At 45.3% G+C, this 57,029-nt stretch carries 59 protein-coding genes and 2 pseudogenes (1 of these 61 running past the window's edge); 28 read left to right on the forward strand and 33 right to left on the reverse strand.

All coding sequences use genetic code 11. The features are described from left to right. Positions 1-132 precede the first annotated feature (132 nt). Both AB6E30_RS03325 and AB6E30_RS03330 read right to left on the reverse strand, forming a co-directional pair. The gene (locus tag AB6E30_RS03325) at positions 133-1,011 is read right to left on the reverse strand and encodes a 6-pyruvoyl tetrahydropterin synthase family protein (protein ID WP_372102594.1); all 879 of its coding nucleotides are present in this window, start codon (positions 1,009-1,011) and stop codon (positions 133-135) included. 231 nt (positions 1,012-1,242) lie between these two features. Next, positions 1,243-1,697: pseudogene (locus tag AB6E30_RS03330) on the reverse strand (helix-turn-helix domain-containing protein). 110 nt (positions 1,698-1,807) lie between these two features. Between AB6E30_RS03330 and AB6E30_RS03335 the strand changes: the two are divergent. Further along, positions 1,808-2,284, forward strand: a complete 477-nt coding sequence (locus tag AB6E30_RS03335) for a YHS domain-containing (seleno)protein (RefSeq protein WP_372102596.1) — start codon at positions 1,808-1,810, stop codon at positions 2,282-2,284. On the opposite strand, the gene AB6E30_RS03340 is transcribed toward AB6E30_RS03335, so the two are convergent. Further along, positions 2,281-2,403 (reverse strand): hypothetical protein, encoded by a 123-nt coding sequence (locus tag AB6E30_RS03340; RefSeq protein WP_017061529.1) that lies wholly within the window; start codon positions 2,401-2,403, stop codon positions 2,281-2,283. The two genes, AB6E30_RS03335 and AB6E30_RS03340, sit on opposite strands and share 4 nt — an antisense overlap. Positions 2,404-2,452: 49 nt before the next feature. Between AB6E30_RS03340 and AB6E30_RS03345 the strand changes: the two genes are divergently transcribed. Beyond that, positions 2,453-3,088, forward strand: coding sequence for an START domain-containing protein (locus AB6E30_RS03345; RefSeq protein WP_017061528.1), 636 nt, complete (start codon positions 2,453-2,455; stop codon positions 3,086-3,088). A 42-nt stretch (positions 3,089-3,130) separates the two neighbouring features. On the opposite strand, the gene AB6E30_RS03350 is transcribed toward AB6E30_RS03345, so the two are convergent. The 3 genes and pseudogenes from AB6E30_RS03350 to AB6E30_RS03360 form a co-directional block, all read right to left on the reverse strand. Continuing rightward, positions 3,131-3,661, reverse strand: a complete 531-nt coding sequence (locus AB6E30_RS03350; RefSeq protein WP_372057720.1) for a DNA mismatch repair protein — start codon at positions 3,659-3,661, stop codon at positions 3,131-3,133. 8 nt (positions 3,662-3,669) lie between these two features. Next, positions 3,670-4,056 carry an MAPEG family protein gene (locus tag AB6E30_RS03355; protein ID WP_004732742.1) on the reverse strand — a complete coding sequence of 129 codons (387 nt, stop codon included), beginning with the start codon at positions 4,054-4,056 and terminating at the stop codon, positions 3,670-3,672. A gap of 778 nt (positions 4,057-4,834) precedes the next feature. After that, positions 4,835-5,061 (reverse strand): annotated as a pseudogene (locus tag AB6E30_RS03360) (YjiH family protein); the annotation flags it as partial. Between the two features lie 109 nt (positions 5,062-5,170). Between AB6E30_RS03360 and nhaD the strand changes: the two are divergent. Beyond that, positions 5,171-6,610 carry a sodium:proton antiporter NhaD gene (gene nhaD / locus AB6E30_RS03365; RefSeq protein ID WP_372102599.1) on the forward strand — a complete coding sequence of 480 codons (1,440 nt, stop codon included), beginning with the start codon at positions 5,171-5,173 and terminating at the stop codon, positions 6,608-6,610. A gap of 14 nt (positions 6,611-6,624) precedes the next feature. Here the strand turns inward: nhaD and AB6E30_RS03370 are convergent, their stop codons facing one another. From AB6E30_RS03370 to AB6E30_RS03380, 3 genes are all read right to left on the reverse strand, one after another. After that, positions 6,625-7,011: a hypothetical protein gene (locus AB6E30_RS03370; RefSeq protein ID WP_017061522.1), complete on the reverse strand. Its 387-nt coding sequence runs from the start codon at positions 7,009-7,011 to the stop codon at positions 6,625-6,627. 171 nt (positions 7,012-7,182) lie between these two features. Further along, complete coding sequence (locus tag AB6E30_RS03375; protein ID WP_017061521.1) at positions 7,183-7,665, reverse strand: methylated-DNA--[protein]-cysteine S-methyltransferase; 483 nt, start codon at positions 7,663-7,665, stop codon at positions 7,183-7,185. Positions 7,666-7,690: 25 nt separating this feature from the next. Further along, positions 7,691-9,067: an AlkA N-terminal domain-containing protein gene (locus tag AB6E30_RS03380; RefSeq protein WP_017061520.1), complete on the reverse strand. Its 1,377-nt coding sequence runs from the start codon at positions 9,065-9,067 to the stop codon at positions 7,691-7,693. Positions 9,068-9,303: 236 nt separating this feature from the next. Here AB6E30_RS03380 and AB6E30_RS03385 point away from each other — a divergent pair, with 236 nt between their 5' ends. Further along, complete coding sequence (locus AB6E30_RS03385) at positions 9,304-9,507, forward strand: hypothetical protein (protein WP_017061519.1); 204 nt, start codon at positions 9,304-9,306, stop codon at positions 9,505-9,507. Between the two features lie 183 nt (positions 9,508-9,690). Here AB6E30_RS03385 and AB6E30_RS03390 read toward each other — a convergent pair whose 3' ends face one another. Beyond that, positions 9,691-10,581: a LysR family transcriptional regulator gene (locus tag AB6E30_RS03390; RefSeq protein WP_017061518.1), complete on the reverse strand. Its 891-nt coding sequence runs from the start codon at positions 10,579-10,581 to the stop codon at positions 9,691-9,693. A 154-nt stretch (positions 10,582-10,735) separates the two neighbouring features. On the opposite strand from AB6E30_RS03390, the gene AB6E30_RS03395 reads away from it, so the two are divergent. Together AB6E30_RS03395 and nagB are read left to right on the forward strand one after the other, a co-directional pair. Continuing rightward, positions 10,736-11,089 (forward strand): DUF413 domain-containing protein, encoded by a 354-nt coding sequence (locus AB6E30_RS03395; protein WP_017061517.1) that lies wholly within the window; start codon positions 10,736-10,738, stop codon positions 11,087-11,089. 606 nt (positions 11,090-11,695) lie between these two features. Further along, positions 11,696-12,496, forward strand: coding sequence for a glucosamine-6-phosphate deaminase (nagB, locus tag AB6E30_RS03400; RefSeq protein WP_017061516.1), 801 nt, complete (start codon positions 11,696-11,698; stop codon positions 12,494-12,496). Between the two features lie 261 nt (positions 12,497-12,757). Here nagB and AB6E30_RS03405 read toward each other — a convergent pair whose 3' ends face one another. From AB6E30_RS03405 to AB6E30_RS03415, 3 genes are all read right to left on the reverse strand, one after another. Then, positions 12,758-13,294 carry an MltR family transcriptional regulator gene (locus tag AB6E30_RS03405; protein ID WP_372073657.1) on the reverse strand — a complete coding sequence of 179 codons (537 nt, stop codon included), beginning with the start codon at positions 13,292-13,294 and terminating at the stop codon, positions 12,758-12,760. 50 nt (positions 13,295-13,344) lie between these two features. After that, on the reverse strand, positions 13,345-14,493 hold the full coding sequence (locus AB6E30_RS03410; protein ID WP_017077054.1) for a mannitol-1-phosphate 5-dehydrogenase: 1,149 nt from the start codon (positions 14,491-14,493) through the stop codon (positions 13,345-13,347). Between the two features lie 182 nt (positions 14,494-14,675). Then, complete coding sequence (locus AB6E30_RS03415; protein WP_372102602.1) at positions 14,676-16,568, reverse strand: PTS mannitol transporter subunit IICBA; 1,893 nt, start codon at positions 16,566-16,568, stop codon at positions 14,676-14,678. Positions 16,569-17,139: 571 nt separating this feature from the next. Between AB6E30_RS03415 and AB6E30_RS03420 the strand changes: the two genes are divergently transcribed. Both AB6E30_RS03420 and AB6E30_RS03425 read left to right on the forward strand, forming a co-directional pair. Further along, a complete protein-coding gene (locus AB6E30_RS03420; RefSeq protein WP_017070219.1) occupies positions 17,140-18,006 on the forward strand; it encodes a hypothetical protein in 867 nt (288 codons plus the stop codon). Positions 18,007-18,297: 291 nt separating this feature from the next. After that, a complete protein-coding gene (locus AB6E30_RS03425; RefSeq protein WP_102428129.1) occupies positions 18,298-18,954 on the forward strand; it encodes an NAD(P)H-dependent oxidoreductase in 657 nt (218 codons plus the stop codon). A 147-nt stretch (positions 18,955-19,101) separates the two neighbouring features. Here AB6E30_RS03425 and gltS read toward each other — a convergent pair whose 3' ends face one another. Together gltS and AB6E30_RS03435 are read right to left on the reverse strand one after the other, a co-directional pair. Continuing rightward, complete coding sequence (gene gltS / locus AB6E30_RS03430; RefSeq protein ID WP_017060972.1) at positions 19,102-20,328, reverse strand: sodium/glutamate symporter; 1,227 nt, start codon at positions 20,326-20,328, stop codon at positions 19,102-19,104. A gap of 316 nt (positions 20,329-20,644) precedes the next feature. Further along, on the reverse strand, positions 20,645-21,001 hold the full coding sequence (locus AB6E30_RS03435; protein WP_017060971.1) for a YibL family ribosome-associated protein: 357 nt from the start codon (positions 20,999-21,001) through the stop codon (positions 20,645-20,647). Positions 21,002-21,327: 326 nt separating this feature from the next. Here AB6E30_RS03435 and AB6E30_RS03440 point away from each other — a divergent pair, with 326 nt between their 5' ends. Then, entirely contained in the window at positions 21,328-22,125 is a 798-nt protein-coding gene (locus tag AB6E30_RS03440; RefSeq protein ID WP_017060970.1) for a DUF4344 domain-containing metallopeptidase, read from the forward strand. Positions 22,126-22,252: 127 nt separating this feature from the next. On the opposite strand, the gene AB6E30_RS03445 is transcribed toward AB6E30_RS03440, so the two are convergent. Continuing rightward, positions 22,253-22,639 (reverse strand): tautomerase family protein, encoded by a 387-nt coding sequence (locus tag AB6E30_RS03445; protein WP_017060969.1) that lies wholly within the window; start codon positions 22,637-22,639, stop codon positions 22,253-22,255. Positions 22,640-22,891: 252 nt separating this feature from the next. On the opposite strand from AB6E30_RS03445, the gene AB6E30_RS03450 reads away from it, so the two are divergent. The 16 genes from AB6E30_RS03450 to AB6E30_RS03525 all read left to right on the forward strand — a co-directional run bounded on the left by AB6E30_RS03450 (position 22,892) and on the right by AB6E30_RS03525 (position 35,545). Further along, a complete protein-coding gene (locus AB6E30_RS03450; RefSeq protein WP_372102603.1) occupies positions 22,892-23,512 on the forward strand; it encodes an LON peptidase substrate-binding domain-containing protein in 621 nt (206 codons plus the stop codon). A gap of 110 nt (positions 23,513-23,622) precedes the next feature. Continuing rightward, positions 23,623-24,270 carry a sigma-70 family RNA polymerase sigma factor gene (locus AB6E30_RS03455; RefSeq protein ID WP_017060967.1) on the forward strand — a complete coding sequence of 216 codons (648 nt, stop codon included), beginning with the start codon at positions 23,623-23,625 and terminating at the stop codon, positions 24,268-24,270. Further along, complete coding sequence (locus tag AB6E30_RS03460) at positions 24,263-24,943, forward strand: ChrR family anti-sigma-E factor (RefSeq protein ID WP_017060966.1); 681 nt, start codon at positions 24,263-24,265, stop codon at positions 24,941-24,943. Before AB6E30_RS03455 ends, AB6E30_RS03460 begins: the two co-directional genes overlap by 8 nt. A 174-nt stretch (positions 24,944-25,117) precedes the next feature. Further along, complete coding sequence (locus tag AB6E30_RS03465; protein ID WP_017070215.1) at positions 25,118-26,065, forward strand: DUF523 and DUF1722 domain-containing protein; 948 nt, start codon at positions 25,118-25,120, stop codon at positions 26,063-26,065. Further along, positions 26,062-27,477, forward strand: a complete 1,416-nt coding sequence (gene phrB, locus AB6E30_RS03470) for a deoxyribodipyrimidine photo-lyase (protein ID WP_372083735.1) — start codon at positions 26,062-26,064, stop codon at positions 27,475-27,477. The genes AB6E30_RS03465 and phrB overlap by 4 nt, the downstream gene beginning before the upstream one ends. A gap of 14 nt (positions 27,478-27,491) precedes the next feature. Further along, on the forward strand, positions 27,492-27,923 hold the full coding sequence (locus AB6E30_RS03475) for a nuclear transport factor 2 family protein (RefSeq protein WP_017061283.1): 432 nt from the start codon (positions 27,492-27,494) through the stop codon (positions 27,921-27,923). Continuing rightward, positions 27,923-28,654, forward strand: a complete 732-nt coding sequence (locus tag AB6E30_RS03480) for an SDR family NAD(P)-dependent oxidoreductase (protein WP_017061282.1) — start codon at positions 27,923-27,925, stop codon at positions 28,652-28,654. Before AB6E30_RS03475 ends, AB6E30_RS03480 begins: the two co-directional genes overlap by 1 nt. Before the next feature lie 2 nt (positions 28,655-28,656). After that, complete coding sequence (locus AB6E30_RS03485; RefSeq protein WP_102428126.1) at positions 28,657-29,928, forward strand: NAD(P)/FAD-dependent oxidoreductase; 1,272 nt, start codon at positions 28,657-28,659, stop codon at positions 29,926-29,928. Beyond that, entirely contained in the window at positions 29,925-30,731 is an 807-nt protein-coding gene (locus AB6E30_RS03490) for a DUF1365 domain-containing protein (RefSeq protein ID WP_017061280.1), read from the forward strand. The genes AB6E30_RS03485 and AB6E30_RS03490 overlap by 4 nt, the downstream gene beginning before the upstream one ends. 105 nt (positions 30,732-30,836) lie before the next feature. Continuing rightward, positions 30,837-32,117 carry a cyclopropane-fatty-acyl-phospholipid synthase family protein gene (locus AB6E30_RS03495; protein ID WP_102428125.1) on the forward strand — a complete coding sequence of 427 codons (1,281 nt, stop codon included), beginning with the start codon at positions 30,837-30,839 and terminating at the stop codon, positions 32,115-32,117. Next, a complete protein-coding gene (locus tag AB6E30_RS03500; RefSeq protein ID WP_017061278.1) occupies positions 32,095-32,616 on the forward strand; it encodes a DUF2878 domain-containing protein in 522 nt (173 codons plus the stop codon). The genes AB6E30_RS03495 and AB6E30_RS03500 overlap by 23 nt, the downstream gene beginning before the upstream one ends. A gap of 3 nt (positions 32,617-32,619) precedes the next feature. Beyond that, positions 32,620-33,195, forward strand: a complete 576-nt coding sequence (locus AB6E30_RS03505) for a chalcone isomerase family protein (RefSeq protein ID WP_372102605.1) — start codon at positions 32,620-32,622, stop codon at positions 33,193-33,195. Further along, positions 33,192-33,734 (forward strand): DUF3833 domain-containing protein, encoded by a 543-nt coding sequence (locus AB6E30_RS03510; protein ID WP_372102607.1) that lies wholly within the window; start codon positions 33,192-33,194, stop codon positions 33,732-33,734. The genes AB6E30_RS03505 and AB6E30_RS03510 overlap by 4 nt, the downstream gene beginning before the upstream one ends. 246 nt (positions 33,735-33,980) lie before the next feature. Continuing rightward, the gene (locus AB6E30_RS03515) at positions 33,981-34,247 is read left to right on the forward strand and encodes a hypothetical protein (RefSeq protein WP_048610083.1); all 267 of its coding nucleotides are present in this window, start codon (positions 33,981-33,983) and stop codon (positions 34,245-34,247) included. Between the two features lie 252 nt (positions 34,248-34,499). Then, entirely contained in the window at positions 34,500-35,174 is a 675-nt protein-coding gene (locus AB6E30_RS03520) for an SDR family NAD(P)-dependent oxidoreductase (protein ID WP_372102609.1), read from the forward strand. 131 nt (positions 35,175-35,305) lie between these two features. Then, positions 35,306-35,545, forward strand: coding sequence for an RNA-binding protein (locus tag AB6E30_RS03525; RefSeq protein ID WP_017061273.1), 240 nt, complete (start codon positions 35,306-35,308; stop codon positions 35,543-35,545). Positions 35,546-35,689: 144 nt separating this feature from the next. Here AB6E30_RS03525 and AB6E30_RS03530 read toward each other — a convergent pair whose 3' ends face one another. The 4 genes from AB6E30_RS03530 to AB6E30_RS03545 all read right to left on the reverse strand — a co-directional run bounded on the left by AB6E30_RS03530 (position 35,690) and on the right by AB6E30_RS03545 (position 38,135). Then, positions 35,690-36,034: a ribosome recycling factor family protein gene (locus AB6E30_RS03530; protein ID WP_017061272.1), complete on the reverse strand. Its 345-nt coding sequence runs from the start codon at positions 36,032-36,034 to the stop codon at positions 35,690-35,692. A gap of 169 nt (positions 36,035-36,203) precedes the next feature. Next, on the reverse strand, positions 36,204-36,671 hold the full coding sequence (locus AB6E30_RS03535; protein ID WP_017065091.1) for an OsmC family protein: 468 nt from the start codon (positions 36,669-36,671) through the stop codon (positions 36,204-36,206). 28 nt (positions 36,672-36,699) lie between these two features. Beyond that, complete coding sequence (locus AB6E30_RS03540) at positions 36,700-37,092, reverse strand: GFA family protein (RefSeq protein WP_102320400.1); 393 nt, start codon at positions 37,090-37,092, stop codon at positions 36,700-36,702. A 113-nt stretch (positions 37,093-37,205) separates the two neighbouring features. Further along, the gene (locus tag AB6E30_RS03545; protein ID WP_102320399.1) at positions 37,206-38,135 is read right to left on the reverse strand and encodes a LysR family transcriptional regulator; all 930 of its coding nucleotides are present in this window, start codon (positions 38,133-38,135) and stop codon (positions 37,206-37,208) included. A gap of 173 nt (positions 38,136-38,308) precedes the next feature. Here AB6E30_RS03545 and AB6E30_RS03550 point away from each other — a divergent pair, with 173 nt between their 5' ends. From AB6E30_RS03550 to AB6E30_RS03560, 3 genes are all read left to right on the forward strand, one after another. Then, positions 38,309-38,992, forward strand: a complete 684-nt coding sequence (locus tag AB6E30_RS03550; protein ID WP_372054503.1) for an SDR family oxidoreductase — start codon at positions 38,309-38,311, stop codon at positions 38,990-38,992. Positions 38,993-39,090: 98 nt separating this feature from the next. Continuing rightward, positions 39,091-40,299 carry an MFS transporter gene (locus AB6E30_RS03555; protein WP_372102611.1) on the forward strand — a complete coding sequence of 403 codons (1,209 nt, stop codon included), beginning with the start codon at positions 39,091-39,093 and terminating at the stop codon, positions 40,297-40,299. 52 nt (positions 40,300-40,351) lie between these two features. Next, a complete protein-coding gene (locus AB6E30_RS03560; protein WP_372102613.1) occupies positions 40,352-41,440 on the forward strand; it encodes an alkene reductase in 1,089 nt (362 codons plus the stop codon). A gap of 298 nt (positions 41,441-41,738) precedes the next feature. Here the strand turns inward: AB6E30_RS03560 and rlmJ are convergent, their stop codons facing one another. The 13 genes from rlmJ to AB6E30_RS03625 all read right to left on the reverse strand — a co-directional run. Next, a complete protein-coding gene (gene rlmJ, locus AB6E30_RS03565) occupies positions 41,739-42,605 on the reverse strand; it encodes a 23S rRNA (adenine(2030)-N(6))-methyltransferase RlmJ (protein ID WP_372102615.1) in 867 nt (288 codons plus the stop codon). A gap of 201 nt (positions 42,606-42,806) precedes the next feature. Next, a complete protein-coding gene (secF, locus tag AB6E30_RS03570) occupies positions 42,807-43,745 on the reverse strand; it encodes a protein translocase subunit SecF (protein WP_372102617.1) in 939 nt (312 codons plus the stop codon). Positions 43,746-43,747: 2 nt separating this feature from the next. Next, positions 43,748-45,547 carry a protein translocase subunit SecD gene (secD, locus tag AB6E30_RS03575; RefSeq protein ID WP_065583953.1) on the reverse strand — a complete coding sequence of 600 codons (1,800 nt, stop codon included), beginning with the start codon at positions 45,545-45,547 and terminating at the stop codon, positions 43,748-43,750. A 276-nt stretch (positions 45,548-45,823) separates the two neighbouring features. Continuing rightward, entirely contained in the window at positions 45,824-46,306 is a 483-nt protein-coding gene (locus tag AB6E30_RS03580; RefSeq protein WP_372102673.1) for a hypothetical protein, read from the reverse strand. 299 nt (positions 46,307-46,605) lie between these two features. After that, positions 46,606-49,380: a M16 family metallopeptidase gene (locus AB6E30_RS03585; RefSeq protein ID WP_372102619.1), complete on the reverse strand. Its 2,775-nt coding sequence runs from the start codon at positions 49,378-49,380 to the stop codon at positions 46,606-46,608. 239 nt (positions 49,381-49,619) lie between these two features. Next, the gene (locus AB6E30_RS03590) at positions 49,620-50,450 is read right to left on the reverse strand and encodes a LytR/AlgR family response regulator transcription factor (protein WP_372102621.1); all 831 of its coding nucleotides are present in this window, start codon (positions 50,448-50,450) and stop codon (positions 49,620-49,622) included. 72 nt (positions 50,451-50,522) lie between these two features. Next, complete coding sequence (locus tag AB6E30_RS03595) at positions 50,523-51,557, reverse strand: sensor histidine kinase (RefSeq protein WP_102428116.1); 1,035 nt, start codon at positions 51,555-51,557, stop codon at positions 50,523-50,525. Then, complete coding sequence (locus tag AB6E30_RS03600; RefSeq protein ID WP_372102623.1) at positions 51,557-52,849, reverse strand: hypothetical protein; 1,293 nt, start codon at positions 52,847-52,849, stop codon at positions 51,557-51,559. Before AB6E30_RS03600 ends, AB6E30_RS03595 begins: the two co-directional genes overlap by 1 nt. A gap of 9 nt (positions 52,850-52,858) precedes the next feature. Next, entirely contained in the window at positions 52,859-53,635 is a 777-nt protein-coding gene (locus AB6E30_RS03605) for an outer membrane lipoprotein-sorting protein (RefSeq protein WP_372102624.1), read from the reverse strand. After that, positions 53,628-54,926: an ABC transporter permease gene (locus AB6E30_RS03610; RefSeq protein WP_017061256.1), complete on the reverse strand. Its 1,299-nt coding sequence runs from the start codon at positions 54,924-54,926 to the stop codon at positions 53,628-53,630. Before AB6E30_RS03610 ends, AB6E30_RS03605 begins: the two co-directional genes overlap by 8 nt. Then, the gene (locus AB6E30_RS03615; RefSeq protein WP_372102626.1) at positions 54,914-55,612 is read right to left on the reverse strand and encodes an ABC transporter ATP-binding protein; all 699 of its coding nucleotides are present in this window, start codon (positions 55,610-55,612) and stop codon (positions 54,914-54,916) included. The genes AB6E30_RS03610 and AB6E30_RS03615 overlap by 13 nt, the downstream gene beginning before the upstream one ends. A 46-nt stretch (positions 55,613-55,658) precedes the next feature. After that, positions 55,659-56,339, reverse strand: coding sequence for a hypothetical protein (locus tag AB6E30_RS03620; RefSeq protein WP_372102628.1), 681 nt, complete (start codon positions 56,337-56,339; stop codon positions 55,659-55,661). A gap of 460 nt (positions 56,340-56,799) precedes the next feature. Next, positions 56,800-57,029, reverse strand: partial view of an NAD(P)-dependent oxidoreductase gene (locus AB6E30_RS03625; protein ID WP_372102629.1) — the 3' portion only. It continues 646 nt past the right edge of the window; only the last 230 of its 876 coding nucleotides appear in the window; its start codon lies off the right edge, out of view — the gene reads right to left on this strand; its stop codon occupies positions 56,800-56,802.

The raw sequence follows: 57,029 nt of genomic DNA on the forward strand, positions 1-57,029 counted from the left end.
ACTGAGCCCGTAGAGGACTTTCACCTCCTAGATCAACGCCATGCTCGGCGCACAAAAATAAAGGCAAGATAACGGATTATCTTGCCTTTATTTCATCATGTCAGTAATGAGACTGTGTCACTCGCTGGAGTGTTATCGGAACGCCATTGCGCCCTTGCCAACACCTTCATAAGCGACGATTTGTAGTGATTGGTTCTCTGCTAGGCTCGGTTCAACTTGATCCGCGATATAGCCAGCAAGTAATTCCACCGTGGTATCTGTCGGTAAAATTTCCGTCTCACTCTTAGCAATCGCTAGCTCAAATTCGCCTTGTGGCGCGGTGTAGCGGAAGCCATAGTGACTTTCATCATTAACACTGTTCGCGTTTTCACTCAGGTTAAGTGATGAAACTGAAACTTGGTCTTCTTTAGAACCTAAATAAATGTCTTCCCAACGCTGAGCAAATGCTTGTTCGCGTTGCTCGTCACGCTGACCATCAACCAAGATTTCGACTGGAGAACGGTGGCCATGTGCGATGCGTTGGCAGTTGCCATCATGCTTTTTTAAACCATGGGTGTAGTGGTAAAACGCGCCATTAATGTTCTCATGACGTAGGGTGATCTCTAACCCTGTGACGTTACTTGGAAGGTTATCACGCAGAATATGATAAACATGAGCGGTCACACTCTCGATGGTGATCGCTTCTGCATCAATCAGGCAATATGCTTCATCAGGGCAATGTAGATGAAGACTCTTGTCACCACGCAACACATCAACCTTAGAGTAGCCCGCTTTGCTCGCTTGAAGAACAACTGCAGCGCTTTGCATTGGCAGCAGCAAACGGTGATCAACGTGCTCATCGACAAGCTGTTTGATCTGCTTTTTGACCTTACTAAAATCCAGCACCATGCTCATTTCATTAAGTTCACCAGACATGGTGACATCTAAAATCCAACTATCTCCTACGACCCCTCTGTGTTCACAGATGTATGAAGAATCGATAACGGTAAGGTCTCTTACAAATAGGTTCAAGTTGAACTCCTTAATACTTTAATGAGATACGGGAGGCTGAATAATGTCCAGCAGGCACTTCGTCTCATTGGTGTCTAGATAAAATAGGACGAGCAGGATGTTACGACAAGCTTAAAAAGTCCACCTTTTTAGACCCTCTTTTGAGAAAAGAACAAACTCTGCACAATTTCCGCTAAAACATAGACCAGCCCGATGCGAATAGCCATATCTTGGGTAAGGTTGCCGAGCGTTTCACGATACATTTTGCTTTAGCCAAAGGCGCGGTGACACCCCAGCAACATGCTGAAAAGCGCGTGAAAATCCCGAATAGCTGCTGTAACCCACTTCATCAGCGACCCAGTTGATGGGCTTATTTTGCAATAACAGGGATTGAGCCACTGAGACTCGCCACTTTTGCACATAGTCTCCGGGCGTCTCACCGACTTCTCGTTTGAACGCTTCAATAAACTGAGTTCGAGACATCGCGGCCAGTGATGCCATTTCGGCAAATAAACAATGCAAGGCTGCGACAAATGCCTGTGTTCCGTGTGAGCGCTAGACAAGCTCAACTCCCCCCCGCTCAATACATGAAGGTGGCCCTCTTTACCTTGTTGCGCGTTAAATGACGATACTCCACACAGGTTTCCAGAATAGAAAACGCCAGTGCGTATCGAGAAGTGTTCCATTAGTTGTGAAAGCAGATCCATGCATCCTCCGAACGATTCGCTTAGTTTTTAGTTCTTTTGTCCCTCTATAGACCGGACGAGTGGGCTAAATTATTTCAAACAAGATAACCAACACTGACAAGGAACTTGATATGTCACACATGAAATCGACCAGTCAAAAAATCACTCTAATGGCCGCGTTACTAGGCACCAGCTTTTCGTTAATGGCAGCAGACCTTGATATGAGTGTCGACAGCAATAACCTCGCAATTAAAGGCTATGATCCTGTCGCTTACTTTGCCAATGAAGGTCCAGTAAAAGGCACATCTGAGTTCACAGCGACCTATAACAATGCGATCTATAACTTTGCGAGCAGTGAAAACAGAGATGAATTTCGAGCCAATCCAGAAGCCTATGCCCCTCAATATGGCGGTTACTGCGCGTTTGGAGTAGCCATGGGTAAGAAGTTTGAAACCGACCCTCTCGCTTGGAAGGTGGAAGATGGAAAGTTGTATCTGAACTTAGACAAATCGGTTCAGAAACGCTGGCTGGAGAATACACAAGAGTTCATCCAAGACGCCAACAGCAACTGGACAACCATCAAAACCGTAGAAGCCTATAAGCTCTAGCCTACAGCGCTTATCCATTGCCCAAGAATAAAACGGAAGCGACCGAACGCTTCCGTTTTCATTGGGATTTTCCCCAAAGAGGCCAACCCAAAGCGATTGGCAACACCTACTAAGTCCATTTCTATTCTATACTCCTAGCAGATAAGCTTTTCTTTTTATGGAAGAATAATGACATTACCTAAGATTTTGGTACTCGGCCTGTGCGCCCTATCGACACTGACTTATGCCAACCCATGGCAGTTCGTCAAAAGTGAAGATGGCATCATGATTGATAAAAGGCCACACAGCGAAGGCTTGGTCGAAATACGAGCACAGATGCAAACGCCCACCACTTACTCCGGTTTTTTACTGTTATTGGAAGACAGTGAGAACGTGCCAAACTGGATAGATAATGTATCGCAAAGCCGTGTGTTGATGCAGATATCTGAAGATGAAAACATCGTCTATACCCAATTCAAAGCACCGTGGCCTGCCAGAGATCGAGACATGGTGACCTACTCAAAATACAGCATCGAGGGTGGGCAGTTTGTTTTGTCGATAAAGGATGCGTCGAACTATTTGGCGAAAGAGTCGGGGTACATTCGAATCTACGATGTGGACGCACTTTGGACACTGCAACCGCTGACTAATGGCAATACCTACATCACCTACACCGCGTATGCGAACGCAGGGGGCATCTTGCCAAATTGGTTGATGAACAAGTTATCGATAGGCAGTGCACTGAGCACGTTTAAGGGGCTAAAAGAACAGTTACCAAAGTACCAAGGCCAACAGCACCCTAACCTGCCAAATGAGTCTCGCTAACGATACAAGTCGATAAGTAAATGGAGGCATTAAGGTTAAAGATTAAGGTCTTCTAGCGAGGTCGCGAGCTAAGATAAGCGCCAAGCCAAATACTTGAAGAAACAGGGCGATGTTCTTATAGAAAGCCATTTTCTCATCAAGCTTTTGGATCAACTCAACCAAAGTTAGATTATCCAAATAGTAGTCATCAATTCGTGATCGTTGCGATTCTTGGGCATTGTTTATCAGCATCATAAGCTTAGGTAAATTAGCCAACGAGATGGCCGGCACCTCGTCACTCACCCAACTCCGAAGTTGTCCGCGAAGCGCTTCATCAAGAACTGTGGCAGGTTGAGCGATTTCTGGGGATAGCTTATCAAGGTGAATCAGAATCGCTTCACGCTTACGCTCTAAGGTTTCGATCGTATTCCAGGACAGTTGTATAGAGTACACATTACCGTATTTACGATCGTTGTATTCCGATTTCTCCGCTTCAATTTTGTCCAACACCAAGCTCGACATGACAATCGCCATGATGTTGAGTATTAGCCCTGCAAGGACAATCGCCCAAGCAGGAGGAAGGCGCAATGCCATAATGCTCCCTAGAACATTTTATCAAAAGGTAGGTAAGCTAAGTTTAGGACAATCAAAGAGATCATGCAGATAAGCGTTAACACCATACCCACTTTTCTGCCTTTGAAATTCTTCGCTAAGATCCCTTTAGCGTGAATCACTCGCCCCAGAATAAACGCCACACCAATGACATGAATAAGCCACACACCAGCCCCATTCATCTCTAGCAACCCCATCAAAATCACCGTGATTGGGATGTAATCCATCGCGTTACTTTGTGCCGAACGTGCTATCTGTAACGACTCAACACCGCCATCGGCATGAGCAACAAGATTGATTCGTCTTTGCTTAATAACTTCAATCGCCAACCAAATCATTACTACCGTCAGCAGAGCTGCGTAAAGTGCTGTAACCATCATATTTCCCTATTGTTTTGTCTTAACTCAGTGTTCTTTTCTATCTTTTCGACATTAACCGCCAAGATAAAATGATAATCACGCCCGAGCACTTGTAAGAGATCTCTCACACCGAACGTAAGAGATCACAATCAAGCTTCGCAGAAAATTCCTAAAATACAAACCCAACCCCTTGTTTTGTATGAATCCACGCATATTTCTTTCGGTTAGTGAGTACATTTATTTCTTGAGGTGGATTGTGAGTAAAGCCTCTGCAGTGTTTAATACACATGTCGACAGGGAGTTGGCAGGAACAGGAAAAAGCCTAACGGATTAGGTATCTTCAGGATGAAGATTTGATGACTTAGGATGAGTTATCAGCAAGGAAGTTTTGCTCTAGGATAGAGTCGCTTGTCAGGATGATGAGTTAGCAAGGACACCGCTAGGAAGGCGATGAATTGGATAGGTTAAAGGATTTAGCCAAGTCAAGGAACGATGCAGGGAGCACCAGTTACCTATTGAAAGATAAGTAACGCGCAGTAGCAGGATGGCTACGAAAAGAATAGACCCCGTTTGGTGAAAGCCAAACGGGGTTTCCTTTTTTGTAACGTCTAAAAGCTGTTAGTAGCTAACCGTTAATAGTAGCTAACCGTCAATAGCAGCTAACCGTTAAAAGTCACGTTACAAAATAATGTTCATCAAGAACATTGCACCAAAGGCATTCAATACCGAAATCGCGATCATCACCGGGATATAACGACCTTCAGTACCAATTGGTCCCATAATACGACCCATGTATTGCACCAACAAACTTGAAGATAAACATCACAGCAACCGCTAGGCCAATTGACGAAGTTACCGCCAAAGAACCATCCATAACTGGAAGGGTGAACAGTACTGTACCTGAAGAGAAGAAGTTAACGATCGCCCCGCGCCAGCATCAGTACTTTGAAGCGACGCAATCAATGCTAAGCCTGAGTTGCCAGGAGTATCCATCAAAGCTAATACTTTCGCCACCGTCTTTCTTTTTCACTATAATCTATTGAATTATTAAGATATCTATCACACTGCACATGGTTATTTAGGTCTACGCTTTTACCCGTGTTAATAACTTATTAACTTCGGAGCGTAATCCATGTTAGGTATCCAGCTTTCTGCTGTTCTCTCTTTATTATTTTTTTCTACGGTAGCAGGCGCTGCCACTTCTCAGTTGGGAGAACCACTCAAGCTCACCAACTCATTCGCTGGCTACCTATCCCTGACCATTTTCGTTGTCGCCTACATTGTGGTGATGATGGAAGAATACCTAAAGCTCAGAAAGTCAAAGCCCGTGTTACTGGCAGCTGGCTTAATCTGGATTATCATTGGTTTCACTTACCAAGAACACAACCTTGTCGAAGTGGCCAAACAAGCCCTTGAACATAACTTACTAGAATACGCTGAACTACTGCTGTTCCTACTCGTGGCCATGACGTACATCAGTGCCATGGAAGAGAGGAGGTTATTTGATGCATTGCAAGCGTGGATGGTAGGCAAAGGGTTCAATTTCCGGTCTCTATTTTGGTTAACAGGTATTCTTGCATTCTTCATTTCCCCCATTGCCGATAACCTCACCACGGCTCTATTGATGTGTGCTGTGGTTCTTAAGGTCGCAGGCTCTAATCCAAAATTCGTTAACCTCGCGTGTGTGAATATCGTGATAGCTGCCAATGCCGGCGGCGCATTCAGTCCGTTTGGGGATATCACGACACTAATGGTTTGGCAGGCTGGACATGTCAGTTTTACCGAATTCATTCCGTTATTTATTCCTTCAGTGATGAACTACTTGGTTCCAGCACTGATCATGTCTTACTTTGTTCCAATCACTCAGCCCGATACTGTGCACCAACACATCGAGTTAAAACGTGGCGCAAGGCGAATCGTCTTCTTGTTCATCATGACAATCGGTACCGCGGTCGCTTTCCACGCCGTGCTTCACTTCCCTCCTGTAATGGGCATGATGATGGGGCTCGCCTACCTCCAGTTCTTTGGGTATTACCTACGCCAGACCTTGCCCAATTCGCTAGCTAAGAAAAAAGCGGTGGCGATTGCTAACAAAGACGAAGGCGCGCTTAAGAGATTAGGTTCAGTCGTGCCCTTTGATGTATTTCGAAGAGTGTCCCATGCCGAATGGGACACTCTGCTGTTCTTCTACGGCGTGGTAATGTGTGTAGGTGGCTTGAGTCTACTGGGATACTTGGAGCTTGCCTCTGGCGTGATGTATAGCCAATGGGATCCAATTTGGGCCAACATCATGGTGGGGATCTTATCTGCGATTGTCGATAACATTCCGGTGATGTTTGCCGTGTTATCGATGGAACCTCAAATGTCGATGGGTAACTGGCTACTGATCACCTTAACCGCAGGCGTTGGCGGCAGCTTGTTATCTATTGGTAGTGCGGCAGGTGTGGCGTTAATGGGCGCGGCGCATGGCAAATACACCTTCTTTGGCCACTTGAAATGGATGCCAGTGATCATGATTGGCTATGCCGTCAGTATCGCTGCACACCTATGGCTTAATGGCGATCTTTTCTAATTCGGAGATCTTTTCTAGTTCGAACTGTCTTTCACAGGCTTATCTACAAGTGTCCAGACGTTACTCAATTGTATCGCTGGACATTGGTTGCAAGTTAGCATCTCGCCCTTCTGTTGAATGCGCATCACTAGTCTAGAGTCAGTTCGGCTGCTTCCAGAATTGAATTCAATGGTGATCAAGTCATCATCAACACGATAGGTTCGAGTCACGGAATTATCCGTTGTTTGATAAGTCACTTGCCCGGATTCAAAAAGTAGATAACTGTCATTATCTGCGTTCTCATACATACCTTTGAACAGAGCAAGCTGTGGAACCTCGAAAGGTCGGCTGGTATCAGTTAAACAACCTGTCAGCAATAATGCAGAGCTGCAGCCAGATATTAGTAAGGGGAATCTATTCATTTGGGCATCCTTGCCTAGAGAACATAGTCAAAGAATATGCAACCAAATCGATATTTCCCAGAAAGCGTTGATTTTAATGCAAAGTCATATTTTAAGAACCACTCGCCTTCACCATTAAGTAGTACGAGATATTCAGCCAGCATCTCGACAGGCTCATGGCTAAATCGCTTGCTAGTCTTGCTCTCTTCCCTCTATCACCAATAAGTGCTGTTTACGTTCTACGCCACCTGCATAACCCGTCAGTTTGCCGTTTTTACCAATCACACGGTGACACGGCACAATCACTGAAACCGGATTTTTGCCATTCGCCAAACCCACAGCACGAACGGCTTTCGGATTGCCTATCGCATCGGCCAGTTGTGCATAGCTCCAAGTCTCTCCATAAGGAATGGTCGTCAGCGCCTGCCAAACCGACTGCTGAAATGGCGTGCCCTTGGCTGCAATCGGCACAGAAAACTGAATAGCTTCGCCCGAGAAATAGCGATTAAGCTGCTCGATAGCCAATGCAAAGATCGGAAAGCTATCATCTTGAACCCCCAACGGTTCCGGCTTGGTGGTATGTGTCTCGAACCAAAGGCCGAGCAAGCCTTCATCGTTCGCCTGTAACGTCACGGTTCCCAATGGGCTCTCATAGTAAGTAAAACGGTTGTCCATGATATCTCCTAGCTTAGTATTCCGATTAAGACTGATTCCAACAGTGGAACGTGGCGTAACTACCCCAAGGCGAAACACTCTCCGTGTTGATGGCGGGGCGATGCTCAATAAACTTCTTCACCACCAAGTCACCAACCAACAGATGATTAGGTTCGCTTAACCCGCGAAGCAGTGCATATTGAATAGTCCAAGGCCCAATCCCTTTTAGCTCAATCCATTTGGAAGGATGCTCAGCTTCATTGTCGACCATGTATTCGGCAAAACGCTTTAGGGTCTCTTTGCGGCTTCCCGGCATTCTCAAGAAGCTAACATCAGCGTCCGCTATCTGTTTTGGTGTTGGGAAGCTGGCTTTCTCATGTTCATCAGAAAGCTCTTTGACCAATAAGTTAAGCTGACCAATCGCCGCGGTTACCGAAACTTGCTGTCCTAGAATCGCTCTCACGCCTGCCTCCCAAGCACTCCACACGCCAGGAATACGGATACCACTCTTAGCCACCAAGTTAGGATCGATAGTCGTAAAGAACGTCTCAACCTTGGCAATATCGACATCAAGATCAAACATACGGCGGATATTCGCAATCAAGCTTCTTAATTGGCTTATATCATCCAACTCGAATTCAATATCCAAGCGGTTATCTTTGGCTAAAGTCGCCTTGAACCAACCCTTTGACCCGTTCACATTTACCGTGCGCTTATAATAATCTTCGCCAACGCCTTCTAAGCCCTCAATCATTCTTCGTCGATAAAACCTCAACAAGTGGTTCCAATCTAAGGGTCCATGAAAACCAAGCTGAATATGATTACTCTGAGTGTCACTTGGCTTCGCTCGCCTAATTTGGCTTGGCGAAAGCTGCAGCTCTTTTTGAAAGGCATCATTAAAACGGCGCGTACTATTGAAGCCACTAGCAAAGCCGACATCAGTAATGCTCATGCTACTGGTGTGCAGCAACTGCTTGGCAAACATCAATTGACTGTACAGACTATATTGCTTGGGTGACACGCCGATGTAATTGTCGAATAAGGTTCGTAAATAACGATCTGAAATACCTAACCGCGTTGCAAGGTCGACGATAGATCCTGAATTCAGAGCGCCATTATCAATCAACTGCATCGCACGTAAGAAAGTGGTTTCGACGCCCTTCCAAGCCGGCGAAAAAGGTGCGCTGTCTGGTCGACAACGTAAACAAGGACGATATCCCGCTTTCAATGCTTGAGCTTGATGGGAAAAATATTCGACGTTTTCTTCTTTGGGTGGTGTGGCTGGGCAAATCGGGCGACAAAAAATTCCTGTCGTTTTCACCGCTGTAAAAAACATCCCATCAAAGCGAGCATCTCGTGCATATCGAGCCAAATGGCACTGCTCACTGGTTAAGCTGCTGTTGTGATTGATCTTTTTCGACATGCCGTACTCTTCCCACTTACCATAGCGTTTGATCCGATACCTAAAAGTTTACCGTGAACCACCATTGTCGCTAGCCACTTTCGGAAGCGAAGGTCAGATAAATCACAAAAAAGGGTTTTAATTTTATTCAATTCGACTAAATTTAACCTAGAGAGGACATTCTTCTCACAACGTCAACGATCGGTACTTAGCACGCCAAGATGCAGAGACCTATCGAATATAAAAAGGAAAAGGCTATGGTTCTACACACATGTCGTATTGTTTTATCAAATCAACAGGTTCTCACCAGTCAATCAGTCGAGCAGTCTCTAAGCTTTCTTGAAGACAAAGCGGACAACGGGATTTCTATGATCGAGATTGACGCAACGGATGGCAATCAAATCCATTCGTACATGTCACACTCTCTTGAAGAGTCTATTGAGAATCTAATGAACCTATAGGGCTTTTAATAAAGGCTACACATACCAGGCTTAAACGATATTTATGGAATTAGAAACGATCTCTAGTTCCGAAAAGAAGTACATTTCTGGTTTAAAACAAAAATGGCTCCCAACTATACAATTAGTTGGGAGCCATTTTTTATTGAATCTAATCAGCAAAGCCACTGCTTACCGCGAATGCCGTTACTCAGGTGCTTGTTCAGCGGCTTGCTGCAATGTGTAAGCCGTCGATGGGTCAATCTCATTAACCAACTTCTCAACCTGCATGATCGCATCAACCGAGGTACTGCTTTTACGGTAGCTCAGATAAATTGGGAGATACCAGTCTTCAACCCCTTTCACCTTGTGCAGCTGACCCGAATCGATAAAAGGTTCGACTAGAGACACCGGAAGATACGCACTGCCGCCTTTCTCTAAAATGAAGTCGAGGGCGATACGGGCTGTAGAGGTACGTAGGTACGGTGCTGGCACTTTAGGGTGACGTTCTGCGTGTTCAGAACCAAAGCGCGTTCCCCAATCCACATAAACATACTTATGTTGAAATACAGATTCCAGATCATCTTGCTGCGTTGATACCAACACCAAAACCAAGTCAGCGACTTTTTTACAGTTCAGCTCTTCTGCTTTGATCTGATCGAACGCGAAAGCCATATCTAAGGTTCGTTCTAACAAATTACGGTTCAGTTGCTCGCGCCCCATCACCTCTGCCATAAAGCCGTAACCACCAAAAGAGTCGGTTACCACACTTAAACAGTTTTGCAGATACGCATCCCAAATATTCGGCGTGCCGCCCAGCGTTAACTGCAAGGCTTTACCACTCTCTAACGACAGCTCAAATTTGGCTTGTTGTAGGGTGGACACCATCACTTCGGCATAACCAATCAAACGTTCACCGGAAGATGTGAGTTTGATGTTATTGCGGTCACGAATGAAGAGCTGAGTATCAAAATAGCCTTCAAGCTGTTTGATCCGCGCACTCACCGCCGCTTGTGTTAAATACAAGTTTTCAGCTGCACGCCCAAAATGGCGCACCCTTGCAACCTCAAGAAAGGTTCTAAATACTTTCACATCCATCAAATACATCTCTGTAATAAATCTGCTAACTAGCCGATCTAGGATTGTTTATCGTAAAGGCAAAAACATTTTGTTTCCTATTTTAGCCTTTTAACAATATTTTCGCGTGAGCAATAAACACTAATTTCTATCTAACCACATTACTGAGGCTGATATGTCTGAGACCGAATTCCGACACGGAAAAAAACGTTTTTATGACACCATTAAATTCCCGAGAGGGTTCGCTAAGTCGGGTGATTTTACTCTTTCAGAAGAGGAAATCCTAACCTTGTTTGGTGACACTATGCTTGCACTTGAAACTGGTGAACTAGCACCAATCAATGCAGAAGAAAAACACTTCATTAAAGTGTTGTCTCACCCTCATAAGGCAAAGTCCAAGTTAGAGCGTGTTTGGTTGAAGTACATTCAACTGGCTCGTGGACGCCGTCGCTTTCACACCCTAAACGGCTGCAAACGCGGCGACGTATCTAGGGAAGAATACGAAAGTGAGTTAGTGTTAGAAGATTAGTAAAATCGCTCAAAGTGATACCTCATCACTTTGGGCTTTTTTTTGCCTTCAAACACACATCTTCTTTGTAATTGGTAAGTTTAGCCAACCTATCCATTTTTACCAATATTTATATACAATTCATAGCGATAGCGTGACTAAAACACCGCTCTCGTTCAATCTTATGGGTATTCATCCCACTGAGATTCATCGTTCTTCATCCTGCCCCTGTCTTTTATCACGATAGCGCTCCATTGCCATCATTATTTTTCTAGTTTCAACTATACGCTCAACGCTTGTTTATACTCGAAACACGTTAATGCACCAAAATTCGTCAATGGTTCGAGCGATGCCATTATTGCAATAATCGTATCAAGGCATAGAAACACACCAACCCTTTCAGGTGCTGAATTAGATCAACATTGCTGTATATGACAAACGTATTAATCTTGTTTAACGCCACCAAATATCCATACAATAATTGTGCAATTTTGAGAGTTCCAGTCACAGTTACGACGAAAAAAGCAAAAACTTGACCTAAAACAATAGCGGAACTGGATAACTTATTTTATAATGCGAATTAATGTTTCAGAACACTATAAAATTTTATTTCTAGGGGCAAAATCAATGAGACTTATTCCATTAAGCAACAAAGCTAAAGTAGGTAAATGGGCTGCTCGTCATATCGCAGATTCAATCAACAAGTTCGCTCCAACGGCTGAGCGTCCATTTGTACTAGGTCTTCCTACTGGTAGCACACCTCTAACTACTTACGCTGAGCTAATTGAACTTTACAAAGCTGGCGAAGTTAGCTTCAAGCACGTTGTAACATTCAACATGGATGAGTACGTTGGCATCGACCCTAACCACCCAGAGTCTTACCGCACATTCATGCACGAGAACTTCTTCAACCACGTTGATATCCAAGCAGAAAACATCAACCTGCTAGACGGCAAAGCTGAAGATATCAATGCTCACTGTGCAGCATACGAAGAGAAAATCCGTTCATACGGCAAAATCAACCTGTTCATGGGCGGCGTAGGCATCGACGGTCACATCGCATTCAACGAACCAGGTTCTTCTCTATCTTCACGCACTCGTATCAAAACGTTGACTGAAGACACTCGTATCGCGAACTCTCGTTTCTTCGATGGCGACATCAACCAAGTTCCTAAATACGCACTAACTATCGGTGTTGCGACTCTTCTAGATGCAGAAGAAGTGATGATCCTTTCTCTAGGCCACAACAAAGCTCAAGCGCTTCAAATGGCTATCGAAGGTTCTGTAAACCACATGTGGACTGTTACAGCTCTACAGATGCACCGTAAAGCTATCATCGTTGCTGATGAGCCAGCTCAACAAGAGCTAAAAGTTAAGACTCTACGCTACTTCCAAGAGCTAGAAGCTGAGAACATCCAAGACCTATAATTCCTATAGTCTTGAATAGCAGGGCGTTTTTATAAAGAGAGCGTCTTGAATAGAAAAAGCCACTGAATGTGGCTTTTTTTGTGCCTGCTGCTTTTGTATTTAATGGGAAGATATTTCGGATATTTTTTAGAAGCACAAAAACAACAAAGCGATTTCTCCAACGAGAGAAACCGCCATCATTTTAATCTTTGTATTGAAACGAACGAACAGCTACAAGTTATGTAGGATGTGAAACAAGATAAGCAGAGCTGCAAACTAGAGCTAAGAGCTCAGCGCGTTATCTCGGCATAGGGTAGTGATAATGTCAGTGATAGCTAATACGATCGTCGACTTCACCTTTTGATTATGTCGCCCCAAGAACATTTCAAGCATTGGGCCAGACATCGTTTCCACCATCTCCGCGTCATATTCGATAGGCATAATACGCTGAATCGCGTGCACCTTGTTGAGCTCAAATATCACATCAACTTCTGTAAAGCTGGTGTCTTCACCTTGTATTTTCGCCCACTCTTTCAAGGTAACGAAAATCTCTAAATCATCGTAGAGCTCTTTACTGATCACACCAAGCCCTAATAGCAGCTTAGCGCGGATCATAATCTCGCCCAACGGACCGCCACTGTTGAGAAGTGGTTCAACAACAAATTTAATTGCCGTGTCGTCTTTCTTGAAAATGTTTTTTAATACGGCATCTACCGTGTCGTCCAATGCATCGTAAGCCGCCATTAGACAGGCGCTAGCGCTCTCAGCTTCAGATAGGGCTTCGAGTAATTCAGTTTCGTGGCTAGTTTGTATTGGCATAACGGCTCGACAATAAGAAAGTGCCACTGGTGTGGCACTTTGATGGTTTATCATTTCAATGCTAGATAAGCTTCTTCCGCTAGTTTAACAACTTCTGAGTCACTATTCAGCTCAGAATAATGCGCTAATGTCTCAGCAAACCCTTTTTCTGCGAACATTGCTTGAAGTTCAACCGCTTGTGGGTCGTCTTCATTCTTGTAATGGAACGCAGCTGCGATTGCTTTTACTAAGTGAACATTCGGTAGGCCGTACTCTAATGTGCCATTCAGAGGCTTAACTAGGCGGTCTTGTGGGCTCAGTTTACGAATTGGCTGACGGCCAACACGGTCTACTTCATCACGTAGGAACGGGTTAGCAAAACGACCAAGAATCTTTTGGATGTAGGCAGCGTGAGCTTCTGGATCAAAACCGTAACGCTTAATTAGAACCGCACCACTCTCTTCCATCGTTGCTGTTACTTCAGCTCGGATTACGTCATCTTCGATAGAGTCTTTGATTGTCTCATGACCCGCAAGTACACCAAGGTATGCCGTTACCAAGTGACCTGTATTGAGCGTGAACAGTTTACGCTCAACGAAAGCCATTAGGTTGTCAGTGCATTCCATACCTGGGATGTTTGGAATCTCACCCTTAAATTGTGTTTGATCTACGATCCACTCGCTGAACGTTTCAACGGTTACGGCTAGAGGGTCTGTTTCGCCCGCTTCTGCCGGTGGCACAATACGGTCGACCGCTGAATCAACAAAGCCAATGTGCTCTTCAGTGAAGGCTTTCATTTCATCAGAAAGGTGCTCTAACACTGCTGCTTTTAATTGGCTAGTACCGCGAACCATGTTCTCTGCCGCGATAATGTTCATTGGTGCCGTGTTGTTTGCTGCTGCACGCTTTTCAATGCCTTGAGCGATAGATTTAGAGATGATTTTAAGAACAGTAGGGCCAACGGCTGTCGTCACAAGATCAGACTCAGCGATGCAATCTACTACAGCGCTTGTCGCTGAGTTTACTGCTGTCACGTTCTTAACCACTTCTACAACACACTCTTCGCCAACAATCTTAACTGGGTATTCTTGGCGTTCAATTAACGCATTTACAACCGTTTCATTTACGTCAGCAAACGTAACCTTCATACCTGCATCAGAAAGAAGCTTACCAATGAAACCACGACCGATATTACCTGCACCAAAATGTAACGCTTTCATAATTTTGACCTTATAAATATTTGAATCTAGATAGCTAACGGCTCAACAACATGCCTTGACGACGTGCCCTAGGCATTAAGCAGTAAGCTATTCAGACTGAATCTTGTAAGAAAGATTAAGACCGAAATGAGGCCAGTAGGGGGATACTGGCCTCCTTCACTCAGGAGCTTGACTAGAGCTTTTTAGTTTCCGTTGAGAATACGTAGAACATCAGCAGGGTTTGTTGTGTTCTGTAAGCATTCCACAGCTTCTTCATCATCGAGTGAATTGGTAATAGCCATCAGCACCATGTTGTGCTCATCGCCTTGTGCGGCAATACCGATAACCATCTTCGCGATATCATCTTCATCTTCGCCCCACTGAATACCTTCAGGGTACTGACAGAAAACAATGCCGGTTTTTTGTACATATTGTTTCGCTTCGATTGTGCCGTGTGGCACAGCGATAGACTCACCTAGGTAAGTAGACACAAGCTCTTCACGAGCAAACATGCCGTCTACGTATTCCGGTGATACGTTGCCAAGTTTTACTAATTGTTCGCCAGCAAACTTGATTGCGTCTTCTTTCTGAGTCGCTTTTAGGCCAAGGAAGATGCTGTCGTCTGTCAGTGCAAGCTTGTTGCCTTCTTGTGCTGCAGCTGCAGCAGGCGCCGGAGCTTCTACTTTCGCTTCACCACTTTGAGCATCGACAAGCTCAGCAACTAGTTGGTCGTATACGCCGCCGTCTAGGAAGTTGCTTAGAGACATATGCATCGCACCTGGCACAGTGCTACGAGCACGGTCTGTTAGGTCTTTATGCGTAATAACGATTTGCGAATCAGCCGGTAGGTTGTTGATTGCGTAGTTGGTCACTTCAATGTCTAGGCCAGCTGTTGCTACTTTCTTACGTAGTAGACCCGCACCCATTGCACTTGAACCCATACCCGCATCACACGCTACATAAACTGCTTTTACATCCGCTAGGTTTACGTTTGCTTCTGATGCTGCACCTTTAGAAGACGCTTTCATGTCTTTCATTTGTGCAGAAGCTTTCTCTAGTGAATCTTCCTCATCATCTTGCGCTGATGTTTTAAGAAGGATTGACGCTACAACAAACGATACTGCCGTTGCTGCGATAACCGATAGAATCACGCCGATGTAAGAGCCTTTTGGCGTCATCAGTAAGACTGCGAAGATAGAACCTGGAGATGCTGGAGAGATAAGGCCAGAATCGAACACTACGTTAGTGAATACACCCGCCATACCACCTGCGATTACCGCAAGAATTAGACGTGGGTTCATTAGAACGTAAGGGAAGTAAATTTCGTGGATACCACCTAGGAAGTGGATGATAGATGCACCAGCAGCAGATTGCTTCGCGCTACCTTTACCAAACACCATGTAAGCAAGTAGAAGACCAAAACCAGGACCTGGGTTTGCTTCGATTAAGAAGAAGATTGAACGACCAATCTCTTCAGATTGCTGGATACCTAGTGGAGAGAAGATACCGTGGTTGATTGCGTTATTTAGGAATAGAATTTTCGCAGGTTCAACAAAAATAGATGCTAGAGGTAATGCACCTGCTTCTACCATTGCGTTTACGCCAGCAGCAAGTCCGCCAGATAGAATCTTAACCGCAGGACCAATCACGATGAACGCGACGATCGCACAGATCATGCCGATGATACCCGCAGAGAAGTTATTCACTAGCATTTCGAAACCACTCTTCACTTTACCGTGAACAGCTTCATCGAATTTTTTAATTGCGATACCACCTAGTGGACCCACAATCATTGCACCCATGAACATTGGGATATCAGTACCAACGATAACACCCATTGTCGTGATGGCACCCACTACCGCACCGCGGTCACCACCAACCATTTTACCACCGGTGTAACCAATCAATAGTGGCAATAGGTATGTAATCATAGGGCCAACCATTGATGCTAACGTTTCGTTAGGCCACCAACCGGTTGGGATGAATAGTGCAGTAATGAAACCCCACGCAATAAATGCGCCGATGTTTGGCATTACCATATTGGATAAGAAACGACCAAAGTTTTGAACCTTAATCTTTGCTTCTGGTGATAACATAGGTAGAACCCCGTAATGTATTGGTTGGTCAAATGACCGAAAGTGTGTACTCAAAAGTCGATTAAAATGTATCACAACATTTCCAAAATGCACCTTAGCCCAACTTTCGTGACAACCATCACACACGAAAAACACTTTAGGGTTAACAAGAGCACTTTAGATCACAAAAACACCATGAATTTAAATTACAAAGCCAAATTAATGAGAATAAATATCATTAACACAAGATCTAGATCACACTTTATTTTGTAATACTTAAAAATAAATAGTGATCAGAATCACATTTAATAAAATATAGCATCTAAGATCTATATAAACCGTATAAAAGAACATCGTGTCACGTATATAAAATATGCACCCAGATGAGCAAAATCGAGATACCTGTAATTTAATTACAGGTTGAGCTACATTTTGCTAAACATACAAAACGAGACCTAACGCTCTACTAAAAACATAGACCACTGAACTGCAGTTAGCATTGATAGATGTGATATGGTATTTACCAACGCTATCGCATCATATATATATCCAACACCCATCAGCTGATCACTCCGCTATTTGAGAAAAGACTATGTCAGACAAAATTTCCACATCCGCACTCGCTAAACAAAAAGGCATAGAAGCTAAAGCTTTATTTAGCGATCTAAAAACAGCGGGCTATATAGTGCGTTCACAAGAGCGTTGGATTCTCACAGAACGGGGAGAAAGCTTTGGTGGGGAATATGTCGAACACAAGAAGTTTGGTGTCTTTATTGTCTGGCCAGAGAAACTGCTTATCGATTTGGACTCATTCTCAGGAAAAACACTCACCGCCACCCAGCTTGGCAGTGCCTTTCAACTCAGCGCAAAGAAAATCAACTTACTGCTCAACGAGCTTGGTTGGATAACAAAAGAAGAAGACGGTTGGCATGTCACCTCTACAGGCTTAAAAGCCGGAGGTGAACAAAGAGAAGACAAAGCGACTCAAAACTTATTCGTGGTATGGCACGACTCATTGGTTCGCAATAAACGTTTAAAGCAGTCTGTTGTTGAATTCCTAGGGCATGATGCTGAAAGCCACTCGACCGATGTGTCATTCTCCAGTTTTCGTCAGAAATTTGAGGCGAAGCACCGAAGCTTAGACGGGCATTATGTTCGATCAAAGGGAGAGCTGATCATTGATAACTGGCTTTATATGGCAGGAGTGGTCCATGCGTACGAGCGTCCGCTTCCGATATCAAAAGAAGTGATCAGCGATTTTTATCTACCAAGTGGCAAAGTATACATCCAGTTCTGGGGAACTGATTCTGCGCCAATCGCCGAAAATAAACGTGAAGCTACGAGAAAAATCTATGAAGAGCATGGTTTTGGTTTAATCGAAATCACGCCAGAAGATATCCCCAACCTAGACAGCGTACTTCCGCCATTATTGCGCCAATATGGTATCAAAGCGTACTAAGCTACTGAATCTAGAGATTCCACCTCCATTAAGATCACACTTATTGAATCATTATGGACATTATTAACCATAGTGATTTGATATGTTCGCTATTTTTCCCGAGTCATTCTTCTATTATCTTACACCCATCGACTTGAGCTACCGCAGATACTCGATTTATTGGGGCATGTTCGATAACTATTTAGACGTTCAATCTATTGAGATTCGTTTAAATTGGTTATCCGTTTATTGTTGACGTAACTGAACATAAAACCCTACAACATTTATTATTGATAGATATTAGGATTCAACATGACTCATCCAATCATTACTGATCTAAACACTCGTTACACAGCTAAAAAATACGATGCAGAAAAGCGCATCTCTGCGGAAGACATGGAAGTAATCAAAGAAGCACTTCGCTTGTCAGCTTCTTCTATCAACTCTCAGCCTTGGAAATTCATCATCATTGAGAGTGACGCAGCAAAACAACGCTTCCACAATACTTTCGAAAACATGTTCCAGTTTAACCAACCACATGCGAAAGAAGCGTCACACACGATCCTGTTTGCTCACGATCCTAAGTACACTAAAGAGAAATTCGCGAAGCGTGCTGATACAGAAGTAAGCTCTGGTCACTTACCAGCTGAAATGTACGAGCAATTCTTAGGTGCTTACGCATTCGCAGAAATGAACACAGACGAAACAGGTTTCAACGGTAACTGGACTAAGTCTCAAGTTTACATCGCACTAGGTAACACACTGCACACACTAGCTCGTCTAGGTATCGCTTCAACACCTATGGAAGGTGTAGATGCAGCTATGATCAGCGAAGAGTTTGCTGACGAACTAGAAGGTCACGTTGTTGATGTAGCTCTAGCTATCGGCTACCACAAAGACGGCGAAGACTACAACTACGGCAAACCAAAAGCGCGCCTAACTCTTGATGAAGTCGTTACAACACTTTAGGGCGTGCTGATGTGACAGAGCCCTAACCGCAGGGGTATCAGGCAAGAAAACCTCGATAAACAAGAACAAAAAAAGCCAGTCAACAGACTGGCTTTCTTGTATTCATCTTAGTGCGATAAGCACATTGCGTTTAAGTAAAGGCGAACATTAACCGATAAACGAGATGTAACCCTGAAGGATAATCAGGTTAACGATATCGATAAAGAAGGCACCAACAATTGGCACCACCATGAACGCCTGTGGTGAAGGACCAAAACGGTTCACCAAAGAGCCCATGTTCATTACCGCTGTTGGTGTTGCACCTAGGCCGAAACCACAGTGACCACCTGCCATAACCGCTGCGTCGTAGTTAGAACCCATTACTTTGAACGTCACAAAGTAAGAGAAGATACCTAACACAACCGCCTGAACCGCCAGGATAACCAAGAACGGAATCGCAAGGTCAAATATGTTCCAAAGCTTAAGGCTCATTAGCGCCATTGCTAGGAACAGTGACAATGACACCGTACCAAGAATATCGACCGTTTCGCTGTCAGTCTTATGCAGCTTAGTCACTTCAAACACGTTAGTGATGAACACACCGATAAACAACGCGTAAACGAAGTCAGGAATCATCAACCAAGAAATTTCAAAAGTCGCCACCCACTGCTCTAGGTACTTCGCACCCGTGATACAGATAAGAAGGATGAACAACACTTCAATCACCTTCTTCGCCGTCACTTTGTCTTCTTCATACTCGTTGTAAGTAACAAGTTCAGGGAAGCGTTCATGTGTTTGCGTGCCAGTGCCGTACTCAGATTCAAGCTGGTTTTTATCAATCAGCTTTTGCGCCACTGGGCTACCGATAATACCACCGATGATCAAACCAAAGGTCGCTGAAGCCATCGCGATTTCTAGCGTATTTGCAATGCCAAACGTGTCTGCAAAAGTTTGAGACCAAGCCGCGCCTGTGCCGTGACCGCCCGAAAGGGTGATAGAGCCAGCAATCAAACCCATCAAGGGTTCAAGGCCTAGTGCCGTAGCTAAGGTTACGCCTACACCGTTTTGGATAATGATGTAAACCGACGCTACCCCTAAGAATAGGAATACCTTAGCACCACCTTTTATCAGCTGCGTGTAGTTCGCCGCAAGACCGACCGTTGCAAAGAACATCAACATAAACGTGTTCTGCAGGGGCAAGGAAAACTCAAGATCAAGGCCGTTAAAGTGCAGGGCTGTAATAGCAAAAGCGACAATCAAGCCGCCGACAATGGGCTCTGGAATGTTGTACTTTTTGAGAATCGGAAGCTTTGCATTGACGAAATGACCTAGAAACAAAACACTAATCGCGATTAGGAAGGATTCTAGTGGTCCAATTGAAATTAATTGATTCATATAACCTCTATTTTTTTACGTTCTCATCTTCCCTAATGAGTCTAGTTTTATCTGTAATTATTTGTGCTGCTCTACCTATATTTATACAAACTGGAGAGAAAGTGTGGATTCGAAAAGCGAACACATTACTGCGATCGCTTAGTACCATGTTAGTAGCACGTTAACTTTTATAGGAGATAAAAGGATTTGTGACAACAATCACCTCCTAAAAGTTGAAAACGGCGTGAGTATCTATGCCGCTGACTCTGCTTTCTTAATACCTAAAAAAGCAAAAAGGAGCTATTTCTAGCTCCTCTTTCATCACCATCGCTGGTAATTAGAATTTTTTCGGTGCGTAACCAGTCATAACCTCAATGCGAAGTTCTTTACCGATCTTCGTCATTGGGTGAACAATTACGAGTCCTTTAACAGACTTTTTAAGTTTACCCATATCCGCTTGCTCAGCCTTAGTGATCTCACGGCTAAATGGCATATCAACCAGAGACTTACGCTCTTGGTTCACATCATAGCTTTCTTTGTGTTTAAGCTGGGCAATTTTCTTAGTTAGCTTCTTAATCTCTTCCTCGAACTGACGAACAACAGGACGATCATTACGAGTTTTAGCAGCATCTAACTTGTGGCGACACTTGTCTAGACGGTTGTTAATTTGTTGAAGTTCGTTTTTAACACTCATAATAATTTCCTAAGATTAAACAAGCCAATTCGGATTGGGGCGCGGAGTATAGCACAAGGGTTGTGTTGAACCGAAATTTATCTGTTAATTACCAATAGAAACGAATCACATCGACACCGCTCATTCAGCTTACTTATTCTTTGTGGCGAACCTCTAAGCGGATTATTCATTGATAGGATAGCGCCTACTTCAAAAATTGCAGTCCTCGATGCATCAAAATTCCGTCTAAACTTATACTCTAACGCAATAACTAAATCAGGGTACACAGCTTGGAGTTGTTACCCCCAGCACGACTCTGAATCGCAACGTAATCACAAGGATAGCCGATGACATTATTGAAACGAACATTGACCTGCAGCCTAGCCCTGAGTGCAATGTTTGCCACAACTTATGCATCTAGTGAACAAGCCACCCAAAGTAACCTAATCGTCGAGTACTCTACACCGCAAAATACCGAAGAAGAGCAGCTCAAACGAGAGATTCAAAGCAGTGGCGTTAATGACACCGTGGTCGACCTATCAAACCAACTCTTCATGTTTGAGAAGCCATTAACCATTCAATATGGCGGGGAAGAAGGACCACTCTACGATCCACAAACCCATCAAGTACTGATCCCTTACAGTTTTTACGCTGAGTCACTCAATTACTTTGAGAAGAACCAATACGAAAAAGAGTATGGGAAATCTGCGCAAACCGGCGCTATTGATACCTTGCTGCACACCCTGCTACACGAGACTGGGCATGCGTATATCGAAGATCAGAACATTGCCATATTGGGTAAAGAAGAAGATGCGGTTGATAACCTAGCAACCGTGCTACTGCTTAACTACGTAGAGCATGGGGCCGACGCTGCTATCAGCGCTGCAGACATGTTCGCTTTCGAGTCAGAAGACCGCCCAGAGTATTACGACTTGGGGGAATACATCGATGAGCACAGTTTCGACCTGCAGCGTTACTTCTCCACGTTATGCTTGGTGTATGGCAGCGATCCCGATGCCTATAAGAACTTGCTCGATGAAGTGGAAAACGACTATTTGAAAGACAGAAAAGAGTTCTGCGTTGAGCACTTTGACGTGATCAATGAAAATTGGCATCAGTATTTAAAAAAGAGTGACGATGCTTAGATGCTTAAAGGTTAGTGTCGAGAACTAGGAAAACGGCTTTGGCATCAAATTCCAAAGCCGTCACTCGATAGATTGGCTTAAGTCTTACGTGTTAAGAGTTAAGAGTTAAGAGTTAAGAGCTTAAACCCTAGACGTTCACTTTGTACTTCAGATCTTGTGCTTCATCGCCCGTCATCCCTCGAAAACCCCAACAATGTGAAGGCTGCTCTTTAATGGTGATTTCAATATCAATCGGAGAGATAGAGAGCTGCTTTTCAATCTCAGAAAAGATCTTCTTGATTAGACGCTTTTTGGTGTTTACCGCTCGACCTTCCATCATGTTGATCTCAATGACGGTATAGGCTTCTGTTCTTCCTTCCGGGTAAAAGAAGTCATCTCGTTCCAATGGCACAAATCGATGTGCTCGCTTGTCATCGGGTAAACCCATTTCACTGTTTAAGCACTGCTGCAACACATTAGAGAGCTGCAACTTAATTGGATTTAAGCACTCTTTGATACCATAAATAACAATCATGACCATTCCTTTGATGCGATGTTAGGTATAGAAGAACGTCAGATAGAAGCATCGTCTGGCGACTACCCATTCGCTTACTATTTGTACATATATTACCTAATGACGCGTATGAGAAAAGGTAAAAACAATGAATTTATGAACAGGTGCAACAAAATACCTATCCCTTTGCGAACATAAGCCGAAGCGAATTGATCGAACACCACCCTCCCCGCGTATATCTTCTCAAATCACATTTGAACTAAGGAGTACTATGTGCCGAATTCACCTAGGAAGACCACGCGGACAGACGCCGAACCAGAAACACCCGTAGAGTCTTCTCTGGAGCTCGCTGTGTTTCCTCTCCCCATCTTCCTTCTACCGGGAGGCAGACAAAGACTGCGCATTTTTGAGCCAAAGTATCTCGCGATGGTTGCTCACGCAGCGCAGGGCGATGGTTTCATTATCGCCACTCAAGATAACTCTAACTCTGATCATCTCAGTTCTTGGGGAACAAAGGTGACCATCGTCGACTTCAATATGTCCGATGACCAAATCTTAGAAATTGATGTCGAAGGCGAAAAGCTGGTGCAATTGCATGGGTCGTTTCGAGACGATGATGACCTGATTAAAAGTAAGTTCAGCTCGTTGCCACACTGGCCAGCCCATGAATATAAAGTGCCTAACGTGTTTACCGCTTTTTTGGTTCAGCTGTTTCGCGACCACGATTCAATAAGAACCCTTTACCCCACCCCTGATTTCGAAAGCCCGCAATGGATCTGTGCGCGATTGCTCGAAATGATGCCTATCCCACTGGAAAAGAAAACAGAATTTACTGAGCCAGCCAGTTTTCCGTCTCTAGTTCCTTTTTTGAATCAAATCATTACGGGGCAATAAGCACTTTTCTTCACTATAATTTTGTATAGTAGAAATTAATTTAAATTAAAGTGATCCCGACTTTCTCCTTTCACGTAGTGCACATCAAATTCGCATGATGGTTAGTTACTATGCAAGTGGAAAGCAGAAGTTCAGGGAACGGCAAGGAGCATGTCATTATTCCCGATAACAAAGTACCTACAGACAACAAAGTACCGACAGAGCTCTCGAGCTGGCTGGTGTTGGTTGGTACAGACCGAGACAAGCAGGCGTTCACCTGTTTGTTCAAGTTCTTCGCTCCTAAGATCAAGCGTTTTGGTATCAGTAAGTTGGGTGGCGAAGCTGCTGCAAACGAGCTAGTTCAAGACACGATGACTAATGTTTGGAAGAAAGCACATCTCTACAATGTAGATAAAGGCGCTGCGACCACTTGGGTCTACACGGTAATGCGTAATGCAGCATTCGACATGTTGCGCAAAGTGAAAGCGAAAGCCGAACAAACGATAGCCGACGATATCTGGCCAATCGATGCGATGGTAGCCGAGTCTCAAAGCGAAGATTTGCCATTCGGTGACCATTTGATGAGCCGACACGTAATGACTCAAATAGAAAAGTTGCCTCTCGCTCAGAAAACCATCGTCAAAGGCGTTTACTTTCAAGAGCTCTCTCAAGAGCAACTCGCTCAGCAACTTGGCGTCCCACTTGGAACAGTGAAATCACGTCTGAGACTCGCTTTAGCCAAATTAAAAGTTCACATGGGGGAACAAGACCATGATTAAACATCACCCAAACGCGGCAATCTTGAAAGACTTCGTCGATGGCACGTTGGCTGATTCAGTTTCTTTGATTGTTTCTAGCCATGTCGAGCTGTGTGAACACTGCCAACAACAAGTAAAGCAGCTTACAGCTGTAGCAGCGAATAATGCTTTTGACGCAGAGCCAGTATTCTCAAATGAAGATCTAGACAGCTTCTCAATGGACGACATGGACTTTGATTTTGACGCGATAGAGCAAATCACAGCTGATACTTCTCAGTCTGTTGAAGTGACTCCAGAGGTTCAGAAAGTAACTGTTGCTGACACGACATTCACAATCCCTCGCGCTCTAAACTCAGTAGCGAGAAAGGACTGGATGAACCTAGGCAAAATTTCACGAGCAAGACTCGATTTTGCTGACGAAGCACACCACACCAGCTTGTTGCACATCGACAAAGATGGACAAGTGCCTTGCCACACCCACAAAGGCTTCGAGATCACGCTTCTTCTAGAGGGCAGTTTCGAAGACGAAATGGGCGTTTACAACAAAGGCGACTTCATCTGGTTGGATGGCAATCACACTCATCAACCGGCAACAAAAGAAGGTTGTGTCTGTTTAACCGTTTCAAGTGATGCGCTTTACTTCACAAAAGGTGTGAGCCAGCTATTCAATCCACTTGGAAAATATATCTATTAACCCAGTTGCAAGCTATAAATATACAGGATGGCATGAAGCTATCTTGTATATCGTCAATACATCTGAATAAAAACAACTACGGTGTCAAAGTAAAAATACACCCAGCTCTGTAAGTACGATTAGCAATGTTGAACTATAAGAAAAAGCTCAGAGCAAGAGCAAAGGAGTTGGCCAATGGAAAAGAAAATCAAAATCGGTATCAGTGCATGTGTTGCTGGACACAAAGTACGTTTCGACACAGGTCATAAACGCTCTCGTTTTTGTACAGACGACCTAGCAGACTACGTGGAATTGGAACCTGTTTGCCCAGAGATGGCTGTTGGTCTTCCAACCCCTCGTCCAACTATTCGTCAAACAAGAATGCTAGATGACATCATCCATGTTTCTCGCCCTGATGGCTCAGGTGATGTGACCAACGAACTGATCGAGTTCGGTCAAAACTACTCAAAGAAAAACCAACACATTGCTGGCTTTATTGTGTGTCAAAAAAGCCCAACCTGCGGTATGGAGCGCGTGAAGGTGTACCACCACCATGGTCGCGGCTCTGAATCGACTGGCGTAGGCATGTTCACCCAACAAATTATGGACGGTAACCCGTTACTCCCCGTTGAAGAAAACGGTCGCCTTAACGATCCCATTTTGCGTGAAAACTTCATGACTCGAGTATTCACATACCAAAAATGGCTCGATCTTGTGGATGAAGGTGTGACCAAACACAAACTGATTCAGTTCCACAGCGCCCACAAGTACCTCGTCATGTGTCACCACGTTGAGGGTTACAAAAGCTTAGGCAAACTGCTAGCGGGTAATGACTTAGAAATCGACGAATTGGCGGCTCAATACATAGAGGGCTTGATGACAGCATTGTCACATCACGCGAATCGAGGCAGTCACGCCAATACGCTGCATCATTTGCAGGGTTACTTTAAGAAACAACTGAGTAGCGCCCACAAACAAGAGTTGACCAACCAAATTGCAGCTTTTCGAGAAGGTGTTATCCCACTGTTAGTGCCGCTGACACTGATCAATCACTACCTGATGGAATACCCGAACGAATACCTAGAATCACAGGTTTACCTAAACCCGCACCCTCAAGAACTTAAACTGAGATACGGATATTGAGCGACATACTATGGATACGACGAGACCTGCGGATTCTCGATAACCCAGCGCTCGTCTCGGCAGTTGAAAACGGCGTAACAATCGCCGTTTTCATTTCAACTCCTCAAACGTGGCAGCAGCACCACCTTGCGCCAATCAAAGCTGATTTTATCTATCGTCATCTAAAACAACTCGATTCCCAGCTCGCTGAATTCGGGATAACGTTGCTTCACCTAAAAGCGACCGATTTTGACGACCAATCCAATCAACTCATCGATCTATGTCAGCAGCTTGATGCCAAGTGCGTCTACGCTAACTCTGAACCAGAGGTCGATGAACAAGCTCGCGATAAAAAGCTGATTTCAAGCGGCCTAAACCTCAAGATCAGCGATTGTGACGTTATGCTGCCACTCGGTAGCGTTCTCAACAAACAAGGCGAAATGTTCAAAGTCTTTACGCCCTTTAAGAACGCTTGGTTAAAAGAAGTTCAGGTGAAAGGCATCATCTGCAGTCCAGCTCCTGTCGAGTCAGCTGAACGTTCACAAACACAGCTTCCTGACGACTTACAAGCCTTAACCCTCTCCGCTGACTATGATTTCGATTTTCCGCGTGTTGATTCGAGTCGCTGGCCATTAAGCCAAGATGTATTGGGCAATGTGATCCCCAATTTCTTAGGCAATAAAGTCAACGACTATGCGCGCCTGAGAGATATTCCCTCAGTTAAAGGAACATCGGGGCTATCACCTTATTTAGCAATTGGCGCAGTGAGCCCACGTTGGTTAGCGATTCAATTGATTCAGCAACAACCCGATCTGTTATTTGATACGCAATTACCGGCCTTTTGTTGGCTCAACGAATTGATTTGGCGAGATTTTTATAAGCATTTGATGTTTCACCATCCTAAACTGGTTAAAGGCGCTAACTTTCAGCAAAAATACAATGGTTTAGATTGGTATCACGATCATCCTAGCTTCAAAGCTTGGTGCGAAGGAAAAACAGGATATCCATTGGTTGATGCAGCAATGCGTCAACTGGTTGAAACGGGCTGGATGCACAACAGGCTAAGAATGGTGGTGGCAAGCTTCCTAACCAAGCACCTGCTTATTGACTGGCGTTGGGGCGAACGTTTCTTTATGTCACACCTTATCGACGGTGACTTTAGTGCCAACAATGGTGGCTGGCAGTGGGCTTCAAGTACAGGCTGTGATGCTCAACCTTACTTCCGAATTTTCAATCCAATCACTCAGAGTGAAAAGTTTGATCCAAAAGGAATTTTTATTCGTAAGTACATACCAGAGCTGCAAAATATCCCAGATAAGCATGTACATTTCCCACATGACTTTATCGCTAAAAACGGAATAGACAGCGAATACTGGCAACCCATCGTTGAGCATAAAGAAGCACGATTGAGAGCCTTAGCCTTCTTCAAATAATTAGAGTGAATATTATGGATAACTCTCTATGGCTTGATAACTTTCTCAACATGTATCGAGAACTCGGAACCGACAATTTCGACGTGCTTAAGACGGTTTATCACCCTGATATTGAATTCCAAGATCCGCTGCATCATGTCAGCGGTATTTCGGCGCTTACGCACTACTTCGAGAACCTCTACACCCAAGTAACCAGCTGTTACTTTCATATCGAACACACTTTCGAAGCGAACGACGAAGCTTCCGTTTACTGGACGATGCAGTTTGCTCACAAGCAATTAAATGGGCAAAAGCCAATCGAAGTACAAGGGCACAGCCACCTTAAGATGCTCGACGGTCAAGTGGTCTACCACAGAGACTACCTCGACGTCGGCTCTATGTTGTACGAACACATTCCAGTACTGGGCTGCGCGATCAAATCCATCAAAAAGAGGGCGAGCCGATAATGCGTATTATGATTACAGGCGCGACCTCTGGTATCGGCCAATCCCTAGCTAAAGATTACGCTCAGCAAGGGCATCAGGTGATTGCTTGTGGCCGCAACTCAGACAAGCTGCAAGCCTTAGTTGACTCGCACGAGACAGACGTCGCGCATTCATCAATTTCACCGCTCTGTTTCGACTTGACTGATTACCACAACTTCCCAGAACTCGACCAAGACAAGCCGCTCGATCTGCTGATTTTAAATGCGGGTGATTGTGAGTACATCGACGACCCAGTGAATTTTGATGCCGAGCTATTCGAGCGCGTCATCAACATAAACCTAATTTCAATTGGCTACGCCCTTAAAGCTTGGTTAAAAAACATCAAGCCCGGCGGCCGTTTGGTTTTAGTCAGCTCCAGCGCCAGCTTTTTACCTTTGCCAAGAGCCGAGGCTTATGGCGCTTCAAAGGCAGCCCTCACCTACTTAGGCAGAACACTTTCGGTTGATCTGGCAACGCACAACATTCATGTCTCAATTGTGCACCCTGGCTTTGTTGAAACGCCATTAACCGAGCGAAATACGTTCTCTATGCCTATGATTATTAGTAGTGAGGCCGCAACTCAGCGAATCGTAAATGGTATCGCTCAAGGAAAGAGTGAAATCGATTTCCCAAGACGATTCATCATGTTGATGAAGCTACTAAGAATGCTCCCAACTCCAGTTTGGCAAAAACTCGCTTCAAGGATGGTATAACAATGAAGAAAATCGCCATTATTGGTTCAGGTATCTCTGGACTCACTTGCGCGCATATATTAGATAAGCACCACGACGTAACAGTATTCGAAAAGAATGATTACGTTGGGGGGCACACCGCGACCGTTGATATTGAACATCAAGGCTCGGCGTTTTCGATAGATACAGGTTTCATCGTATTCAACGATCGAACCTACCCGAATTTCAATCAGCTTCTAGAACAACTCGATGTCGAAAGGCAACCGACTGAGATGAGCTTCAGCGTCCACAACACGACGACCAAGTTTGAATACAACGGCCACAGCATTAATTCGTTATTCGCGCAGAGGAGCAACATCTTCAAACCTCAGTTCTGGTCTTTAGTGTCTGACATTCTCAAGTTCAACAAGCTGTGTAAGGCTCAGTTTGAAAGCAATGAATTCACACCAGACGTTACCCTTGGCAGTTTCCTACGAGATAATCAATTTTCCGACTTTTTCAGCCAGCACTACATCTTACCGATGGGCGCGGCGATTTGGTCGACAAGCTTGGAAGAAATGGAAGAGTTTGAGCTCAAGTTCTTCATTCAGTTTTTCTACAACCATGGATTGCTCGATATCGCGAACCGTCCTCAGTGGTATGTGATACCAAAGGGATCGCGTTCTTATGTTGAAATCATCCTTTCACGCCTAAGTAAGACTGTTGCACTGAATACATCGATTAAACAAGTGACTCGCCAAGAAACAGGCGTCACGATTGAATTTGAAGATGGCAGCGCACAAGGTTTCGACGAAGTAATCTTTGCTTGCCACTCAGACCAAGCCTTACGCTTGCTTGGTGATGCAACAGAACAAGAGCAACAGGTACTGGGCGAGATCCCATACAGCCGCAATGAAGTGGTTCTGCACACCGATACTCGCTTGTTACCAGACAGAAAACTGGCTTGGGCAAGCTGGAACTACATGTTGGATGGCGACAGTAAACGACCTGCTTGTGTCACGTACAACATGAACATTCTGCAAGGCATCGAAAGCCAAGACACCTTCTGTGTCACCTTGAATCAAAGCGAAGCCATCGACCCAGAAAAAATTATTCGCAGCTTTGTTTATCATCACCCGGTACTTAATTCGAACACGGTCGAAGCTCAGCACAAGCGTGAGCAAATCTGTGGCAAAAACCAGACGCACTTTGCTGGCGCTTATTGGTATAACGGCTTCCATGAAGACGGTGTCCACAGTGCACTCGATGTGACCAAACGCTTCGGTTTAGATTTGAGTACGAGTTCCGCGCTATGAACAGTCAAACCCTGACACCCGAGATGGGGATCGCATCCGAAAAGAGTGAAGAGCTCAGCGGTATCTATTGGGGTAACGTCAGACATCGCCGCTTTGGCGACATCACTCATGAGTTCAGCTATCAGCTGTATATGATGGGGTTAGATCTTGATGAGCTACCCCAAACCACAGCGCGCAGTGCGCTGTTCGGAACTCGTTGGTACAACCCGATTCGCTTTGTCGAATCGGATTATCTCGCTGAAAAAAAAGAAAATGTCACCACGGATGAACCAAAATCACTTAAGCAACGTATAGCTTCCAAAGTGCAACAACTTGGTGGGGTTTGGTCTGATTCAAACCGTGTGACGATGCTGGCTCAGTGCCGCTGTTTAGGCATCTACTTCAGCCCAATCAACTGTTTCTTCTGTTATGACGAGACTGGAGATTGTAAGTACATGTTGGCTGAGGTGAGTAACACGCCTTGGCGAGAAAGACACTACTATCTCATCGACATGCACCAAGAATTGAAGGTAAAAAAAGAGTTTCACGTTTCGCCGTTCATGGATTTGAACATGACTTATTTTTGGAAGATTAAGCCACCAGCGAAACGCACGTTAGTTCACATCGAAAGCCGCCGAGACGACAAGCTTTTCGATGCGACACTAGCCCTGACGAAGCAGTCAGTAACCAAGACAAACATTAGACGAACGGTATTCAAGATTCCGGCGATGACGATCAAAGTCGTGATGGGAATTTATTATCAGGCTCTCAAATTATTCCTGAAAAAAGTACCGTTTGTGGCGCATCCAGACTCAACATCTTAAGCGCTTAAAACAGAAATCATTTCTAGCTTGGGTTCGCTCCAATCAAGGAGCTGAACTCAGCTTAGTTGGCACAAAATATTAGAATGAGTTATCAGCGAGGTTTACATGGAACAGCTTGCCAAACAAAACAACAATATTGAACAACAAGCTAAAGCCGTTGCTGTTTCAAGCAACTGTAAATATCGAGCTTTAATCTTCAAGGTGTTAGAAAGCCTGCAATTCGCGACGCTCGAGATCATTGAGCGCGACCAGCATTCGGTGTTCGGTGATCGAGAAGCAGACTTGAAAGGTCGAATCGTGATTCATGATGCGACCTTTTTTAGAGATGTGGTCATCAATGGCAGCATTGGGGCATCTGAAGCCTATATCGATGGTAAATGGACCAGCCCAAACCTCACGCGTGTGATTCAAATCATGGCTCGTAACCAAGCCCAATTGGATGAACTTGATGACAAGACACAGTGGATTTCTCGCATCAAAAACCTCTTGCTGCGTCGCAAGAATGCCAACACCGAACAAGGCTCCAAGCGCAACATTCTCGCCCACTACGATATTGGCAACGAGCTGTATGAGCGCTTCTTAGATAGCTCGATGCAGTACTCTTCCGCTATCTACAGCGAAGACGCAGAAACCTTGTCGAAGGCTCAACAAAACAAAATGAAAACCATCTGTGAGCGACTAGAGCTGTCTGAGAAAGATAGCGTGGTCGAGATAGGCACAGGCTGGGGCGGCTTAGCCATCTTTATGGCACAGCACTACGGTTGTCATGTCACCACAACCACTATTTCAGATGCCCAACATGCGCTTGCTGAACAGAGAGTAAAAGCGCTTGGTTTAACCGACAAAATCACCCTGCTCAAAGAGGATTATCGCAATCTCACTGGTGAGTATGACAAGTTGGTTTCGATCGAGATGATAGAGGCGGTCGGACATGAGTATCTACAAACCTTCTTTGAAAAATGTTCCTCGCTACTTAAGCCCTCAGGCAAGATGCTGATTCAAGCAATTACTATTGCTGACAGCCGTTACGACAAATACCGTAAAGGTGTCGACTTTATTCAGAAGTACATCTTCCCCGGCGGTTGCCTACCTTCTGTTTCAGTGATGACCCAACACCTTGCGACCAGCACCGACCTTGTGGTTCAAGAAATTGATGACATTGGCCTGCACTACGCTCGAACGCTGAATGATTGGAACATCGCCTTTGAAAATAGTTGGGAAGAGCTAGAGTCTCTCGGCTATTCAGAAGAGTTTAAACGCTTATGGACCTTCTACTTCTGCTACTGTGAAGGCGCATTCAAAGAGCGCGTGATCAGCACTCACCATGTAGTCGCAAGAAAACCTCGTTACTTTGGAGCAAAAGATGAAGCGGTTTTGGATTATTAATCTCGTACTGTTTCAAGCGACCTGGGTTTGCAGTGCTTTCTTTACCGCGCAAGCCCCGTTCGTCACACCACTGATTGTAGTGGTTCACTTCCTTCTATCACCGACTCGCAGTAGCGATTTGAAGATACTCATTTTATTACCATTGGGGCTATTGCTTGATAGCCTCTTACTCCACTTCGGCGTGTTTGCCGTCGACTCTGAAATTGCTAATCAATCGTGGTTCCCGGTGTGGCTTGTCTGCCTGTGGATCATGTTCTTAATCAGTTTTAACCACAGCCTAAATTGGCTTTTAAAATGCTCGAAAGTGATCTTGTTTGTCATAGGGTTCGTAGCAGGTACTAGTAGTTATTGGGGAGGCATCAAAGCAGGTGCTCTTCTTACTACTTGGCCAGATGCATCGGTAGTTGCTGCCCTTGCAATAAGTTGGGGGATTTTGTTGCCCTTACTGGTGGCCGCCTACTCCAACTTAATACAACCTAAAATGGCAATAACGAGGTGACTTATGGCTTATCCACGCAACCCGACACAAACGTTCAAACCTGAGTGCGGTATTGTTCGCCCTCATCAGCAAGCAAAAAACACACTTCTAAGCTTTATTACTCTCTCGTTAATTTTTGCTGCGCTGTTATTTTCCGGAAGCGTTAAAGCCTCTGCTGTCGACGATTTAAACAAACGTGGTCAGGGTGAAATGAGTTACCTGTTTTGGACTCTCTACTCCGCAGAATTCTACGCGACTCCAACCAACTCCGAACGAGCTTTGAAGCTTGAGTATTACCGTTCTATCGATAGCAAAGACCTCGTAGACGCGACCGAAGATCAGTGGAACAAGCTTGGCTACTCTAACAGCAACATTCAGCGTTGGTTAAAACCCTTGTACGCGATGTGGCCGAACGTGGAAGAAGGAAGCACACTCACGATTCGTGTCGCTGAAGATAACGTGAGTCGCTTTTATTTCGATGAACAACCGATCGGCACCATCCAAGACAAGCAATTCGGTGAAGCGTTTCTAGCGATTTGGTTGTCTGAAAACACCTCTGAACCCGGTCTTCGTAAACAACTTTTAGGTTTGAACAAATGAATCCAAAAACAACAATAACAAAATTTGCTCTGGCATTTTTTTCACTCACTTGGCTAGTGGGCTGTGGCTCTGCAAGTTTAGAAGACCATGTCGACACTACGCCAGAGCTCAAGCTTGAAACCTTTTTTAATGGCGAGCTAATGGCCTACGGCATGGTGCTCGACCGCTCTGGTAGCTTACTGCGCCGCTTTGATGCCAAACTGATCGCGACTTGGGACGGTGACAACGGAGAAATAAAAGAGTGGTTTTCTTTTGCTGATGGCGAGCGCTCAACTCGCGTTTGGAATCTGATCAAAACGGGCGAAAACACCTATTCTGGGACTGCCAACGATGTCGTTGGAACCGCTTATGGTGAAACCCAAGGTTCTGCGCTGTATTGGAAATATGATCTTGAAATTGAAGTAGACGGCAGCACCTATGAAGTGGTGCTCGATGATTGGATGTTCTTGATGGACGATAAACGCTTGTTCAACAAAACTGAGATGTCCAAGTTTGGCCTTAAAGTCGGAGAGGTCATCTTATACATAGAGAAGATTTAATTTAGCTGCGGTTTCTGATTTTTAGTTTTAAATCGATGACTACATCTACAGTACGTAACGAAACAGCCCATAACGAAAATTGTGGGCTGTTTTGTTTAATCCCTCGAATAGCATACCTGCATGCTCAAGCCACTGTGCTAAGATGCGCCACCAGCATACAAATGGACTAGACTGACACTAAGCAGTTCCCATTTGTTTCGCTAAGCGTAGATTCCCTACCATGAATAATTGAAAAGGCTTTAAAGCATGAGCAAGTTGACCTCAGCGGAGCGTAAAGCTCGCGACAATGAACGTTTCTCACAACGCGTAAACGACCGCAGAGAAAAAGGTGAAGACGTAGTTGCTTACGCACTGACCAACAAAAAAGCTGTAAAATTCCTGACTAAGTCAGAGAAAAAACGTTTCAACGAAACGAGAGCGACTCTGCAAGAAGAGAAGCGAGTGAAAGAACAAGAAGAGCTTAACCGAATCGAAGACGCGTTCACGATCAAACAGTTCGACGACGAAAAATAATCACTTATGATTACTCAAAAGCGCTGGCTCTTATGCCGGCGCTTTTACTTGTTAGTTCTGCTACTTTTTAGCGGTATTATTTCTTACCAAACCAGTCGATTCTTAACGACTTTCCCCACACTCTTACTTCAGCCCTACCGCTAGACCTATCAACCTATCAACCAGGCTATCGATCAACTTTAGCCATAGATCTCAGAAAATCTTAGCCTAGCCCCTTACTATCTCGAATCAACTCTACAAATTTAAGACAGTATGATTTTAATTACCGGATCAAGCAGCGGTTTAGGCGCAGCTCTCGCGAAACAATATGCTAACGCCGCAACCGACGCTCAGCGCGTAGCCATTACAGGTCGCAACGCACAACGTTTAGCAGAAGTAGCGCAAGGCCTACCTGCGAATACCATTAGCCAAGCGTGTGATCTCTGTGATCCGCACTCAGTGAGTGAGTTATTGGATGCGTTACCTGAAATGCCTAAACTGGTGATCCACAGTGCTGGCAGTGGCTACTTCGGTAAGATAGAACAGCAAGATCCAACCACCATCAGCGACATGCTGAAGAACAATATCGAGTCTTCGATCTTTTTGATTCGCGAGCTTGTGCAGCGCTACAAAGATCAATCGGTCACCATTGCAGTGGTGATGTCGACGGCGGCCCAAGGTGCTAAAGCGGAAGAGTCCACCTACTGCGCGGCAAAATGGGCCGTGAAAGGCTTTATCGAATCGGTAAGGTTGGAGCTAAAAGGTCACCCGATGAAAATCGTGGCGGTTTACCCTGGAGGAATGGCGACCGAGTTTTGGAATACAAGCGGTAAAGACATGGATACTTCGAGCTTTATGACCGCGCAAGAAGCCGCTCAGATGCTACAACAGGCGTTGACCAGCACAGAGCATGGATTCGTGTCAGATATCACGATAAACCGCGGCTAGCAGGTAAACAGCTCGCTTAATCGGTAAATAGAGCGACACATTACCAAAGAAATGATTAGAGTAATTATTTGTGAGGGTGAGCATGAAAGTGTGCGACAATGCTCGGCGTAAATTCATATTCAAGGTTTATTATGAAACTTCTAGTTCGTAACCTATCGCGCTCTACCTCTGAGCAAGACATCCGTGTGCTATTTTCTGAGTTTGGCTCAGTAAAAGAGTGCAGCCTAGTTTTAGACCAAGAAACTGGCGACTCAAAAGGCTTCGCTTTTGTTGAAATGCCAGAGCAAGAAGAAGCTAAAGCGGCACTAAACAAGCTGAACTTGTCAAAGCTTGGCAAAAACACGATTCGTGTAAAAGTAGCGAACTCTTAATCGATTCAATGCTTCATAAGCCGCATGGCTTAGCTTAACAGCAGCACAGATGATAAAGCCCGTAACGATATGACGTTTTCCAGCGCAATATCGTTACGGGCTTTTTGCTGCTCGCAATTCTCTTTTCACACGATTTGAATACGCCTACAGACCTTCATGTTCATCAATAGCACGTCTTGCTTCGGCCATTGAACATCCAGATTCCATCACCAGCTGAGCCACAGTCATTGAAGGTGTAGCGGCCAACAGAGATGCCAAACACACCACGGGTTTAGGCAGCACTTTGTCGATTGCAATTGCTATCCAACCGTCTTTTTCATGGGTTAACATCGTTTTAAATTCAACGAGTTGATACTCTTGAGCGACCAACAGCCAATTACGCGAACGACGAACTCGTTTCAACTGACATCCACATTCCGCAGCATTCACCATCACTTGGCTTTTATCACTCACACGATGTACAAAACTATTCAATGGGACGCTAAACATAACTCTCTGCTAATCAATCTATTCCTACCATTCAAGAGCTCTCTACCTATCTCTCAAAACTTTCTAACTGTCACTCAATTAAAACCGTACGTAGGATTACACAGACACAAAAAAACCGCCAGTGATGCACTAAGCAACCTCGCGGTTTTTGGATGTTAACGTGTGTGGTTTACGCTTTAGTTTCTACCACAATGTCCGTTTTTACCGAGTTCGCGATAAAGCAGTTTTTGTGCGCCAAGTGGTGCAGTTTGTCGAGCTGCTTGGCGGTGGGCTTTTTGGTACCTAAAAACACAATTTTAGGGCGCAGAGTCACCTTAGTGACCGATGAGCGGCCAGATTCATCTTCTTCCAACACACCAATCGCATCATCGACATAGGAGTCGATCACGTACTTCTGCTTTGCGGCAATGCCCAAAAACGTCAGCATATGGCAGCTAGAAAGTGCCGCGATAAACGCTTCTTCTGGATCAACATTCGCTTCCACCGAAAACGGCAGTGGCACAACATGTGGAGAGGACGAAGCAGGCACAGTGACACCACCATCGAACTCCCACGTATGACCTCGACTGTATTGATTGTCGCTAAAGACTTCATCTTCTGCTTTTTTCCAGCGAATGATCGCTCCGTATTCAGACATAATTCCTTCCTTTTTTATGCTCAATAAATTAACGATCAGCTGGATGATTGACACCATCGTTGGTCACCACATCACCAATATCAAAAGGGTTTACCCCTTCCAAACAGCCGATGTTAAAACCGTATTCATTTGGGCTAGAACGGCGTTGATGATGGGTATAGATGCCGCAGTTTGAGCAGAAATAATGCTTTGCGGTGTTGGTATTGAATTGATATAACTTGAGATGCTCGGCACCTTTGAGGATCTTGATACCATCCAACGCAACAGAACCAACAATCGCGCCTTTTCGACGACAGATAGAGCAATCGCAGCGACGTGGTTTTTCTATCCCGTTAGGTAAGCTGAACTCTAGTTCAACCGCACCGCAATGGCAGGTTGCCTTGTGAAAAGGTTGGATAACCGTATCTCCGACGACTTTCATTTTTCTCTCCAATCACATCCTTATGTTGGTCGTATCATAACCAGTTCAATGTTCTCTGTCCGTACCCGGGTGTTGAGTTCGAGAGATCTGTCATGCGCTGCTTCTCGGCTAATCTAACTAGACTTTTCAACCAAATCGCCAAACCGCTCAAACAAGAAATCAAGAAACAACCGGATACGCTTGGGCTGATATTTCTTGCTGATGTACACCACATTCAAATCGGCACTCGACACCGACATCGCGGTGTTGAAGTTCTTCATGTAGCCATTAAGCAGCGTCACAAGGCGCTGGTTATTGATGTCGCCTTGCACATCCAGTACCGATTTAAGAGCAATGCCCTCGCCTTTTAATGCCCAGTAGCGAATCACTTCGCCATCGTCTGAAAATCGCTTTGGAACAACAGTAATCGACTTCTTCATATCATGATCTTGGAAGTGCCATGTCTTGAGCTCTTCATTGCTGCGCAGCATGGCTAAACAATCGTGATCAACCAAATCTTGTGGTGTTAACGGTGTTCCATGCTTGGCAAGATATTCAGGAGAAGCACACAGCACACGTCGGCTTGGTGACAAGCGTCTGGATATCAAACTGCTGTCGACCAATTCACCATAACGGACCACGATATCCATGCCAGATTCAGCAATGTTCGAGAGGTTATCGTTCAAGTAGAGGTAAGGGATCACGTCGGGATATTGCTGACAGAACTCAGAGAGAATCGGAAGAATGTACTGCTTTCCGATGTCTTTCGGCGCGGCGATTTTGAGTGGACCTTTGACCTCTTTGACGCCATTTTGGATCAGGTTTTCGGCCTCACTGACATTATCCAATATCTCCAGACACGCCTTGTGATACAGCTCGCCAGAGTCGGTTAAAGACACATGGCGCGTACTTCGATTCAACAACTTCACACCATATCGCTCTTCCAGCGCTTGAAGCCTTGCTGTCATGGTCGCAGGTGATAAACCCAGTTCGCGCCCAGCCGCCGCTAACCCGTGATGCTTAACAATACTGACGAACATCGCCATATCTGAAAACTTATCCATACGATTCTCGCTTCCGTCTCTTCGTCTTACTTCTCGATCTTAATGCTCGATCTGAATACTCAGCGACACTATTCAGATTAACCGAATAATGAATTTATATTTTAACCAATTATCAAATTTAGTCGAATAAATATAATGACAAACATCAACAGAACAACGCAGGAATTCAGAGCATGACTAACGAATCGACTAATCAAGAGCAACGCACTTTCGTCATCATTGGTGGCACATCAGGCATCGGTAAAGCACTCGCGATGAAATTGAGAAACGAAAACAACACAGTGCACGTCGCTAGCCGACATACAGGCCTTAATATCAGCAATGAAAAGTCAATTTGTGAATACTTCGAATCGATTGGCGTGTTTGACCACTTAGTCGTAACGGCTGGCTCATCCGCTCCCGCAGGAAAAGTAACAGACGTAGCAACCGCAGACGCTAAGACAGCTTTTGACACTAAGTTTTGGGGCAGCTTAAACGTAGCAAAACATGCCTCACGCTACATGACGCCAAACGGCTCTATCACGCTCACGACAGGCATGTTGTCTCGCAAAGTAGTGGCTGGCACTTACGTAAAAACCGCCATCAATGCCGCACTAGAAAGCGTGACTAAAATACTGGCGAAAGAGCTGTCACCCATTCGAGTCAATGCCGTTAGCCCGGGTTTAACCATGACGGAAGCCTACAAAAACATGGACGATTCCGCTCGTACAAGCATGTACGACAACGCCAAAAATAACCTACCCGCAGGCAAGGTTGGCGAGCCTTCAGAGGTGGCTATGGGTTACCTATTCGCGATTAACAACCCATACGTAACAGGGTCAATCATCGACATCGACGGCGGCGCTCTACTCGGCTAACACTCCGCAAAGAAGCAAAGAAGCAAAGACATAAAGAACAATCGTTAGGGCGTGTATCTCACGTCCTAACAAACAAGAATTAACACAGGTACTTCACTATGAAATCAGAAGCGATCCATAAAGAAAAGATCCCATTCCAAGTTTGGATACTGACACTCGCAGCTTTTGCCATCGGCACCGCTGAGTTTGTTATTGCAGGCATCCTTCCACAAATTGCCACATCCCTTTCGATCACCGAAGGTCAAGCCGGATACCTAATCAGTGCTTACGCATTGGCTATCGTTATTGGTGGCCCGATCTTAACCATCTACCTCGCACGTTTTAACAAGAAGATGGTACTGATTGGCTTAATGGCACTGTTCATCATCGGTAATGTCTTATCAGCCCTTGCTCCTAGCTACCCACTTCTACTTGCCAGCCGTGTGATCGCAGGCTTAGTGCAAGGCCCTTTCTATGGCATCGGTGCGGTTGTCGCAACCAACTTAGTGTCTGAAAAAATGGCAGGTCGTGCCGTTGGTCAGATGTTCGCAGGCCTAACACTCGCTAACGTTCTTGGCGTTCCAGCGGGTACTTGGGTTAGCTTGCAATTCGGCTGGCACACCACTTTCTTTACCGTGGCTGCACTTGGCACGATTGCGATGATTTCTATCCTGACGTCAATCAAATCAACGGGTCACAGCGAAGCGAAAGACATCAAAACTCAGCTTTTAGCGTTCAAAAACCCAATGCTGCTGATCAGCTTGGCGATCACCGCTTTTGCTTGGTCTGGTTTCATGACGCTTTACGGCTACCTTGCGCCTATCGCCATGCACATCACGGGTTACGGTCAAGAATCAGTCACTTGGATCTTAGTGATTGTTGGTGTCGGCTTAATCATCGGTAACACCTTGGGCGGCCGCACTTCTGACAAAGATTTAGGCAAAGCATCGATGTTTTGGGCTATCGCGATGATCGCTTCATTAGTAGTGGTTGGCCTTGTTGTAGACAACAAAATCCTATTCGTTGCAGCGGCATTTGTCTTTGGTATTGCATCATTTGCGAACGTTCCAGCAATGCAACTTCGAGTGATGAACAACGGTGGCGAAGGCCAAGAGCTAGCAGCAACCGCGAATATCTCAGCGTTTAATTTAGCCAATGCCTTTGGTGGCTTCCTAGGCGGCATGGTACTCGACAGCCAGCTAGGCGCAGGAATGATTCCATTCGCAGCCGTTGTTGTCCCAGTGATTGGTTTGTTGCTTATTGCGAAAGCCAACCGAGCTGAAAAGCCACAAAACGACTCTATCTTCAGCCCTGCGGAATCGAAATAGTGACCACCGCACGCTAAATCAATCAATACATTACCGACACAAGGTAAATACCATGAGCAAATTATTCGAAACAGCAGAACTCAAAGATCTAGAACTACAAAACCGTGTGGTTATGGCGCCCATGACTCGCGCTCGCACAAGCCAACCTGGAAACGTGCCAAATGAAATGATGGCGACTTACTACCAACAACGTGCCAGTGCAGGGCTCATCATCACTGAAGCGACACAAATCTCAGATGACTCTCAAGGGTACTCATTCACACCCGGCGTTTACACAAGCGAACAAGTGAAAGGCTGGCAAGGTGTCACCTCTGCCGCTAAAGAACAAGGCGCAGCGATATTCTGCCAGCTATGGCATGTAGGCCGAGTATCACACCCTACCTTTCAAAAAGGCGAGTTACCGATTGCACCTTCTGCATTAGCTCCAATAGAAACGCAGGTTTGGATCTCTGATGAGAATGGTAACGGCAACATGGTGGATTGCATCCAACCAAGAGAGATGACCCAAGCAGACATCGATCGTGTTGTTCAAGATTTTGCTAACTCAGCGAAAAAAGCAGTCGAGGCAGGGTTCAACGGAGTGGAAATACACGGTGGCAATGGCTACCTGATTGATCAGTTCCTAAGAACCAACTCAAACAAACGCACCGACAACTACGGCGGTAGCCGCGAGAACCGACTTCGCTTCCTAATCGAAGTTATGGATGCAGTGATTGATGCAATTGGCGCAGACAAAGTAGGCGTACGCTTGGCTCCGTTCATCACCTTCAAAGACATGAACTGCCCAGATATCGTACCAACGATTTTAGAAGCTTCAAAAGCGCTACAAGCTCGTAATATCGCTTATCTGCACCTTTCAGAAGCCGATTGGGATGATGCTCCAGTTATCCCTGAAAGCTTCCGTGTCGAACTAAGAGCCTTGTTCTCTAACACCATCATCGTTGCCGGCAGCTACACACCACAACGCGCCGAAGAAGTACTAAGCAAAGGCTACGCCGATCTCGTCGCATTTGGTCGCCCATTCGTTGCTAACCCAGATCTAGTTTCACGCCTACAAAACGGCAGCGAACTATCAGAACTTGATGGCGCCACTCTGTTCGGCGGCAACGAAAAAGGCTACATCGATTATCCAGTGTTGTAGTGAATCTTAAATTGATAGAACTGCCTTAGATTTTCCTTCAGGCAAAAGAAAGGCTCGCATGACTAGTGCGAGCCTAATGCAGTTTAGGGGGTAAACCACAATCTGATATTAATCTGGGACTAATTATTTAACTTATGAGCCATTATGCACTTGTGCGCATTGATATTCTATTTTTAAATGATTCACTGCAATTAATCAATCGATAAAAGTTAGCGTTTGGTCAATTTAAACCATATAAATAACAGTGATTTAGTGAACAGCGTCTAGAAATTCATCATAAACCCCATATAAATCAGATTTATAGACTTCTCATTTGCCAATAACCCTCACCATTGGTTGCGAGCTGACTATGTAAGTAATCCAGAGTATCAGCCACTGTTCCAGCAATGCCTTGTGGTGGATTGAACAACAGTAAACCACTGCCGATCAGACGATCGTCACCCTTGGGATCTCTTAGTCGCAATTCAGATTTAATTGGACTTGGTAGTAAACCATCTTTCACCGCTGTCACACAGTGGTTCAGAATCAGTGAGCTCTTGTCATCCGTATAAAGTGGATACCAAATCAAGGCAGATACTTTCTCAGACTGTTGATAAGCCTTAACCAAGGCATCAATCACTGCGAGATATTCAGAATCAGTTTCGTAAGGTGGGTCAATCACGATCAGGTGGTGGTTATCATGCTTGGCCACATCATCAGGCAGCGCTTTGAGCCCGTCGCCTGCGGTGATAGTTAGCTTACTTGAGACATCAAGATCGCGTTGCAGCTTCTCAATGTTGGTTTGTAATAGGTCGGCTTCGTCTTGCTGGATGTCTGAAAAATAGAAACTGTCTTGGCTGCGGCCTTGTTGATAGGTAATGGCAGCAGAACCGGGATACAAAGAGATAAGCTGATTCGGATTGTAGTATTCCAGCACCGTCATAAAAGAACTGAATGCCGACGGAAGATAAGCCTTATTTCGCCACAAGTATCCGACCCCTTCCGCAAACTCGCCCGCGTGATTGCTTGGTGCTGTGGTGAGGTCATAACACCCTGTACCAGAGTGCGTGTCGATAACGTTGAGGCGAGAGTGTTGCTGCATTAATGATTTAACCAGTGCACTTAAAACTGGATGCTTGAGTGCATCCCCATGGTCGCCTACATGACATTGATGTCGATATTCCATTCCTTTGCCTCATTTCTACTGACGTCATCTAAACATACTTCATATCATGGGGGCTTGCCTGCTCAATCCATCGTTTTTTGAAATAGGCTCTCTTTTCTGTAACTGTTTGACTCTTATAAAAAATAAAGCCCCTCGTTTTACTATAAACGAAGGGCTTTGTTGACGTTACTGACTAAGTTGTACTGTTAACCAATAGATAACCTAAGGGTACTCACCCTCAACTTCTACCGGCGCTTTCACTTGGTAGTGACAAGGCTGTAGACCAAGTAACTTAGGCAGTGTGATACCTACTGAAACTGAAGACCACGTACCGCTGACAATACCTACAACCAGTGCAATCGCGAAACCTTGCAGCGCAGCGCCACCAAGTAGCCAAAGTGCAGATACGGTGATTAGCGTTGTACCTGAGGTCACCATGGTGCGTGAGAAGGTCGCTTTAACCGATTCGTTAAGCAGGTTGTCAGTGTCACCATTTGGATTACCACGCAGCATCTCACGGACACGGTCGGCAATGATGATCGAGTCATTCAATGAATAACCCAAAATCGCCAACACAGCCGCTAACACAGTCAGGTTGAACTCGAACTGAGTAAAAGCGAACAGACCCAAGATAAGCGTCACGTCATAGATGATCGCGGCAAGGGCGCCGAGAGCTAAACGCCATTCAAAACGTACACTCAGGTACAGCATGATCATTAGGAAACACACCAATACCGCTAAGCCACCTTGGTCAACCATGTCTTGACCAACTTGAGGGCCAACCACGCTGCTGTTAAGCACTTTTACTTGGTCGCTAACAGAAGACAAAGCATCCACTAAGTTTGGCTGTGGAGCATCTGTCAGTTGGCTATAACGGATTGTCCAGCGATCCTGTTCTGCCATACCAACCACTTGCACATCTTGTTGGAAGGCCGTATCAAGTTTTGTTTTTAACGCATCTTTGGTGACTTGATCAGAGAGCTGAACCTCAGCAACCACACCACCTGTGAAGTCCAAGCCCCAGTTAAAACCTTTCACTGCCACCAGCATCACAGAGCTCATGAACAGCACAATAGAAATCACAGACATCACCTTACGAAGGAGAGTCATATTGCTATTTGAAAAATAGCGGTCTGAAATAGTCATTTTTGAAGTACTCATGCTTAAATCCTTACATCGTGGCGTTGGTCACGCCCCCAAACCAAATTGATGATCGCTCGTGAAGCAAAAATGCCCGTAAACATACTGGTTAGAAGACCTAAGCCCAGTGTCAGAGCGAAGCCCTGAATCGGTCCATTACCAATGGTATATAGAGCCACAGCAACGATCATGGTAGTGACGTTAGCATCGAAAATTGACGAGAATGCGCTATCGAAACCACGGTCGATAGAGCTAGCAAAGCTGCGCCCTTCTTTCATCTTGTCTCGAATACGCTCGAAGATAAGCACGTTGGTGTCCACCGCCATACCAACGGTCAGTACTAGACCCGCAATACCCGGCAGAGTTAACACCGCACCCGGTAGCAGCGCAATCAAACCAAATAATGTGGTCATGTTAACCACCAATGCACAGTTCGCGACCCAACCTAAGCGGCGGTACCATAGCGCCATAAACGTTAGCGTAAGGCCAAGGCCAAGAGCCAAAGCAGCAAAGCCATTCGTTACGTTTTCAGCACCCAGAGATGGGCCAATGGTACGCTCTTCAATGATGGTAACAGGCGCAGTTAATGAACCTGCACGTAGCAGTAGAGCAAGCTCTTGTGCTTCTGCCATGCTGCCTGCACCTGTGATTCTGAAACGGCTACCCAGTTGAGATTGGATGTTCGCCACACTGATCACTTCACTGGTTTTTTCGCTGTTACCGGCTCTGTCACGGCTGTATTCGCTGTAAACGGTCGCCATTGGCTTGCCGATGTTATGGCGAGAAAACTCAGACATTTTCTTACCACCAGAAGAATCAAGCGTGATGTTTACTTCTGCACTGCCCATTTCACCAATGCCACTGCGTGCATCGATAATGTGTTCACCGCTCAGCACTGCTTTGCGAGCAACCACTACGCGATTACCATCTGAATCTTTCAGAGTTTGAGTATTGCGCGTTGCGTTGTCGTACACAGAGTAGAACGCTAATGAAGCCGTAGCACCAATCACGTCTTTCGCAGCTGCAGGGTCTTGTACACCCGGTAATTCGATACGGATACGGCTTTCTCCTTGGCGTTGAATTGATGCTTCTGTTATGCCTAGCTCTTCAATACGGCTGCGCATGATTTGCAGGTTTTGTTGAACGGTTAGGTTACGTAGCGTTCTTTGCTCTTCTTCAGACTGAGTTAACGTTAGCGATTTATCTGAACGGTCACGTTGCCATTGTGGGAACTCTTCACGAATCAGTTTTTGTGCTTTCTCGAAATCGGCATCAGTACGGAAGTTAAATTCAACTTGGTTATTCACCACTTTACCGCGTGCATAACGCACTTGGCTGGTGATTTCATCGACCACAGATTGCGCTTGGGCGTGGTAAACCGGTTCCATGTCCACTTCTAACAGGAACTGCACACCACCACGTAAGTCAAGGCCTAGCTGAATCGGTGCGAAGCCCATGTCAGTCAACCATTTCGGAGCTGCTGGCTCCATCGCTAGCGCAACCGTCGCGTTGTCCAATAGGCGCTCATTCAGCACCTCTTTAGCCTTCGCTTGTTGTTCTGCGTCTTCCAAGATTACGACTAAACGTTGGTCTTTTTGAAATGCCGATTTGGCTTGAATGCCTTCGCTCGCAAGGTATTGGGTAATTTGGCTAGCATCGATGGTCTGTTCAGAACGGTTGTTAATTTGAACCGACGCATTCTCGCCATACCAAGAAGGTAAAGCACTCAGAACCATGATGATAATGGTGGCGATAAGCACCGCGTATTTCCACTTTGAGTAGTGGTTAATTTGTTTTCTTTGAATGCGTTTTTTCACAGTCAAGATCTCTTCTTTCTACCAATCACCGTAAATACGTGCTCAAAAATAGCACCAGAAAAAAGCAGTGATCGAGCATTTTAACCAGCTAGGGTGACCAGTTATTTACTACGATTGGTATGTCTAATATTTTGCGAACACGAGCGATGGCTAATCACGACCAGAACAAGCTGATTGAAAGATAGTGATGCTAAAGCTGATGTCGCTATGTTTGTCTTGGTTAACTGGCGAATTCAATGGGCACTAGGCGACCATCGATACGACCAATTTAGGGTCAAACGATTAGCTAAGAAGTTCTCGGAAATGCGAGTATTGGATGTTGCCCTCTTTCCACCCCGAAAGCCGGGAAGACGGAGAACTCACAATACTGGTCCAGTGCAGCTTGGAATCCAACAACGGCGTGTTGAAGAGCAGGGAAGCCAGTATTGAGGGGGGAGAGAAGTCGATCAGTAAATGATAAGCAGGCTCAAGATCGGCCACGCTTTCTTGCTCGTTACTGAGCATACGTCTGAAGTTTGCTGCTTGAAGGCTTGATTCGGTGTCGTGATAGTTGGAACTGTCACCAGAAGGATCGGTGCCAAACTGAGCTTTGTTGCACTCAAAGTAGCTCGACGGATTATCCGTAGCGGCTTGTTTACACTGTTTTATCGAGGAAGATTGTTCATTCTGCGAAGATTGCTCTTGAGCCGAGTATATTTGAAATGGCTTAGAAGGCAACGAATAGCCGTTAGAATTCACTAAGCCAAAGCTCAGTAAAAACAACATTAAGACTAATCGGGTACCCAGTTTAAGCAATCTAATATCCAAACAACATTCTCGTAGATCGTCAATCTACAATACAAATGAAACGCTGTCTTGATTTAAAACATTTTTTTAGAAAATGATTCGATGCAACCGATTAAGCACCCTCGCAATTTAGATTTACATAGATCTAAAACGGCTTAACAACTGGTGATGGATAGATGTTATGAATAGTAGAAAAACAAGAAAGCCAAGCGGTGATCGCTTGGCTTTGAGTTGTCTATTTCTGTTGGTTTCAAGCTTTAGGCTTTAGGCTTTAGGCTTTAGGCTTTAGGACGCATGATGTTCTTAACCTTACGGCTATCTTCACCAAAGATGCGTTGGACAAGTTGATTCATGTCTTCCGCAGTAATCGACCTCGCCACTCGCTCAACTTGAGACAAAGCTTCGATATCGTAACCATGAAGTAAATAACGAGACAGGTACCATGCTTGGTCAATAGAGCTCATCTCGAGAGGCGTGAAGTCCGCTTCAAACTGTTTCACGACTGCGTGCATTTCCTTTTCAGAGACGCCTTGTAAAAGGTCTGCAATCACTTTATCGATCGCCACTTCGACTTGGTCAACGTTCTCCGGCGCTACCATCGCCCCGATAACCCACTCACCACTCAGCTCACTATCTGCGGATGATGAATACGTATATGGCGAGTAATCTAAGCTCAACTCTTCACGAATATAAGCATCTAAACGAGCCGCCAGCAGTCGTTCTAGCAAGTTTTCCGTGAAGATATCTTTTGCCGTTACGCCTTGGTCGGTTTCGGCTTCAGGTTCAGAGATGACTCGTAAGATGTACTCTGCACTATTCACATTGTTGATCGCTAAATCAATGCGTGATTCAGATGGCTGCTTGTAAGCCACCTTAAATTCAGGAACCTCAGCTTTTTCTAATGGAATCGAAGCCAAGTATTGCTCAACCAAAGGCTTTAATTCACTTGGGTCGATGTCACCCACGATCACCAATTGGTTATGCCTCATTTGACCAAACAATTGCTGATGAAGATTAGCGACGTCTTCCACAGAAACCGCTTCAACTCGTTCTTTATCAACAAAGAGGTGGCCACTGTCTTGACGATAGATATTCTGGTTTCTTGCGCGCTCAAACTGACCGACAGGGCTGCTCAAGAAAGATTCTTGACCTTGTACAAACTCCTGTTTCACTGCCTCTAACTGCTCGGGAACAATTTTAGGCGCAGTTATGAAGGTATAAAGCGCAGCAAACGTATCTTTGAGCCCATCTTTGTTAATACTAAATTCAACACCATGGCGAGTGTTGCCAATAAAGGAATCAGCTCTAATATCTTCACGATCAAAGTACGCTAAAAGCTCAGAACCCGTAAATTCACCCACACCACTTCGAGCGAAAGTAGGTAACGCAACCTCAACCGCTGGGTAAAGGCTCGGATCCAAAGCGGCTTTTCCACCGAGGCTCATGTACATCACCCCAACATCATCACCCGCCACATAATCACGCAGATACCACATGTCGATACCATTGCTCAACGTCCACTTTTGGATATATGGGTCTACGGACATTTGTTCAGCAAGTACAACCTCGCCTTGCGAGCTAGGTACAGCAAAAGCACTGGCTGTTCCTATCGCAAGCGGCGGAATTCCCGCCTCGCTATACGTGGCTTTTAAGCTATCTAGAGAGTTAATGACCGCTGTTCTGTCTTCATTGTCATCCATCCCAATAACAATAAAGTAATCATCAGAAAGTAGATTCTTGATGTTGTCGTTAATCACTTCAAGGCTCAAGTTAGCGATGAAAGCTTCCAAGCTTGCTTGATAATCTTTCTGTGATTGGACTATTCGATCATTGACTAACGCACTCACTTTGTAATTCGCGTGTTCAACACTGTCCATTTTATCCCAGTTATGCTCGATGTTATCCAGCAAGTCTTGGTAGTAGTACAGTTCGCCAGCAATATCCGTTTCCGAAACACCAAAATCACGCAATGATGCCAATGTAGAAAGCAGATCTTGTTGGATAACTTCACGGTCTCCAGCCGGAAACCCAACACTTATTGACGAATAGTAAAAAGCGCCCATTCGATAACTATCAGATGCAATCCATTGAGTCGGGAACGCGGCATCATTGAACACCGCTTCTAATCGTCGTTGAATCAATTGCTGAGCGGTTTCATCTAACCTGCGTTGATTCTGCTGAGCATGATTTTCAACTATATTTGAACCGCGGTTAAACGTCAGAGTGATGCTTGGCGCTTCTCTTCCTGCGTACTCAACATAATCATCTTCATTGAATGAGGTCGTTTTCTGTTTCTCTGGTCTCGGCGTATCGCCACGCTCCCAGCTAGAAAACTTTTCTTCAATAAGTGGAATCACAGTTTTGATGTCCACATCACCAGAAACGACCAGCTCAACTATTTGAGGTTGATACCAAGTCTGATAAAAGTTGCTGATGCCTTGAGGAGTAGCATTCACGATCGACGATTTAGTCCCTAATGCATCTTGCGATTCGTACGGGCCGCCTTCAACGAAGTAATCATAATATATATCTCCGAATGACTTATCATCGAGGCGAGCCATACGGAACTCACCAAGAACCACGCCTTTTTCTTTTTCGACTTCTGAACTTGATAGATCCAGGCCATCACCAATGTCACGCATCCACGTCAAAGCAGACTGCAATTGGATGTTATCTGGCAAATCTAACTGGTAGACCGTCTCTTCATAAGAAGTGTAGGCATTAATATCAGCACCAAAGCTAGCGCCTGCGTCTTCGAATAGACGAATCACATCGTTCTGAGAGAAGTTTTTACTGCCATTGAATGCCATGTGTTCCAAGAAGTGCGCGTAGCCTTCTTGTTGAGAAGTCTCTTGAATCGAACCGGCGTGCACGACTAAACGAACAGATACGGATTCTTCATGATCTGGATAAACATGATAAGTAAGGCCATTTTCTAGTTGGCCTGAAGTCCATGCCGGATCCGGCTGGATTGGCGTTTCGGTAGTTTTTGATGTTGAGCTACAGCCAACTAAGGTGAGGCATAGAGCCGTCGCTAAATAATATGTTTTCATAACAACCTCTTAATGTCATTCATCGACAATATACAGATTGAGCTAACGATTATTATTTAATATTGAACCTGATGAGTATCTTTGTGATCTGGATCTTTATTTTATAAACCACCAATCGTTATGTAAGATCGCTGTGCTCATTTAAATAGGCATTTAGATAAGAGCCTATTAAATCGATTTTAGACTCGCTAACTACATCTATTTAAAATCAATAAGCTACATAAATTTCAGCCAGTTCTCTACATACCCTTAAACAACGCTTGCGAGGCACGGCTGATCGGTAGCTTTTCCCCTGACACATACGCCGACATCTGACCTGAGAGCCCTTTCTTCACCTTATCAATGGCCGACACTTTAACCACCACCGAGCGATGGATCTGCCAAAACTCATCAGGATTGAGTTGCGCTATCAACTCTTTTAGTGACACGCGAAGAATATACTCCTCTAGCGATCCCCCTTGACCCTTCTTAAATATAGACACATACTTGTCTTCTGCTTTGAAGTAAGCGACATCATCGACGGCGATTAGGTGAATGTCTTCTCCGACACTGGCTTTGAGCCACGTGAGATACTGGTGCTTGTTTTGTTGGGAAGACGATTGTGATAGCTGTTGAAGCTGAGCCATTAACGCTGTGATATCGGGCTGTACTGAGGTGTCACCAGGCTGTTTTTGACGGCTTAACAAACGCGCTTGCACCTTCTGACATGTGGCCAGTAAGCGCTCTTCATTGATTGGCTTCAGCAGGTAATCCATCGCATTGTGTTCAAAGGCTTTAACTGCGTATTCGTCATAAGCCGTAATAAACACAATCAATGGCGGTGAATCTAGCTTGTTGAGTTGCTTCGCCAGCGAGATTCCATCCAGCTCTGGCATACGAATATCGAGAAAAGCCACGTCGGGCTTAAGCTGCTGAATACTTTGCATCGCCTCCAAACCGTTTTGTGCTTTACTGACGATTTCTAACTCCGGCCAAACCTCAGCAAGGCTCTTGTCTAAGTGGTGCCTTAACAGTGCTTCATCGTCTGCGATTATCGCCGTTACGCTCGGCTGTACTGTTGGGTTGTTCATGGTTAGTCCTTTAAATTCACACTGTAAATCGTCTATTTTGCGTCACTGTTCGGTGTTTTCTGATCTGTAATTCTAGGCGGCTGCCTCAGTCAACGGTAACAAGATCGTCGAGACTACCCCGCCTTCAGCGTGTTCAGTAATCGTTAGGCTCGCCTTATCACCATACAGGGTTTCGATTCTTTGACGAATATTGCTTAACCCAACACCGTGACCCGTATTCGCAGAAGGCGTTTTCAACCCAGCGCCATTATCAGCCACTTCAATTTTTAGCTGCTGTGCTTGTTGAGTAATACGAATATTCACTTGGCCACCAGCGGCTTTGGGCTCGATGCCGTGCGTGAGTGCATTCTCGACCAAAGGTTGAATCAAGAACGGTGGAATCACCTGCAAATCGCTAATCTCGTGTATTTCAATCGAGAACGTTAAGCGCTCACCCAAGCGTATCTTTTGGATATTAAGATAAGCGTCTAACAAGTCGACCTCTTGTGCGATGGTCGATTGCTCGGTGCGGCTGTTTTTCAGAGTTACACGTAATAAGTCAGTCAGTTTTTCGAGCATCAACTTGGCTTTCGCGCTGTCACTCTCAATCAATACATTGATGGTCGCAAGCGTGTTGAACAAGAAGTGCGGTTCAATTTGGCTTTGCAGTTGTTTAAGCTGGCTTAGCACCACCACCTTTTCTTGGTCGGCCTGACGACGCTTGGCCACTTCCAATTCGTTATCGGCACGTAACTGCTGCTCCCGAGTATAGAAATAGTAATAACAAACGGAACAAAAGATCACACCAAGCAGAATCACAGACTTAAGATCGGAAAGGTTAGAGCCGAAAAAGCCGTTCAACCAATAGTGTGCATTCAAGGTACCAAGGGTCATTGCAATCACCATTGATACCCCTACATCAAATGCCTTTGATTTCCTTTTGAATAGTTCAACCAACACAAACGAAGAGCCAACTGCGCTGTAGCCAAAGCCGAAGCTGATGGCCAAGTTAAGCGTAAACCCGCCTCCCCAAATCGTATTGGTTGTAATTGCAATAAGAACGCAAAATAGCGTAGTGAACGCGAAGCTTTTAATCCATGAAAAGCGACTGTTTGAAGAAGTGTCCATTAAAATCGTCCTTTGATATTTAAAAGAATCATATGACTATCCGGTAAGTTGGCGTAAGCAGAATCACTTTTACCGCCTAGAAAGCGTGCAGCAAGTTCCAATTCCAACGATGAATCGCCATTATCGAAAGCCTGATAATTGAGCCACTGCGTAGCAATAAAGCCACCGTCTTGTGGAGACAGCATGACATCAAATGTTGGCGTGATATCTTCAAGCCAGCCATGTGTCGAGTCCAAAGACCAGTGAAACATGAGGTTGTGTTGAACCAAATTGGCGTGTTGATAGCCTTGCGCATAAGAACCTACCAACGAAGATGTCATCGGATTAACCGACAAAGACTCTGCACTTTCTATCGCGCTTTGCCACTCAGAATGACTCCAAGCACGGCTATCAAACCAGTATTCCAGTACCACATTGTGGCCCGTCTCGTTGCCCCATATCAGTCCGAGTAAGGCTTGGTAAGCCTCGCCCTGCTCTTCTAGATAAACCGGTTTATGCAGTGAGTTAGGCTGGCTGTAACCCAAACTTTGTCGCTGATAAACCATCGAACCATGAAACTCCCACGCGAGATTTAATACCGACACCAAGCTCGCTCCAAGCAAGCCGTGGCGTACATCGTCGTAATAAGCGATCCATTGATATTCGTGGTCGCCAACCAGATTGTAACGACGTATCCCAAAGCCTTGTTGCTGATTCTGCTTTTCGAATTCATTTACGTCTTGGGAAGTCCATGACGAATCGCTGTAAAGCAGTGTCCATTCGCCCGTCATATCGAACAGTGACGCCGAGGCAACACCGGCGCCCTCTTCTGCGACAATGCCAACAGGGTTTTGTCGGTAAGGCTTGATAATGTCTAACGGTCGGTAGCCATAACCAACACCCCAATCTAGGCGAACCTTACCGAGTGTCACATCAAGATAGTGGTCACCGAACGCTGAATTAGACAGTTCAACACCACCTTGCCAAAACAGCTCGCGCACAATGAATTCCGATTCAAAGCTCGCCTCATTCCCCTGTGGGTCATTGCTCAAAATGTCGTTGGCTTTCATTGCAAACAGGCCAAGCCAATTGCCATATCCAACCTCAAGATCCAAAAAACCATTGAGTGACTGGCGATTGTCAGATACGAAAGGGTTAAATGGCGACTCTCTCGATTCAACGGCCTCAGCACTCAATTGCCAGTCCCAGGCTAGGTTCAGATCGTCCGCTTGAGTCGTATTACTCATACAAGGCAGCACAAGGAAAGTAACGATTAAAGGCTTGATGTGGAATCGACGACTAGAAGCTTTCATGGCACCCACCTAAAGCCCAGACACGCTATTACGTGATAAGTAAGCAGGGTTGTAGTATTTGTCCGCTAAAGCTTGTTCGCTTACCTCGCGGTACTCAATCACGGTTTTCTTACTTGGTTGAATCTTATCGAGCAAAGTCATCGAAACTACACTTGGCAAGCCATCTCGCACGCCTTCAGTAAACCAAGCTTGCTTGGCTAACTTACCTGAACGCAGATACAGATCCGCTTTAACAGGAAACGCTCGGTCTGCCGTTAACCACAGATCAATCGATTGATAGCTGGCACCCTTGGTTTTCGCCCTTAGCTTTAGATGATAAGTATCGAGTGTCTCGCCAGTCGACCTCTCAACCTGTTGCTCGGCAACCCACTTACCTTGGTAATCTTCGCTCCAAGTGAGCGTCGAAATGTCCCCTACCGAAGCTTCACCCAAGAGTTTCTGCATTGGTGTGATTCGGATAGGTCGGCGCGATTTCGGCATCAGTAACCAATAGTTGTCCTCTATCATCAGCATCTTTTGACCCGCCTCGACCGCAGACTTGAACACGACCAGCGACTCTCGGTTTGGTCTTGTGTAGACGTTGTATTCGCGGGTTTTGTCTAGTTGCTCGTCTTGATATAGCGCGACCAGAGATACCACTTTTGATGCCTGTTCGCTGTTCAAACGGTAGCTGTCTGCCTTAGCAATCATCTCGGTAACTTGCTGTGAATCGATAGCCCAGCTTGGTGCCGATGCTAGAGCCAACGCAGAACCTAAAATAGTGAGTGAACGAGTAAATTTATACATAAACCAGCGCCTCCGTGATTGGCTTATTTACGCCTTTGCGAGCAGAGAAATAAGCGGCTAGCAAACAGATCGTCAGTACACCCAAGGTGGCGTAACCAACCAATTCCAATGAGAAGTAAATGTTGAGTGGGTAACCCTCGGTTCTGCCGGGAGGTGGTGGCATTTGGATATCCACCACCAGCAATAACACCGACACGAAGCCACTCACTAACGCGCCGATCGCGCTGCCAATCACAGCCAACAATCCCGCCTCTTTTAAGAAACCTGCGACGATTTCAGACGGGTAACTGCCTAGTGCCGACAAGGTGCCAATTTCACGAGTACGCTCGGTCACCGACATGGTCATGGTGTTAAACAACGACACAAACACTACCAATGCCATCACCGCGCCCATGATGCCGAAGATACGGTCGTAAAGATCTTTCACCTTGGTGTAGAAAAACGCGCGATCTTGCCACGGGGTGATCTCGATCTCTGTGCCTTGATCGCTTTGGCTCGCACTATTTCGATCTAAAGCTGTTTGGATACGCTGTTGAACGGTCGAGGTCTTGCTTGTTTCAAATAGAAACACCGACAAGGTACTGACTTTGTCTGACGCTAAAAGCTCTTGGGCAGTGGTGATGTGTACGTATAACTGACGCTTATCCAGCTCAGGCACTCCTGTCGAGTAAATACCCTGCACCTTAAAATCAAAAGCGTTCAATGCGCCGTCACTGGTAGTCGCGAGCAGTGTCACCCAATCGCCAACGGCAACTTTGAGATTACGAGCAAGGTCAGTTCCCAGCATCACTTGTGGCTCTTGGCTGTCGTATCTGGGAGATTTCACATCCGAGAGGGTCTGACCGCTGCGCACATCTAAGAAAGGACCTTTCATGTCGAACTCACGCTCATTGACACCCGTTCCCATAAAAATGGTCGATTTGCTGCCGTTAGACACCAAACCACTAAAATAGACCCTAGGCTGCACACCACGCACGTCGCTGTCGCCAATAATGCTCTTGGTTAGGGCTTGAACATTGTCTAGACCATTGCTCAGCGGCATGTCTTCATCTTGCTCAAAATATCCCGGCGTACTCAAAGTAAGATGACCAGTATCGCGCGCGGTCGATTCACGCAGAGATTCATAGGTATAAAGCCCATAACCTCCAGCCGAGGTCAGCGCAAATACGGCAATTGCGATGATCAATACCGAAAGCAGACTACGGCGACCGTTTCTCAATAAATTAAGCCACGCCAAACGCACCGAGGTAGGAAGCAAAAAAGTGCTCATTCTTTGTGTTAACTTGCCCATGAGATAGCCTCCGTTGCTGTGACTTGTGGCGCCAGTTGACCATCGATAAGTTCAATGACTCGGTCACAACGCTGCGCCATTCTTGGGTCATGCGTTGCGACAATAAAGGTGGTGCCCATTTCATGGCCGAGCTCTTTCATAATGTCGATCACAAGGTTGGCGGTGTGACTGTCTAAGCTAGCGGTCGGCTCATCGGCAATGACTAAGCTTGGGTTGTGGATTAGCGCTCTGGCTATCGCGACACGTTGCTGCTGGCCGCCTGAAAGATTGTCTGGGCGATGATGTACATATTCGCCTAGCCCAACACGCTCCAACATCTCTTGTGCTCTGGTCTGCTGTTCTTGTTTCGAACATTGGTTCAACATCAATGGGTAGGCCACGTTCTCAAGTGCCGTCATCACTGGAACCAGATTGAAGCGCTGAAATACAAAACCCAACGACTGACGGCGAAAGCGTGCAGCGGCGATTTGCTCTGTCGGATACGGTTGGCCATCAATATTGATCTGTCCTCGATAGCTCATATCCAACAAACCAAGAATATTCAAAAGTGTGCTTTTTCCAGAACCCGACGGGCCACACAACGCCACCATTTCACCGCGCTGGATATGGCCATCGACCCCGTTTAATGCATCAACACGTTGACCGCCTGTGACATATGCTTTGCCGATATCTTTAAATTCAATCATCCCGTTTTCCTCTGATTACTAACCAACTGCTTAGCTTCCATGCCCTTTATTTCGCTTTCGCTATTAGGGCCTTCGCAGTCATCGTTTCGATGTTGTCGGCATCGGCCGTTTCCATTTGCTCTAGCCACGCTTGTGCTTGCGTTAGGTCTTCAGCACGAATCGATGCCTCAATCGCATAACGGTAAATCCACGATGTCACAGCGAAATGCTGTTGCTGGAAAGCATCTTCAGCCAATAGCGAGAGGAACAGGTCATAACCACGATCGAAATGATTAAACATGTCTGGCAGAGAGGTGTAAGTAACGGCGGCCATTGCGCGAGTTAGGTAAGAATCTGGCAGCCCTTGAACACGGGGTTGTTCATGAATTGGTTGGTCTTCGTCTTTCAGCAGCACCAGTGATTTATCAATGGTTGATAAGCCTCTCTCCACATACTTCATCTTGTTCCAAGGTAAGAACGCATCACGCCCCATCAGGGTTTCTGTGCTTCCTAAATAAACTAAAGTCAGTGGCGTAGCGCCGTCTTGTTGCAGCGTGTCATTAAGGCGTTCATAAGCCACCTCAACCAAGTCTTCATTGCCTTGCGCCGCTTGGTTGTAGATATCGAGCACGTCTGAACTCGGGTTCGCTAAAGCTAACGACGGTGCAAACGAAACAAGCACAATCAGTAATGAACGCTTAAGCAGAGAAGTGGTAGAGCCTGAATTAAATGAGTGTGAAGTAGTCATGATTTCTAATCCCTTTCAAATGTTGACGTTGAAAGGTTAACTAGAATTTGTCGTGCAGTTTTACCAATGCGACGAATGGTAATTATAAGGAGTGAATGGTTGAGAGGCGGTGTGAGTGGGGTCTCAACCTTATAGGAACTAGACGAACACTATTCGCATAATTAGCCATAGTTACCTCCCCCTCTAACTCCCCCTCAATCTGGGTTCATCAATATCTCTAGATCTTTAGCAGAGGGGGAGAACTTTCTTTAGCACTGAACATATATCGACACTTTTAACGATCGATGTTCTATTCCTCCCCTCTCCACGATCAGCAAGGGATCTACATATGAATCAAGGGGAGGCTAGGGGGGGATTTATTTTGGATTAACGCACTCGGCAGAGCTCAAACCAAAAAAATAGCCGCTAATCCGCGGCTATTTTTAGTTATCTAAACGAAGTTCCTATTACTTCGATCTTTCTACTTCTTTGTCTCTTCAACCACGGCTTTCATCAATACTGATGTATCCATGCGGCCTTGTCCTTCGGCAGACAGTGCCTTGTAGGCGTTGTTGGTCTTTTCAGTCAGTGGAAGCTGGATGCCTTGGCGCTCAGCTTCATCTAGACAGAAACCTAAGTCTTTGATCATCCAATCAATTGCAAAGCCAAAATCGAACTTGTTTTGTGCCATTGTGGTAGCACGGTTTTCCA

Origin of the sequence: Vibrio sp. 10N.247.311.12 (genome assembly GCF_041467515.1) — a bacterium.
GTDB lineage: Bacteria > Pseudomonadota > Gammaproteobacteria > Enterobacterales > Vibrionaceae > Vibrio > Vibrio crassostreae_C.

Excerpts from the sequence above, each read along its gene's own strand:
- nhaD (WP_372102599.1), top strand. The coding sequence starts at position 5,171 with ATGTTAGGTATCCAGCTTTCTGCTGTTCTCTCTTTATTATTTTTTTCT.
- AB6E30_RS03500 (WP_017061278.1), top strand. The coding sequence starts at position 32,095 with ATGAAGCGGTTTTGGATTATTAATCTCGTACTGTTTCAAGCGACCTGG.
- AB6E30_RS03345 (WP_017061528.1), top strand. The coding sequence starts at position 2,453 with ATGACATTACCTAAGATTTTGGTACTCGGCCTGTGCGCCCTATCGACA.
- AB6E30_RS03405 (WP_372073657.1), bottom strand. The coding sequence starts at position 13,294 with ATGCCAATACAAACTAGCCACGAAACTGAATTACTCGAAGCCCTATCT.
- AB6E30_RS03515 (WP_048610083.1), top strand. The coding sequence starts at position 33,981 with ATGAGCAAGTTGACCTCAGCGGAGCGTAAAGCTCGCGACAATGAACGT.
- AB6E30_RS03510 (WP_372102607.1), top strand. The coding sequence starts at position 33,192 with ATGAATCCAAAAACAACAATAACAAAATTTGCTCTGGCATTTTTTTCA.
- nagB (WP_017061516.1), top strand. The coding sequence starts at position 11,696 with ATGAGACTTATTCCATTAAGCAACAAAGCTAAAGTAGGTAAATGGGCT.
- AB6E30_RS03555 (WP_372102611.1), top strand. The coding sequence starts at position 39,091 with ATGAAATCAGAAGCGATCCATAAAGAAAAGATCCCATTCCAAGTTTGG.
- AB6E30_RS03590 (WP_372102621.1), bottom strand. The coding sequence starts at position 50,450 with ATGAACAACCCAACAGTACAGCCGAGCGTAACGGCGATAATCGCAGAC.
- AB6E30_RS03425 (WP_102428129.1), top strand. The coding sequence starts at position 18,298 with ATGACTCATCCAATCATTACTGATCTAAACACTCGTTACACAGCTAAA.
- AB6E30_RS03390 (WP_017061518.1), bottom strand. The coding sequence starts at position 10,581 with ATGGATGTGAAAGTATTTAGAACCTTTCTTGAGGTTGCAAGGGTGCGC.
- AB6E30_RS03585 (WP_372102619.1), bottom strand. The coding sequence starts at position 49,380 with ATGAAAACATATTATTTAGCGACGGCTCTATGCCTCACCTTAGTTGGC.
- AB6E30_RS03480 (WP_017061282.1), top strand. The coding sequence starts at position 27,923 with ATGCGTATTATGATTACAGGCGCGACCTCTGGTATCGGCCAATCCCTA.
- AB6E30_RS03465 (WP_017070215.1), top strand. The coding sequence starts at position 25,118 with ATGGAAAAGAAAATCAAAATCGGTATCAGTGCATGTGTTGCTGGACAC.
- AB6E30_RS03380 (WP_017061520.1), bottom strand. The coding sequence starts at position 9,067 with ATGTCGAAAAAGATCAATCACAACAGCAGCTTAACCAGTGAGCAGTGC.
- AB6E30_RS03440 (WP_017060970.1), top strand. The coding sequence starts at position 21,328 with ATGACATTATTGAAACGAACATTGACCTGCAGCCTAGCCCTGAGTGCA.
- secF (WP_372102617.1), bottom strand. The coding sequence starts at position 43,745 with ATGAGTACTTCAAAAATGACTATTTCAGACCGCTATTTTTCAAATAGC.
- AB6E30_RS03495 (WP_102428125.1), top strand. The coding sequence starts at position 30,837 with ATGGAACAGCTTGCCAAACAAAACAACAATATTGAACAACAAGCTAAA.
- AB6E30_RS03520 (WP_372102609.1), top strand. The coding sequence starts at position 34,500 with ATGATTTTAATTACCGGATCAAGCAGCGGTTTAGGCGCAGCTCTCGCG.
- AB6E30_RS03610 (WP_017061256.1), bottom strand. The coding sequence starts at position 54,926 with ATGGGCAAGTTAACACAAAGAATGAGCACTTTTTTGCTTCCTACCTCG.
- AB6E30_RS03355 (WP_004732742.1), bottom strand. The coding sequence starts at position 4,056 with ATGGTTACAGCACTTTACGCAGCTCTGCTGACGGTAGTAATGATTTGG.
- AB6E30_RS03395 (WP_017061517.1), top strand. The coding sequence starts at position 10,736 with ATGTCTGAGACCGAATTCCGACACGGAAAAAAACGTTTTTATGACACC.
- AB6E30_RS03490 (WP_017061280.1), top strand. The coding sequence starts at position 29,925 with ATGAACAGTCAAACCCTGACACCCGAGATGGGGATCGCATCCGAAAAG.
- AB6E30_RS03385 (WP_017061519.1), top strand. The coding sequence starts at position 9,304 with ATGGTTCTACACACATGTCGTATTGTTTTATCAAATCAACAGGTTCTC.
- AB6E30_RS03410 (WP_017077054.1), bottom strand. The coding sequence starts at position 14,493 with ATGAAAGCGTTACATTTTGGTGCAGGTAATATCGGTCGTGGTTTCATT.
- AB6E30_RS03545 (WP_102320399.1), bottom strand. The coding sequence starts at position 38,135 with ATGGATAAGTTTTCAGATATGGCGATGTTCGTCAGTATTGTTAAGCAT.
- AB6E30_RS03350 (WP_372057720.1), bottom strand. The coding sequence starts at position 3,661 with ATGGCATTGCGCCTTCCTCCTGCTTGGGCGATTGTCCTTGCAGGGCTA.
- AB6E30_RS03525 (WP_017061273.1), top strand. The coding sequence starts at position 35,306 with ATGAAACTTCTAGTTCGTAACCTATCGCGCTCTACCTCTGAGCAAGAC.
- AB6E30_RS03540 (WP_102320400.1), bottom strand. The coding sequence starts at position 37,092 with ATGAAAGTCGTCGGAGATACGGTTATCCAACCTTTTCACAAGGCAACC.
- AB6E30_RS03535 (WP_017065091.1), bottom strand. The coding sequence starts at position 36,671 with ATGTCTGAATACGGAGCGATCATTCGCTGGAAAAAAGCAGAAGATGAA.
- AB6E30_RS03435 (WP_017060971.1), bottom strand. The coding sequence starts at position 21,001 with ATGAGTGTTAAAAACGAACTTCAACAAATTAACAACCGTCTAGACAAG.
- AB6E30_RS03335 (WP_372102596.1), top strand. The coding sequence starts at position 1,808 with ATGTCACACATGAAATCGACCAGTCAAAAAATCACTCTAATGGCCGCG.
- AB6E30_RS03460 (WP_017060966.1), top strand. The coding sequence starts at position 24,263 with ATGATTAAACATCACCCAAACGCGGCAATCTTGAAAGACTTCGTCGAT.
- AB6E30_RS03620 (WP_372102628.1), bottom strand. The coding sequence starts at position 56,339 with ATGACTACTTCACACTCATTTAATTCAGGCTCTACCACTTCTCTGCTT.
- AB6E30_RS03615 (WP_372102626.1), bottom strand. The coding sequence starts at position 55,612 with ATGATTGAATTTAAAGATATCGGCAAAGCATATGTCACAGGCGGTCAA.
- gltS (WP_017060972.1), bottom strand. The coding sequence starts at position 20,328 with ATGAATCAATTAATTTCAATTGGACCACTAGAATCCTTCCTAATCGCG.
- AB6E30_RS03600 (WP_372102623.1), bottom strand. The coding sequence starts at position 52,849 with ATGAAAGCTTCTAGTCGTCGATTCCACATCAAGCCTTTAATCGTTACT.
- AB6E30_RS03605 (WP_372102624.1), bottom strand. The coding sequence starts at position 53,635 with ATGTATAAATTTACTCGTTCACTCACTATTTTAGGTTCTGCGTTGGCT.
- AB6E30_RS03580 (WP_372102673.1), bottom strand. The coding sequence starts at position 46,306 with ATGTTGTTTTTACTGAGCTTTGGCTTAGTGAATTCTAACGGCTATTCG.
- AB6E30_RS03560 (WP_372102613.1), top strand. The coding sequence starts at position 40,352 with ATGAGCAAATTATTCGAAACAGCAGAACTCAAAGATCTAGAACTACAA.
- AB6E30_RS03340 (WP_017061529.1), bottom strand. The coding sequence starts at position 2,403 with ATGGACTTAGTAGGTGTTGCCAATCGCTTTGGGTTGGCCTCTTTGGGG.
- AB6E30_RS03475 (WP_017061283.1), top strand. The coding sequence starts at position 27,492 with ATGGATAACTCTCTATGGCTTGATAACTTTCTCAACATGTATCGAGAA.
- AB6E30_RS03415 (WP_372102602.1), bottom strand. The coding sequence starts at position 16,568 with ATGTTATCACCAGAAGCAAAGATTAAGGTTCAAAACTTTGGTCGTTTC.
- rlmJ (WP_372102615.1), bottom strand. The coding sequence starts at position 42,605 with ATGGAATATCGACATCAATGTCATGTAGGCGACCATGGGGATGCACTC.
- AB6E30_RS03375 (WP_017061521.1), bottom strand. The coding sequence starts at position 7,665 with ATGGACAACCGTTTTACTTACTATGAGAGCCCATTGGGAACCGTGACG.
- AB6E30_RS03485 (WP_102428126.1), top strand. The coding sequence starts at position 28,657 with ATGAAGAAAATCGCCATTATTGGTTCAGGTATCTCTGGACTCACTTGC.
- AB6E30_RS03595 (WP_102428116.1), bottom strand. The coding sequence starts at position 51,557 with ATGGACACTTCTTCAAACAGTCGCTTTTCATGGATTAAAAGCTTCGCG.
- AB6E30_RS03420 (WP_017070219.1), top strand. The coding sequence starts at position 17,140 with ATGTCAGACAAAATTTCCACATCCGCACTCGCTAAACAAAAAGGCATA.
- AB6E30_RS03370 (WP_017061522.1), bottom strand. The coding sequence starts at position 7,011 with ATGAATAGATTCCCCTTACTAATATCTGGCTGCAGCTCTGCATTATTG.
- AB6E30_RS03455 (WP_017060967.1), top strand. The coding sequence starts at position 23,623 with ATGCAAGTGGAAAGCAGAAGTTCAGGGAACGGCAAGGAGCATGTCATT.
- AB6E30_RS03530 (WP_017061272.1), bottom strand. The coding sequence starts at position 36,034 with ATGTTTAGCGTCCCATTGAATAGTTTTGTACATCGTGTGAGTGATAAA.
- AB6E30_RS03550 (WP_372054503.1), top strand. The coding sequence starts at position 38,309 with ATGACTAACGAATCGACTAATCAAGAGCAACGCACTTTCGTCATCATT.
- AB6E30_RS03505 (WP_372102605.1), top strand. The coding sequence starts at position 32,620 with ATGGCTTATCCACGCAACCCGACACAAACGTTCAAACCTGAGTGCGGT.
- AB6E30_RS03445 (WP_017060969.1), bottom strand. The coding sequence starts at position 22,639 with ATGATTGTTATTTATGGTATCAAAGAGTGCTTAAATCCAATTAAGTTG.